General features: G+C 66.7%; 44 protein-coding genes. 18 read left to right on the forward strand and 26 right to left on the reverse strand.

The features are described from left to right. Window positions 1-43: 43 nt before the first annotated feature. Entirely contained in the window at window positions 44-247 is a 204-nt protein-coding gene (locus ACV229_RS38505; RefSeq protein ID WP_006400508.1) for a cold-shock protein, read from the reverse strand. Window positions 248-667: 420 nt separating this feature from the next. On the opposite strand from ACV229_RS38505, the gene ACV229_RS38510 reads away from it, so the two are divergent. Continuing rightward, window positions 668-2,266 carry an APC family permease gene (locus ACV229_RS38510; protein WP_448088287.1) on the forward strand — a complete coding sequence of 533 codons (1,599 nt, stop codon included), beginning with the start codon at window positions 668-670 and terminating at the stop codon, window positions 2,264-2,266. A gap of 151 nt (window positions 2,267-2,417) precedes the next feature. On the opposite strand, the gene ACV229_RS38515 is transcribed toward ACV229_RS38510, so the two are convergent. The 7 genes from ACV229_RS38515 to ACV229_RS38545 all read right to left on the reverse strand — a co-directional run bounded on the left by ACV229_RS38515 (window position 2,418) and on the right by ACV229_RS38545 (window position 8,529). Then, window positions 2,418-3,209 carry a DODA-type extradiol aromatic ring-opening family dioxygenase gene (locus ACV229_RS38515; RefSeq protein ID WP_448088288.1) on the reverse strand — a complete coding sequence of 264 codons (792 nt, stop codon included), beginning with the start codon at window positions 3,207-3,209 and terminating at the stop codon, window positions 2,418-2,420. 222 nt (window positions 3,210-3,431) lie between these two features. Continuing rightward, window positions 3,432-4,028: a UbiX family flavin prenyltransferase gene (locus ACV229_RS38520; protein WP_448088289.1), complete on the reverse strand. Its 597-nt coding sequence runs from the start codon at window positions 4,026-4,028 to the stop codon at window positions 3,432-3,434. 23 nt (window positions 4,029-4,051) lie between these two features. Next, a complete protein-coding gene (gene grxD / locus ACV229_RS38525; protein WP_017333676.1) occupies window positions 4,052-4,363 on the reverse strand; it encodes a Grx4 family monothiol glutaredoxin in 312 nt (103 codons plus the stop codon). 67 nt (window positions 4,364-4,430) lie between these two features. Continuing rightward, window positions 4,431-5,273, reverse strand: coding sequence for a peptide chain release factor N(5)-glutamine methyltransferase (gene prmC / locus ACV229_RS38530; RefSeq protein ID WP_448088290.1), 843 nt, complete (start codon window positions 5,271-5,273; stop codon window positions 4,431-4,433). Between the two features lie 7 nt (window positions 5,274-5,280). Continuing rightward, window positions 5,281-6,363, reverse strand: a complete 1,083-nt coding sequence (prfA, locus tag ACV229_RS38535; RefSeq protein WP_448079459.1) for a peptide chain release factor 1 — start codon at window positions 6,361-6,363, stop codon at window positions 5,281-5,283. A gap of 79 nt (window positions 6,364-6,442) precedes the next feature. Next, a complete protein-coding gene (gene hemA / locus ACV229_RS38540; protein WP_448088291.1) occupies window positions 6,443-7,741 on the reverse strand; it encodes a glutamyl-tRNA reductase in 1,299 nt (432 codons plus the stop codon). 26 nt (window positions 7,742-7,767) lie between these two features. Beyond that, the gene (locus ACV229_RS38545; RefSeq protein ID WP_448088292.1) at window positions 7,768-8,529 is read right to left on the reverse strand and encodes a response regulator transcription factor; all 762 of its coding nucleotides are present in this window, start codon (window positions 8,527-8,529) and stop codon (window positions 7,768-7,770) included. Window positions 8,530-8,704: 175 nt separating this feature from the next. On the opposite strand from ACV229_RS38545, the gene ACV229_RS38550 reads away from it, so the two are divergent. The 4 genes from ACV229_RS38550 to ACV229_RS38565 are packed head-to-tail and all read left to right on the forward strand — an operon-like array spanning window position 8,705 to window position 12,019. Further along, the gene (locus ACV229_RS38550; protein ID WP_448088293.1) at window positions 8,705-8,959 is read left to right on the forward strand and encodes a hypothetical protein; all 255 of its coding nucleotides are present in this window, start codon (window positions 8,705-8,707) and stop codon (window positions 8,957-8,959) included. Between the two features lie 18 nt (window positions 8,960-8,977). Then, window positions 8,978-10,792 carry an aminopeptidase P family protein gene (locus tag ACV229_RS38555; protein WP_448088294.1) on the forward strand — a complete coding sequence of 605 codons (1,815 nt, stop codon included), beginning with the start codon at window positions 8,978-8,980 and terminating at the stop codon, window positions 10,790-10,792. Between the two features lie 55 nt (window positions 10,793-10,847). Continuing rightward, window positions 10,848-11,399, forward strand: coding sequence for an isochorismatase family protein (locus tag ACV229_RS38560; RefSeq protein ID WP_448088295.1), 552 nt, complete (start codon window positions 10,848-10,850; stop codon window positions 11,397-11,399). Further along, the gene (locus ACV229_RS38565; protein ID WP_448088296.1) at window positions 11,396-12,019 is read left to right on the forward strand and encodes an HAD family hydrolase; all 624 of its coding nucleotides are present in this window, start codon (window positions 11,396-11,398) and stop codon (window positions 12,017-12,019) included. Before ACV229_RS38560 ends, ACV229_RS38565 begins: the two co-directional genes overlap by 4 nt. 216 nt (window positions 12,020-12,235) lie before the next feature. On the opposite strand, the gene ettA is transcribed toward ACV229_RS38565, so the two are convergent. Continuing rightward, the gene (gene ettA, locus ACV229_RS38570; RefSeq protein ID WP_448088297.1) at window positions 12,236-13,903 is read right to left on the reverse strand and encodes an energy-dependent translational throttle protein EttA; all 1,668 of its coding nucleotides are present in this window, start codon (window positions 13,901-13,903) and stop codon (window positions 12,236-12,238) included. A gap of 204 nt (window positions 13,904-14,107) precedes the next feature. Then, window positions 14,108-15,025 (reverse strand): transcriptional regulator GcvA, encoded by a 918-nt coding sequence (gcvA, locus tag ACV229_RS38575; protein ID WP_448088298.1) that lies wholly within the window; start codon window positions 15,023-15,025, stop codon window positions 14,108-14,110. Window positions 15,026-15,221: 196 nt separating this feature from the next. Between gcvA and ACV229_RS38580 the strand changes: the two genes are divergently transcribed. The 6 genes from ACV229_RS38580 to ACV229_RS38605 all read left to right on the forward strand — a co-directional run bounded on the left by ACV229_RS38580 (window position 15,222) and on the right by ACV229_RS38605 (window position 20,633). Continuing rightward, window positions 15,222-16,538 (forward strand): MFS transporter, encoded by a 1,317-nt coding sequence (locus ACV229_RS38580; protein ID WP_448088299.1) that lies wholly within the window; start codon window positions 15,222-15,224, stop codon window positions 16,536-16,538. Between the two features lie 83 nt (window positions 16,539-16,621). Then, on the forward strand, window positions 16,622-16,966 hold the full coding sequence (locus ACV229_RS38585; protein WP_448088300.1) for an MmcQ/YjbR family DNA-binding protein: 345 nt from the start codon (window positions 16,622-16,624) through the stop codon (window positions 16,964-16,966). 393 nt (window positions 16,967-17,359) lie between these two features. After that, a complete protein-coding gene (gene gabP / locus ACV229_RS38590; protein ID WP_448088301.1) occupies window positions 17,360-18,751 on the forward strand; it encodes a GABA permease in 1,392 nt (463 codons plus the stop codon). Window positions 18,752-19,299: 548 nt separating this feature from the next. After that, on the forward strand, window positions 19,300-19,947 hold the full coding sequence (locus ACV229_RS38595; protein WP_448088302.1) for an acyl-homoserine-lactone synthase: 648 nt from the start codon (window positions 19,300-19,302) through the stop codon (window positions 19,945-19,947). Between the two features lie 35 nt (window positions 19,948-19,982). Further along, window positions 19,983-20,150, forward strand: coding sequence for an SDR family oxidoreductase (locus ACV229_RS38600; protein WP_448088303.1), 168 nt, complete (start codon window positions 19,983-19,985; stop codon window positions 20,148-20,150). Window positions 20,151-20,240: 90 nt separating this feature from the next. After that, window positions 20,241-20,633 carry a DUF4902 domain-containing protein gene (locus ACV229_RS38605; RefSeq protein WP_448088304.1) on the forward strand — a complete coding sequence of 131 codons (393 nt, stop codon included), beginning with the start codon at window positions 20,241-20,243 and terminating at the stop codon, window positions 20,631-20,633. A 34-nt stretch (window positions 20,634-20,667) separates the two neighbouring features. Here ACV229_RS38605 and ACV229_RS38610 read toward each other — a convergent pair whose 3' ends face one another. After that, window positions 20,668-21,378, reverse strand: a complete 711-nt coding sequence (locus ACV229_RS38610; RefSeq protein WP_448088305.1) for an autoinducer binding domain-containing protein — start codon at window positions 21,376-21,378, stop codon at window positions 20,668-20,670. Between the two features lie 466 nt (window positions 21,379-21,844). After that, entirely contained in the window at window positions 21,845-22,939 is a 1,095-nt protein-coding gene (gene ychF, locus ACV229_RS38615; protein WP_448088306.1) for a redox-regulated ATPase YchF, read from the reverse strand. Between the two features lie 300 nt (window positions 22,940-23,239). On the opposite strand from ychF, the gene ACV229_RS38620 reads away from it, so the two are divergent. The 4 genes from ACV229_RS38620 (at window position 23,240) to ACV229_RS38635 (ending at window position 27,899) form a co-directional block, all read left to right on the forward strand. Further along, window positions 23,240-24,418: a UbiH/UbiF family hydroxylase gene (locus tag ACV229_RS38620; RefSeq protein WP_448088307.1), complete on the forward strand. Its 1,179-nt coding sequence runs from the start codon at window positions 23,240-23,242 to the stop codon at window positions 24,416-24,418. A gap of 90 nt (window positions 24,419-24,508) precedes the next feature. Further along, complete coding sequence (locus ACV229_RS38625; protein WP_448088308.1) at window positions 24,509-25,237, forward strand: DsbC family protein; 729 nt, start codon at window positions 24,509-24,511, stop codon at window positions 25,235-25,237. Between the two features lie 106 nt (window positions 25,238-25,343). Continuing rightward, a complete protein-coding gene (locus ACV229_RS38630; RefSeq protein ID WP_448088309.1) occupies window positions 25,344-27,146 on the forward strand; it encodes a M61 family metallopeptidase in 1,803 nt (600 codons plus the stop codon). Between the two features lie 156 nt (window positions 27,147-27,302). Then, a complete protein-coding gene (locus ACV229_RS38635) occupies window positions 27,303-27,899 on the forward strand; it encodes an FMN-dependent NADH-azoreductase (RefSeq protein ID WP_448088310.1) in 597 nt (198 codons plus the stop codon). Between the two features lie 119 nt (window positions 27,900-28,018). Here the strand turns inward: ACV229_RS38635 and ACV229_RS38640 are convergent, their stop codons facing one another. The 8 genes from ACV229_RS38640 to rpe form a co-directional block, all read right to left on the reverse strand. Beyond that, window positions 28,019-28,918 carry a uracil-DNA glycosylase gene (locus tag ACV229_RS38640; RefSeq protein ID WP_448088311.1) on the reverse strand — a complete coding sequence of 300 codons (900 nt, stop codon included), beginning with the start codon at window positions 28,916-28,918 and terminating at the stop codon, window positions 28,019-28,021. A gap of 6 nt (window positions 28,919-28,924) precedes the next feature. Next, a complete protein-coding gene (locus ACV229_RS38645; RefSeq protein WP_448088312.1) occupies window positions 28,925-29,551 on the reverse strand; it encodes a CYTH domain-containing protein in 627 nt (208 codons plus the stop codon). Beyond that, window positions 29,551-30,336 (reverse strand): indole-3-glycerol phosphate synthase TrpC, encoded by a 786-nt coding sequence (gene trpC / locus ACV229_RS38650; RefSeq protein WP_448088313.1) that lies wholly within the window; start codon window positions 30,334-30,336, stop codon window positions 29,551-29,553. The genes ACV229_RS38645 and trpC overlap by 1 nt, the downstream gene beginning before the upstream one ends. 37 nt (window positions 30,337-30,373) lie before the next feature. Continuing rightward, window positions 30,374-31,405: an anthranilate phosphoribosyltransferase gene (gene trpD, locus ACV229_RS38655; RefSeq protein WP_448088314.1), complete on the reverse strand. Its 1,032-nt coding sequence runs from the start codon at window positions 31,403-31,405 to the stop codon at window positions 30,374-30,376. Between the two features lie 13 nt (window positions 31,406-31,418). Further along, window positions 31,419-32,006, reverse strand: coding sequence for an aminodeoxychorismate/anthranilate synthase component II (locus tag ACV229_RS38660; protein WP_448088315.1), 588 nt, complete (start codon window positions 32,004-32,006; stop codon window positions 31,419-31,421). 13 nt (window positions 32,007-32,019) lie between these two features. Next, window positions 32,020-33,513 (reverse strand): anthranilate synthase component I, encoded by a 1,494-nt coding sequence (gene trpE, locus ACV229_RS38665; protein ID WP_448088316.1) that lies wholly within the window; start codon window positions 33,511-33,513, stop codon window positions 32,020-32,022. Window positions 33,514-33,872: 359 nt separating this feature from the next. Then, window positions 33,873-34,634 (reverse strand): phosphoglycolate phosphatase, encoded by a 762-nt coding sequence (locus ACV229_RS38670; protein WP_448088317.1) that lies wholly within the window; start codon window positions 34,632-34,634, stop codon window positions 33,873-33,875. A 4-nt stretch (window positions 34,635-34,638) separates the two neighbouring features. After that, the gene (gene rpe, locus ACV229_RS38675; RefSeq protein ID WP_448079436.1) at window positions 34,639-35,325 is read right to left on the reverse strand and encodes a ribulose-phosphate 3-epimerase; all 687 of its coding nucleotides are present in this window, start codon (window positions 35,323-35,325) and stop codon (window positions 34,639-34,641) included. Window positions 35,326-35,501: 176 nt separating this feature from the next. Here rpe and apaG point away from each other — a divergent pair, with 176 nt between their 5' ends. Beyond that, window positions 35,502-35,876 carry a Co2+/Mg2+ efflux protein ApaG gene (gene apaG, locus ACV229_RS38680; protein ID WP_448088318.1) on the forward strand — a complete coding sequence of 125 codons (375 nt, stop codon included), beginning with the start codon at window positions 35,502-35,504 and terminating at the stop codon, window positions 35,874-35,876. Between the two features lie 19 nt (window positions 35,877-35,895). On the opposite strand, the gene ACV229_RS38685 is transcribed toward apaG, so the two are convergent. After that, entirely contained in the window at window positions 35,896-36,039 is a 144-nt protein-coding gene (locus ACV229_RS38685) for a hypothetical protein (protein WP_448088319.1), read from the reverse strand. Window positions 36,040-36,067: 28 nt separating this feature from the next. Between ACV229_RS38685 and mltA the strand changes: the two genes are divergently transcribed. After that, entirely contained in the window at window positions 36,068-37,192 is a 1,125-nt protein-coding gene (gene mltA / locus ACV229_RS38690) for a murein transglycosylase A (RefSeq protein ID WP_448088320.1), read from the forward strand. A gap of 256 nt (window positions 37,193-37,448) precedes the next feature. On the opposite strand, the gene paaK is transcribed toward mltA, so the two are convergent. The 5 genes from paaK to paaN form a co-directional block, all read right to left on the reverse strand. Further along, on the reverse strand, window positions 37,449-38,747 hold the full coding sequence (gene paaK, locus ACV229_RS38695; RefSeq protein WP_448088321.1) for a phenylacetate--CoA ligase PaaK: 1,299 nt from the start codon (window positions 38,745-38,747) through the stop codon (window positions 37,449-37,451). A gap of 37 nt (window positions 38,748-38,784) precedes the next feature. Continuing rightward, window positions 38,785-39,237, reverse strand: a complete 453-nt coding sequence (paaI, locus tag ACV229_RS38700) for a hydroxyphenylacetyl-CoA thioesterase PaaI (protein ID WP_448088322.1) — start codon at window positions 39,235-39,237, stop codon at window positions 38,785-38,787. Between the two features lies 1 nt (window position 39,238). Beyond that, window positions 39,239-40,030 carry a 2-(1,2-epoxy-1,2-dihydrophenyl)acetyl-CoA isomerase PaaG gene (paaG, locus tag ACV229_RS38705; RefSeq protein ID WP_448088323.1) on the reverse strand — a complete coding sequence of 264 codons (792 nt, stop codon included), beginning with the start codon at window positions 40,028-40,030 and terminating at the stop codon, window positions 39,239-39,241. Window positions 40,031-40,084: 54 nt separating this feature from the next. Beyond that, the gene (gene pcaF, locus ACV229_RS38710) at window positions 40,085-41,287 is read right to left on the reverse strand and encodes a 3-oxoadipyl-CoA thiolase (RefSeq protein WP_448088324.1); all 1,203 of its coding nucleotides are present in this window, start codon (window positions 41,285-41,287) and stop codon (window positions 40,085-40,087) included. Window positions 41,288-41,374: 87 nt separating this feature from the next. Then, window positions 41,375-43,081 (reverse strand): phenylacetic acid degradation protein PaaN, encoded by a 1,707-nt coding sequence (gene paaN / locus ACV229_RS38715; protein ID WP_448088325.1) that lies wholly within the window; start codon window positions 43,079-43,081, stop codon window positions 41,375-41,377. 129 nt (window positions 43,082-43,210) lie between these two features. Between paaN and ACV229_RS38720 the strand changes: the two genes are divergently transcribed. Next, window positions 43,211-43,987, forward strand: coding sequence for an enoyl-CoA hydratase (locus ACV229_RS38720; RefSeq protein ID WP_448088326.1), 777 nt, complete (start codon window positions 43,211-43,213; stop codon window positions 43,985-43,987). The last annotated feature ends 269 nt before the right edge of the window (window positions 43,988-44,256 follow it).

The raw sequence follows: 44,256 nt of genomic DNA on the forward strand, positions 1-44,256 counted from the left end.
CGCCGAAGCGGGGCTTTTTTTCAGACGAAATCTCGCGCTGAACTTACAGCGGGCGAATGTTCGCAGCTTGCAGACCCTTCGGGCCCGTCTTCACTTCGAATTCGACCTTCTGGTTTTCTTGCAGCGTCTTGAAGCCTTCGACGCGGATTTCCGAGAAGTGCGCGAACAGATCGTCGCCGCCGCCTTCCGGGGTGATGAAGCCGAAGCCCTTTGCGTCATTGAACCACTTGACGGTACCGGTTGCCATGTTACTTGTTCCTAAAAAGATAAAACGGGGCCGAAGCCCATGGGTGCGGAAAATCAAGGAAGGGGTAATAGGACCAACCGGAGTACCGTTGATGGGCGAACTACGAAAGAACCAATTCACTCGCCACTTGAAATCCTGCGTGGATCTTTATACGGCGAATTCACCGCGCGGTCAACCGTAATTCCATGCTCTCAGGGTTATTCCGAGTTTAGAGCTTACAAACATTGCAATCGCCATGATTTTTTTGTAGGGGGCGATCGATTTTTGGCGCCAATCCGGAGGTGCAACCGTTAAACTACGCGCCCCGTGGACGGGTTGCCCTGATCGGGTGATGCGTCCCCCCAAGAATGCGTGCGCGGTGCAATCCGAGCCGATCCCGGATAGCGGACCGACCATGCTTTTTGAGACACAGGAGAGGATGTGAAGAGTTCTATTCAACGGAACATCGGCCCGTTTGCACTGATGCTGACGGGGCTGGGTTCGATTATCGGCTCCGGCTGGCTGTTCGGCGCCTGGAAGGCCGCGAAGATCGCCGGTCCGGCGGCGATCTGCGCGTGGATCATCGGCGCGGTCGTGATTCTCGCGATTGCGCTGACGTATGCGGAACTGGGCGCGATGTTCCCCGAGTCGGGCGGCATGGTTCGCTATGCACGCTACTCGCACGGGTCGCTGGTGGGCTTCATCAGCGCGTGGGCGAACTGGATCGCGATCGTATCGGTGATCCCGATCGAGGCGGAAGCGTCGATCCAGTACATGAGTACGTGGCCTTATCCCTGGGCGCACGCGCTGTTCGTCAACGGCGAGCTGACGACCCCCGGCCTGCTGCTGTCGGCCGTGCTCGTGGTGATCTACTTCCTGCTGAACTACTGGGGCGTGAAGGCGTTCGCGCGTGCGAACACGGCGATCACGATCTTCAAGTTCCTGATCCCCGGCCTGACGATCGCCGGCCTGATGTTCTCGAGCTTCCACTCGGAGAACCTCGGCACGGCGACGAACGCGAGCTTCGCGCCGTACGGCTGGTCCGCGGTGCTGACCGCGGTCGCGACGAGCGGCATCGTGTTTGCGTTCAACGGCTTCCAGAGCCCGGTCAACCTCGCGGGTGAAGCGCGCAATCCGTCGCGCAGCGTGCCGTTCGCGGTGATCACGTCGATCCTGATCGCGCTGGTGATCTACGTGCTGCTGCAAGTCGCGTACATCGGCGCGGTGAACCCGGCCGACATCGCGGCGGGCTGGTCGCACTTCAACTTCAAGTCGCCGTTCGCCGAACTGGCGATCGCGCTGAACCTGAACTGGCTCGCGATCCTGCTGTACGTCGACGCGTTCGTGAGCCCGAGCGGCACCGGCACGACCTACATGGCGACGACGACGCGGATGATCTACGCGATGGAGCGCAACAACACGATGCCGAAGATGTTCGGCAACGTGCACCCGCTCTACGGCGTGCCGCGCCAGGCGATGTGGTTCAACCTGCTGGTTTCGTTCATCTTCCTGTTCTTCTTCCGCGGCTGGAGCTCGCTCGCGGCGGTGATTTCGGTCGCGACGGTGATCTCGTACCTGACCGGCCCGATCAGCCTGATGGCGCTGCGCCGTTCGGCGACCGACATCGAGCGTCCGCTGTCGATCCCGGGCATGAAGCTGATTGCACCGTTCGCGTTCGTCTGCGCATCGCTGATCCTGTACTGGGCGAAGTGGCCGCTGACCGGCGAAATCATCCTGCTGATGATCGTCGCGCTGCCGGTGTACTTCTACTTCCAGGCCAAGGCCGGCTGGGGCGGCTGGGGTGCCGACCTGAAGGCCGCATGGTGGCTCGTCGCCTACCTGCCGACGATGGCCGTGCTGTCGCTGATCGGCAGCAAGGAGTTCGGCGGCCACGGCGTCCTGCCGTACGGCTGGGACATGCTGATCGTCGCGGCGATCGCGCTGGTGTTCTACTTCTGGGGCGCGAATTCGGGCTACCGGACCCAGTATCTCGAAGAGCGCGAAACGCACGACGAGATCCTCGAGGGTGTCGGTGCCTGACGCATCGTGACCTGCCGCCGGGATCGGCGGCGGCAGGTCAACGAAAAAAGCCCGTTCGAGCGTTCTGCTCGGACGGGCTTTTTGTTTTTGGGGCCGGCTTGGCGTCGGCGCTGGAGCCGGCGCCGCAGAAAGGCCCGTGGCCGTCAGCTGCTCAAGCGGCCGCGCCGGCGAACACGTAGTTCGTCATCGCGAGCACGCGCTGGTAGGTGCCGAGCGACTGGATGCCGAGCTGGTAGTCGTCGTCCGCTGCGCCGAGCGCAGCGAACACCGGCAGCAGGTGTTCGTCGGTCGGATGCATCAGCACCGCATGCGGCGCCTGGCGGCGATAGTCGAGCAGCGCGTCGATGTCGCGCGCGGCGAGCTTCGCCTCGAACCAGTCGGTGAATTCAGTGACGCGCGGATCGGCATCCTCGGGCGCCGCGCCGAAATCGGCGGCGCGCAGGTTGTGCGTGATCTGGCCGGAGCCGATCACCATCACGCCTTCGTCGCGCAGCGGCCGCAATGCGCGGCCGAGCGCGAAGTGATGGGCGGCATCCGCACGCGGCTGGATCGATAGCTGCGCGACCGGCACGTCAGCTTCCGGGAACATCAGCAGCATCGGCACCCATGCACCGTGGTCGAGGCCGTGCTCGGTCGTCTGGGTCGCGATGCCGGCCGCGTTCAGCAGGCCGGCCGCGCGCTCGGCGACGTCCGGCGCGCCCGGCGCCGGATAGCGGATCTCGTACAGCGCGCGCGGGAATCCGTAGAAATCGTGGATCGTTTCCGGATGCTGCGCGACGCTCGCGACCGGCTGCTGGGTGCCCCAGTGCGCGGACAGCATCAGCACCGCGCGCGGGCGCGGCAATTCGCCACCGAGGTGCGTGAACGCGGCGGACGGCAGCGTCGGATCGATCGGCAGCGTCGGCGCGCCGTGGGACAGGTAGAGCGAAGGCAAGCGGTTCATGGTGGTGGCCTGCGAATGATGTTGGCTGTGACTATAGCTCCCCATCATTTGTTGATAAATTCATTGGCACGAATTTGATTGAATCTTGTTTGTTGATAATTGGCGGAGACTGCGGCCTGGGTGCGCGTGTCTGCGAGAATGGGCGATATTCGCCGGCGATGGCTGGCGAAATGATGCGGATGAGCGGAGAAGCGAGGGGAGGGGCGCTTGGTGCGCGCCCCGTTACTGCGCGTGCCGGATGCCTTCCCAGGGTGTCGTCAGCGGCGCGCTCAGCGCGAACAGGTCGAGCACGCGCGCGACCGTCTGGTCGACGAGTTCCTCGATCGTCTTCGGCATCGCGTAGAAGGCCGGCAGCGGCGGAAACACGATGCCGCCCATCTCGGTCACGGCGGTCATGTTGCGCAGGTGCGCGAGGTTGAACGGCGTTTCGCGCACCATCAGCACGAGGCGGCGGCGTTCCTTCAGCGTGACGTCGGCGGCGCGGGTGATCAGGTTGTCCGACAGGCCGTGCGCGACGCTCCCGAGCGTCTTCATCGAGCACGGCGCGATCACCATCCCGTCGGTCGCGAACGAGCCCGACGCGATCGTCGCGCCGACGTCGCGCACGGAGTGCACGACATCCGCGCGTCGTTCGACGTCGGCCTTCGACAGCTGCAGTTCGTGCTGGATGTTGAGCCAGCCGGCGCTCGAAATCAGCAGGTGCGTTTCGACGCCGCCGGCGGCGCGCAGCATGTCGAGCAGCCGCACGCCGTAGATCGCGCCGGTAGCGCCGGTGATCGCAACGATCAGGCGGCGCGGCGGCGCGCTGCGGGATTCCATCGGGGAAGGGGCGATACGGCGCGTTAAGCGGCGGCGAACAGTTGCTGCAGTTCGCCCGACTGGTACATCTCCATCATGATGTCCGAGCCGCCGATGAATTCGCCCTTCACGTACAGCTGCGGAATGGTCGGCCAGTTCGAGAATTCCTTGATGCCCTGGCGAATTTCCTCGTCCTCGAGCACGTTGACCGTCTTGAACTGGTCGACGCCGCAGGCCTTCAGCACCTGCACGGCGCGGCCCGAGAAGCCGCACATCGGGAATTGCGCGTTGCCCTTCATGAAGAGCACGACCTGGTTTTCGTCGACGATTTGCTTGATACGTTGTTGGGTGTCCATGACTGACCTTGCGTTTGCGGGGCGTTAGAACGAAATGATAGCGGATTTCCACCGGCCGGGCCGGGCGTCAGCCGGCCCGGCGGCCGCCGGTGGTGCGCTCGATTGCGGCGAGATCGGCGAGCGACCTGATCGCGACGAAGCCGCGCGCGGCGAGCAGCGCGCGCACCGCGTCGGCCTGGTCGTAGCCGTGCTCGATCCACAACGAGCCATGCGGTTTCAGGAACGCGCCGGCGCCCGCGACGATCGTGCGGATCGCGCTCAGGCCGTCGGCGTCGTCGGTCAGCGCGCCGCGCGGCTCGAAGCGCAGATCGCCTTGCAGCAGGTGCGGGTCGTGCTCCGCGATGTACGGCGGGTTGCTGACGATCGCGTTGAACGCAAGCGACGGATCGAGCGCCGCATACCAGTCGCTCTGCAGCCAGTGCAGCAGGCCGCCGGGGCGGTGCGCGTCGAGCAGCTTGTCCGCGTTGCGCCGGGCGACGCTCAGCGCAGCCGGCGAACGGTCGAGCGCCCACACGCGCGCGTCGGGCCGCTCGGCCGCGATCGACACCGCGATCGCGCCGCTGCCGGTGCCGAGGTCGAGCACCGCGGGATGCGCGACCCCGTCGATCGCGTCGAGCGCCGCCTCGACGAGCAGTTCGGTTTCCGGACGCGGAATCAGCACGTCCGGTGTCACGTCGAACGGCCGCCCGAAGAACTCGCGCACCCCGACCAGCTGCGCGACCGGCTCGCCCGCGACGCGGCGCGCCTCGAGCGCGCGATAGCGTTCGACCGCGGCCGCGTCGAGCGGCTCGTCGCCGCGCGTGATGAGTTGCGTGCGCGTCCAGCCGAGCGCATGCGTGAGCAGTACGCGCGCGTCGACGGGGTCGAGCGGCGACGCGCGCAGCAGGTCGACGGCGGTCGTGGCGCTCATCGCGGGCTCAGTCGGCGTCGCCGAGCGACGCGAGCAGTTCGGCCTGATGCTCGCTGACGAGCGCGCCGATCAGTTCGTCGAGATCGCCGTCCATGATCGCCTCGAGCCGGTACAGCGTCAGGTTGATCCGGTGATCGGTCATCCGGCCCTGCGGGAAGTTGTACGTGCGGATCCGCTCCGAACGGTCGCCCGAGCCGATCAGGCTCTTGCGCGTCGCGGCTTCCTTCGCGTGCTGCTCGTGATACTGCTTGTCCTTGATCCGCGCGGCGAGCACCTTCAGCGCGCGGTCCTTGTTCTTGTGCTGCGAACGGTCGTCCTGGCACTCGACGACGATCCCGGTCGGGATGTGCGTGACGCGCACCGCCGAATCGGTCTTGTTGATGTGCTGGCCGCCCGCGCCCGACGCGCGGAAGGTGTCGATGCGCAAGTCGGCCGGATTGATCTCGACCTCGCCGATCTCGTCGGCTTCCGGCATCACCGCGACCGTGCACGCGGACGTGTGGATGCGCCCCTGCGTCTCGGTGGCCGGCACGCGCTGCACGCGATGGCCGCCCGATTCGAACTTCAGGCGCGAATACGCACCCTGGCCCGCGATCCGCACGATCACTTCCTTGTAGCCGCCGAGATCCGACGCGCTTTCCGACATCATCTCGACCTGCCAGCGCTGGCGTTCCGCGAAGCGCAGGTACATGCGCAGCAGGTCGCCGGCGAACAGCGCCGATTCGTCGCCGCCCGTGCCCGCGCGGATTTCGAGGAAGATGTTGCGCTCGTCGTTCGGGTCCTTCGGCAGCAGCATCTTCTGCAGCTCGGTCTCGAGACGGACCATGCTGTCCCGGGCGCTCTTGATCTCGTCCTCGGCGAAGTCGCGCATCGACGCGTCGCCGAGCAGCTCCTGCGCGGCCACCTCGTCGCTGCGCGACTGGCGCCACAGCGCGTACTGCTCGACGACCGGGCCGAGCTCGGCGTGCTCGCGGGTCAGCTTGCGGTACTGGTCGAGATCGGCAGTGACGTTCTCGCGGCTCAGCAGGTCGTTCAGTTCGGCCAGCCGTACGGACAGCTGGTCGAGCTTGCGTTGCATGCTCGTCTTCATGGTGTGGAGCGGCGCTCCCGGCAAGGTATTCGGAAAGGATAGTCCGGCGCGCGGGCCGGCGGAGGGGACCCGATCGGCGCTAGTGGCCCGACTGGTCGTTCGAGCGCGGCGCGTGCTGGTAGAAGCTGCGCATCAGGTCGATCAGCGAATCGCGATCGGCGCCGTTCGAGCGGTTGAGCGCGCTCGTCGGGCCGTGGATCAGCTTGTTGGTCAGCGCCTGCGACAGCGCTTCGAGCACGGCGGCCGGATCGTCGCCGCGCGCGAGCATCTTCTGCGCCTTGTCGACTTCGGCGCGGCGCAGCGCATCGGCCTGCGTATGCATGTGCCGGATCACCGGCACGACGCTGCGTGTGTCGAGCCACTGCATGAAGTTCTGCACGCGCGTCTCGATGATCGCCTCGGCCTGGGCGACCGCGGCCTGGCGCGATGCGTTGCCTTCGCGCACGATCGCGCCGAGATCGTCGACGGTGTACAGGAACACGTCCTTCAGCTCGCCGACTTCGGGCTCGATGTCGCGCGGCACCGCGAGGTCGACCATGAAGATCGGCCGGTGACGGCGCGCCTTCACAGCGCGCTCGACCGCGCCGAGTCCGATGATCGGCAGCGTCGACGCGGTGCACGACACGATGATGTCGAATTCCTGCATGCGGGCCGGCAAGTCCGACAGCGGCATCGCGCGGCCGTTGAAGCGTTCGGCGAGCTTCTGGCCGCGCTCCGCGGTGCGGTTCGCGACAACCAGCTCGCGCGGGCTCTGCGCGGCGAAGTGCGTCGCGCACAGCTCGATCATTTCGCCGGCGCCGATGAACAGCACGCGCTGGTCGGACACGTTCTCGAAGATGCGCTGCGCGAGGCGGACCGCGGCGGCGGCCATCGACACCGACTGCGCGCCGATCTCGGTCGTGCCGCGCACTTCCTTCGCGACCGCGAAGGTGCGCTGGAACAGCTGGTTCAGGTAGGTGCCGAGCGCGCCGGCTTCCGACGCGGTGCGCACCGCGTCCTTCAGCTGGCCGAGGATCTGGGTTTCGCCGAGCACCATCGAGTCGAGGCCTGACGCGACGCGGAACGCGTGGCGGACCGCTTCCGACTGCGGCAGCGCATACAGGTGCGGCGCGAGTTCGTCGACGGGAATCCGGTGATACTCCGACAGCCAGCGCACGGCGCCCTCGCGCGCCGCACGGTCGTCGGTCGCGCAATAGAGCTCGGTGCGGTTGCAGGTGGAGAGGATCGCCGCTTCCGGCGCATTGGGCGCCTGGGGCCCGAGGAAGATGCTCTTGAACGTGACGAGAGCCGGCTTGATCTGTTCGAGCGGAAACGCCACGCGTTCGCGCAAGGCGACTGGCGCAGTGTGGTGGTTGATTCCGATCGTGAGGAGTTGCATATCAAGGGCTATCGTTTAGCCCCGTATTATAGCGTCTCGGCGATTTCGTCACTCGATGCGTAGCGGCCGTCGGCGGCAGAGGGCCGGCAATTTGGGGGCTCGATCGGCACCTGGTCGAGCTGGTAGCCATAGCCGTACAGCGGCAGCAGCCGGTAGCCGTGCTCGGGCAGCAGCTTCAGCTTGCTGCGCAGCCGGGACGCGTGGGTGTCGAGGGTGCGCGACTTCATGTCGCGCCGGCGCGCCCAGACCGTTTCGAGGATATGGGCACGCGACACGGGCCGGGACAGGTTCGCGAACAGCAGCAGTGCGAAGCGGAACTCCTTCGGCGTGAGCGCGACGACCTCGTCGCCGAAGCGCGCGAGGCAATGGGTGGCGTCGAACGCGTATTCTCCATACGTATCGCGCGAGCGGTTCGGCGGACGCCGGACGCCCGCGCGGCGCAGCAGCGCGTTGACGCGGGCGAGCAGCTCCGGGCCGCTGACCGGCTTGACGATGCAGTCGTCGGCGCCCGCATGCAGGCACGACACGATCTCGCTTTCGCGCGGCATCCGCATCACGGCGATCGCCGGCAGGCCGGGCAGGATCGCCCGGGCACGCGGAATCACTTCCTCGGCGGGCTGGTCGCCGGCCCAGTCGCCGGTGATCAGCATGTCGCAGGTATCGGTGGCGAGCCACTCGAAGAACCGTGCGCTGGACTGGAACGGGTGGCAGAGGTGGCCGCCCGCGAAGAGGAGGCGATTCAAGAGCGCTGCATGTCGCGCATCCGGATCGATCAGAGCGATTCGCATGGGATTTCTTCATTACGGCAGCCGGTGCGCGCTTGCCATAACGTCCGGTCGGCCCCTACACTCGAACGTTACGCGGCAAGTACCCTGCTGATCTCGGTTTCGATGGATGGGTCGATGCTAGCCGCGGGAATCGTTCACGCCTATGGGACGAATCTGAAATTAATAGAGGCGTCGAATGAACTGGTTTGGAATCATCGTCCTGGGAACGGCCGTCGGGCTGTTCGGCCGCTGGCTGCACCCGTTGCGCCGCGACGGCCGGCCGGCCTGGTGGGGCGCGGTACTCGCCGGCATTGCCGGCGCGGCTGCCGCGAAGATGGCCGGCAATCTCTCGGGACTGTTTTACGACGGCGAGACGCTCGAATGGCCGGTCTGCACCGGTGTCGCGTTCCTTGCCGTAGCCGCGACGGTCGCGCTGGCGGCGCGTCGCTGATTGCTCTCAGGTGAAATCATGAATGCCCGTTTTCCCGAAGCCTCGTCGGTGCCGGCCCGTCTCGCGCTGCTGCGTGGCGCGATGGTCCGCGAGAACTTGGTCGCCTATCTCGTACCGTCGGCCGATCCCCACTTGTCCGAATACCTGCCCGAGCGCTGGCAGGCGCGCCGCTGGCTGTCCGGCTTCACGGGCTCGGTCGGCACGCTCGTCGTCACCGCCGATTTCGCGGGACTGTGGGTCGACAGCCGCTACTGGGTGCAGGCCGACGCCGAACTGGCCGGCAGCGGCGTCACGCTGATGAAGATGACGGGCGGGCAGCAGAGCGCGCCGCACGTCGACTGGCTCGCGCAGAACGTGCCGGCAGGCGCCACGGTCGGCGTCGACGGCGCGGTGCTCGGCGTCGCGGCCGCGCGTGCGCTTTCGACCGCGCTGACCGCGCGCGGCATCGCGCTGCGTACCGATCTCGACCTGCTCGACGCGATCTGGCCCGAGCGGCCGGGGCTGCCCGACGACACCGTGTTCGAGCACGTGGCGCCGCAGGCCGACGCGACGCGCGCGAGCAAGCTCGCCGAGGTGCGCCGCGCGATGCACGCGCAGGGCGCGCAATGGCATTTCGTGTCGACGCTCGACGATCTCGCGTGGCTCTTCAACCTGCGCGGCGCGGACGTCAACTTCAACCCGGTATTCGTTGCGCACGCAATGATCGGCGCCGATCGCGCGACGCTGTTCGTCGCCGACGGCAAGGTGCCGCCCGCGCTCGCCGCGTCGCTCGCGCTGGACGGCGTCGACGTGCGGCCGTACGACGCCGCGCGTGCGGCGCTCGGCGCGCTGCCCGACGGCGCGACGCTGCTGGTCGATCCGCGCCGCGTCACGTACGGCACGCTCGAGGCCGTGCCGTCCGGCGTGAAGCTGATCGAGGCGGTCAATCCGTCGACGTTCGCGAAATCGCGCAAGACGTCCGCCGAGATCGAGCACGTGCGCGTGACGATGGAGCACGACGGCGCGGCGCTCGCCGAATTCTTCGCGTGGTTCGAGCAGGCGGTGAACCGCGAGACGATCACCGAGCTGACGATCGACGACAAGCTCACGGCCGCGCGTGCGCGCCGTCCGGGCTACGTGTCGCCGAGCTTCGCGACGATCGCCGGCTTCAACGCGAACGGCGCGATGCCCCATTACCGCGCGACGCCGGAGTCGCATGCGACGATCGCCGGCGACGGCCTGCTGCTGATCGATTCGGGCGGGCAGTACGTGAGCGGCACGACCGACATCACGCGCGTCGTGCCGGTCGGCATGGTCAGCGACCTGCAGCGGCGCGACTTCACGATCGTGCTTAAGTCGATGATGGCGCTGTCGCGCGCGCGTTTCCCGCGCGGCATCCGCTCGCCGATGCTCGACGCGATCGCGCGCGCGCCGATGTGGGCGGCCGGGCTCGACTACGGCCACGGCACCGGCCACGGCGTCGGCTACTTCCTGAACGTGCACGAAGGTCCGCAGGTGATTTCGCACTACGCGCCGGCCGAGCCGTACACCGCGATGGAGGAGGGGATGATCACGTCGATCGAGCCGGGCGTGTACCGGCCCGGCAAGTGGGGCGTCCGGATCGAGAACCTGGTCGTCAACCGGGCCGCCGGGCAGACGGAGTTCGGCGATTTCCTCGCGTTCGAAACGCTCACGCTGTGCCCGATCGACACGCGCTGCGTACTGGTCGAGATGCTGCACGAAGAAGAGCGCGCGTGGCTGAACGCGTATCACGCGACGGTGCGCGAACGCGTCGGCCGGCACGTGAGCGGCGACGCGAAGGCGTGGCTCGACGCGCGCACGCAGCCGATCTGACGCTGGCGCACGCCGCATCGATTCGAATCACCAAGAACGAGAGACGAGGGCAGCGATGGCGAAAGTGGCAGTAATCGTGGTCGACATGCAGCGCGGGCTCGTGCAGCGGACGAATCCCGCGCACCGGCTCGACGACGTGGTGGCCGGCATCAACCGGCTGACGGCAGCGGCGCGCGCGGCGGGCGCGCCCGTCTGCTTCGTGCAGCACGACGGCGACGCGGACGACGACATCGTCCCCGGCACGCCGGGCTGGGACCTGCATGCGGACCTCGTCGTCGCGGACGGCGACTGGCGCGTGCGCAAGCGCTTCGGCGATTCGTTCCACGAGACGCCGCTTGCCGAGCGGCTCGATCGCGACGGCATCGGCGCGGTGCTGATCTGCGGCTATGCGACCGAATTCTGCGTCGACTCGGCCGCGCGCCGCGCGGCGCTGCTCGGCTACCGCACGACGGTCGTGTCCGACCTGCACACGACGAACGCGCGCGCGCACCTGTCGGCCGCGCAGATCGTCGCGCATCACCACTTCGTCTGGGAAAACAACACGCTGTCGGGCAACGCGGTGACGCCGCGCCCGCTCGCCGACGTGCTAGCGACGGAGTTCGCATGACGATCAAGGCCGTCATATTCGATTTCGGCGGAGTGCTGATCGACTGGAGTCCGGAGTACCTGTACAAGCAGCTGATTCAGGACGACACCGAGCGCCGCTGGTTTCTCACGCACGTATGCGGGATGGACTGGGTGATCCGCCAGGACGGCGGACAGACGATCGAGGAAGGCACCGACGAACTCGTTGCGAAGTTTCCGCAACACGAGCCGCTGATCCGCGCGTTCTACACGCGCTGGCACGAGATGATCGGCGGCGTGCTCGCGGAAGGTGAGGCGCTCGTCGACCGGCTCGATGCGCAGCGCATGCCCCTCTTCGGGCTGACGAACTGGTCCGCGCAGACGTTCCCGTATGCGTGGGACAGGTTCCCCGTGCTGCGGCGCTTTCGGGACATCGTCGTGTCGGGCCGCGTGAAGCTCGTGAAGCCCGATCCGGCGATCTACCGCGAGATGCACGCGCGGATCGAGCCGCACCTGCCGGGCATCGCGCCGCACGAACTCGTGTTCATCGACGACAACGCGAAGAACGCCGCCGCCGCGACCGCGCTCGGCTGGCACGGCATCCACCACACGAGCGGCGCGGCCACCGAGGCGCGGCTGCGCGAGCTGGGCGCGCTCGCCTGAGCGGGCGACAGTCGGGTCGGACAGACTGCGCAGCGGCAGCCGTGGCCCGCGTGCCACGCGCAGCCGTGCAAGCGCACAAAAAAACAAAACCCCACGCTCCGAAAAACGTGGGGTTCTTCATCAGTCTGGCGCGGGCCGGCGGCCCGCTTTTCCGTCTCGTGAGCGCAGGGGCGCCGGCACCGCGTTGCCGCGACGCGGGCAACCCACCCGCGCCGTTCAGCGGCTGATCGGCTTGTAGCGCAGGCGGTGCGGCTTCGCGGCTTCCTCGCCGAGGCGCGCCCGCTTGTCGGCCTCGTACTCCTGGTAGTTGCCGTCGAAGAACACGGCCTGCGAATCGCCTTCGAACGACAGGATGTGCGTCGCGATCCGGTCGAGGAACCAGCGGTCGTGCGAGATCACCATCACCGAGCCCGCGAATTCGAGCAGCGCGTCTTCCAGTGCACGCAGCGTTTCGACGTCGAGGTCGTTCGACGGTTCGTCGAGCAGCAGCACGTTGCCGCCCGCGATCAGCGTCTTCGCGAGGTGCAGGCGGCCGCGTTCGCCGCCGGACAGGTTGCCGACGACCTTCTGCTGGTCGCCGCCCTTGAAGTTGAAGCGGCCGATATACGCGCGCGACGGCGTTTCGTACTTGCCGACCGTCAGGATGTCGGCGCCGCCGGAGATTTCCTCGAACACCGTCTTCGAGCCGTCGAGCGCGTCGCGGCTCTGGTCGACGTACGCGAGCTTCACCGTCGGGCCCCGCACGATCTCGCCCGAATCCGGCTGCTCCTTGCCCGTCAGCATCCGGAACAGCGTCGACTTGCCGGCGCCGTTCGGGCCGATGATGCCGACGATCGCGCCGGCCGGGATCTTGAAGTTCAGGTTGTCGATCAGCAGGCGATCGCCGTACGCCTTGCTGACGTTCTTGAACTCGATCACTTCATTGCCGAGGCGGTCGCCGACCGGAATGAAGATTTCCTGCGTCTCGTTGCGCTTCTGGTATTCCTGGCTGTTCAGCTCCTCGAAGCGCGCGATACGCGCCTTCGACTTCGCCTGGCGGCCCTTCGGATTCTGGCGCACCCACTCCAGTTCCTTCTTGATCGCCTTCTGGCGCGCCGATTCCGACGCTTCTTCCTGCTTCAGGCGCTCTTCCTTCTGGTCGAGCCAGCTGCTGTAGTTGCCCTTCCACGGAATGCCGTGGCCACGGTCGAGTTCGAGAATCCATTCGGCCGCGTTGTCGAGGAAGTAGCGATCGTGCGTGACCGCGACGACGGTGCCCGGGAAGCGCACGAGGAACTGCTCGAGCCAGTCGACCGATTCGGCGTCGAGGTGGTTGGTCGGCTCGTCGAGCAGCAGCATGTCGGGCTTTTCGAGCAGCAGCTTGCACAGCGCGACGCGGCGCTTCTCGCCGCCCGACAGGTGCTCGATCTTCGCGTCCCACGGCGGCAGGCGCAGTGCGTCGGCCGCGACTTCGAGCTGCTGCTCGGGGCTGCCGCCGTCGCTCGACGCGAGGATCGCCTCGTACTTCGCCTGCTCGGCTGCGAGCGCGTCGAAGTCGGCGTCCGGCTCCGCGTAGGCCGCGTAGATTTCCTCGAGTTTCTTGTTCGCCTGGAACAGGTCGCCGAGGCCTTCCTCGACCGCTTCGCGCACGGTCTTGGTCGGATCGAGCTGCGGTTCCTGCGGCAGGTAGCCGATGTTCAGGTTCGGCATCGGCGTCGCTTCGCCTTCGATGTCCTTGTCGACACCCGCCATGATGCGGATCAGCGTCGACTTGCCCGAGCCGTTCAGGCCGAGCACGCCGATCTTCGCGCCGGGGAAGAACGACAGGGAGATGTCCTTCAGGATCTGGCGCTTGGGCGGCACGATCTTGCCGACCCGGTTCATCGTGAAAACGTATTGGGCCATGTGCGTGTGAAAGTCAAAGGTTGAGGCCGCCGCGCAGCGGGCTCGCATCGCGGCGTCGGGTGATTCGGTCCGGAGAGTGCCGCAGGTCGTGCGGCGGGATCGCCGCGTGTCGGCGGCGCGAGCGGCTATTGTACTTCGGCGCCGGCTGCCGCTGGCGCGGCGGGTGGGCGCGCCGGTGTCGCGCCGGCATGGAGACGCGGGCTGCTATGCCGCGCCCGACATCTGCGCCGCGCCGTCGGCCAGCGCCGCGTCGAGGATCCAGCGGCGGAATGCGGCGACTTTCGGGCGCTCGGCATGGTGCGGCGGATAGACGAGGTAGTACGCGAAATCGTCGAGCCACGTGACGTCCGCGAGCTGCACCAGCCGCCCGCTCGCGAGCTCGGCGCGCACCATCGCGGCGGGCAGGAGCCCCGCGCCCTGGCCGGCGACGATCGCCTGCAGCAGCAGGCCCGCGTCATCGAACGCAGGGCCGCGCGGCGGACCGAAATCGTCGATCCGCTGCGCGTCGAACCAGATGTGCCAGCCCTTGCGCTCGGCGTCGTGCAGGTGCGGCCATGCGACGAGATCGGCGGGCGTCGCCGGCATGCCGAGCCGTTCGACGAGCGCGGGCGCTGCCAGCGCGACGATCTCGACGGTCAGCAGGCGTTCGCTGCACAGCCCGACATAGCGGCCGAGGCCGTGGCGGATCGCGACATCGACGCCGTCGCGCGCGAAGTCGGCGTGCGCATGGCCCGTGACGACCTGCAGGTCGACATCCGGGCACGCATGCCGGAATTGCGCGAGGCGCGGCACGAGCCACGCGGACGCGAAGAACGGCGTGACGCTGACGGTCAGCACGCCGCTGTCGGCCGTGCCCGACACGCGCTGCGATGCGTCGGCGATCTGGCGGAACGCGTTGCGCACGGGCGGAAGATAGTCACGGCCGGCGGCGGTGAGCAGGATCCCGCGGTTGACGCGGTCGAACAGCTGCACGCCGAGGTGCGCCTCGAGCGTGCGGATCATCTGGCTCACCGCGCCGGGCGTGACCGACAGCTCTTCGGCCGCGGATTTCACCGACAGGTGGCGGGCGGCCGCCTCGAACGCGCGCAATGCGTTGAGCGGCGGCAGGCGGGACCGGTTCATTGAGTTTTTCTAAAGCGAAAGGTCGACGAAATATCGTTTGTGACGGCGAATACGCTCGAGTAACGTTGTCGCACGGGTTGCATCGTGGCGACCGGGCCTCGGCCGCCGATCAGACCAACATAGTTCAACTATATCCATGAGGCAATCCGGATGCCGCCTGCGGGGGCGGCGGAACTGACCTGAGAGGAGCATCGTCATGAACCGTCCGGGCGCGCCGCGCCTCTTCTATGGCTGGTACGTGGTCGCTGCCGCATTCGCCGTGACGTTCGTCGGCTTCGGCAGCGCGTACACGTTCAGCGCCTTCGTCGAACCGCTGCAACGGGACTTCGCCGCGTCCCGCGGGCAGATCTCGCTCGTGTTCTCGCTGGCCGGCTTCCTGTATTTCGGCTTCGGTGTCATCAGCGGGCCGCTCGCCGACCGTTTCGGCTCGCGGCGGCTCGCCGTCGCCGGCATGCTGCTGACGGCCGCCGGGCTCGCGGCCGCCGGCGCCGCGCGCACGCTGCCGCAGGTCTATGCCGCATACGGGCTGGGTGTCGGTTTCGGCGTCGGCTGCGCGTACGTGCCCGCGATCGGCGCGGTGCAGCGCTGGTTCGTGCGGCGGCGCGGCTTCGCGTCGGGGCTCGCGGTCGCGGGCATCGGCGTCGGCACGCTCGTGATGCCGCCGCTCGCGTCCGCGTTGATCGCGCACATCGGCTGGCGCGGCGCGTATCTGACGCTTGGCGGGCTCGCGGTCGTGGTCGGCGCGGGGATGTCGCTGCTGATCGAAAACGATCCGCGCGGACGGGGGCTGCTGCCTGATGGCGACGCGGGGAGCGGCCGCCCGTGGGCCGGCCATCCGGGGGCCGGCCAACCTGGGAGCGGCGCTTCAAAAGCAGGTGGCCCGGCAACCGGCGTGCATGCCGCGCGAGCACCCGCCGGGGCGACCGTCCGCGAGGCCGTGGCGTCGCGGCCGTTCGCGAGCCTCTATGCGGCATGTCTCGTGTGCTCGTTCGGCGTGTTCGTGCCGTTCGTGCATCTCGTGCCGTACGCGCTCGATCACGGCGTGAAGCCCGCTGCGGCCGTGCTGCTGCTCGGCGCAATCGGCGTCGGCAGCACCGCGGGCCGGTTCTTCCTCGGCGGGCTCGCCGATCGCTTCGGCCGCCGCACATCGCTGCTCGCGATGTTCGCCGGGATGGCGGTCGCGCTCGTCGCGTGGGCCGGTGCCGGCGATTTCGCGACGCTCGCCGCGTTCGCGCTCGTGTTCGGCGTGTTCTACGGCGGCTGGGTCGCGGTGCTGCCCGCGGTCGTGATGGACTACTTCGGCGGCCGCAATGTGAGCGGGATCATCGGCGTGCTTTATACGAGCGTCGCGTTCGGCACGCTGATCGGGCCGGCCGCCGCGGGCTTCATCTACGATGCCGGCGGCGGCTACCTGGTGCCGATCCTCGCCAGCGCCGCCGCGAACGCGATCGCATTCGCGATCGTGGCGGCGACCGGGCGCGCGCCGGCCGCCGCGCATGCGGCAGGCGGATAGGCCGATAGGCGTGCGCTCCGATTTCCGGCAGGATGGCCGAACCGTCAACCCGTAAGCCGCGGACGGACGTTCGAGGAGGCCCCGTGACATTCGACGAAGTTCGGCAGATCGTGCTCGCGTGGCGGGGCGTCGAGGACGGCACGTCGTACGGCACGCCCGCGCTGAAGGTGAGGGGCAAGCTGCTCGCGCGGCTGCGCGAGGACGGCGACACGCTCGTCGTGAAGGGTGTCGGCCCCGACGAGCGCGCGTGGCTGATCGAATCCGAGCCCGACGTGTATTACGTGACCGATCACTACGTCGGCTGGCCGATCGTGCTGATGCGCCTGTCGGCCGCGGATCCTGACGCCGTGAAAAACCTGCTTCTGCGAGAATGGCGGGCGATCGTGCCCGCCAGGTGGCGCGACGAGATGGAGCGCGGCAACGCGTGACGGGCGCGCCGGGCGGTGCGTCTGTTGCATCGATTCGTATCGATGCAACAAGTGGTTCCATCGAAATTCATCAATTGGTTCTTAGTGAAGAACCGTTTGATGCTTACACTCCTTCGCTTCGAAGGTGGTTCCCCAATACGCCGACGGAAAGGGCGCCGCGATGCGCGAGCGCGATGTGCGACATATCGCACCGCACGCATCGCAGCGCACGCATTGCACCGCAGTTTCGCAGACCTGCGTGGCGTGCCTTTCAGAGCGGCCGCGGACCCGGCATCCGAGCGACGTGCGACGTGCGACGCACGTCCTGCCGAGTCGGCTCCGAGAACGACAATCCCAGCGCCGCCTTCACGCGATACCCGGGCATCCCGGAACCGTTTTTTTGGAGAGAGACACATGAATGGTAGTAAGACAGGCCTCGGCACCGGCCTGAAGCAGCGCCACGTGACGATGATGTCGATTGCGGGCGTGATCGGCGCCGGGCTGTTCGTCGGCTCCGGCCACGCGATCGCGGAAGCCGGCCCCGCGTCGATACTCGCGTATGCGATCGCGGGCGTGCTGGTCGTGCTGGTGATGCGCATGCTCGGCGAGATGGCCGTCGCGCATCCGGACAGCGGTTCGTTCTCCACCTATGCCGATCGCGCGATCGGCCACTGGGCCGGTTTCTCGATCGGCTGGCTGTACTGGTGGTTCTGGGTGCTCGTGATCCCGATCGAGGCGACCGCGGCGGCGACCATTCTGAATGCGTGGTTCCCGGGTGTCGCGACGTGGATTTTCGCGCTCGGCATCACGTCGGTGCTGACCGTGACCAACCTTTTCTCGGTCAAGAATTACGGCGAATTCGAATTCTGGTTCGCGCTGATCAAGGTTGTCGCGATCGTGGTGTTCCTGTGCATCGGCGGCGCGGCGATCGTCGGGATCATCCCGGCGCCGGCCGTATCGGGCGTGTCGAACCTGTTCGTGCACGAAGGCTTCATGCCGAAGGGCGCCGGCGCGGTGCTCGCGGCGATGCTGACGACGATGTTCTCGTTCCTCGGCACCGAGATCGTGACGATCGCGGCGGCCGAATCGGACAACCCGCAACGCCAGATCGTGCGTGCGACCAACTCGGTGATCTGGCGCATCACGCTGTTTTACCTCGGCTCGATCCTCGTCGTCGCCGCGATCGTCCCGTGGAACGACCCGCTGCTGCCGGCGCATGGCTCGTATCAGCGCGCGATGGAACTGATCGGCGTCCCGCACGCGAAGGCGATCATCGACGTGATCGTGCTCGTGTCGGTCGCGAGCTGCCTGAACTCGGCGCTGTACACCGCGTCGCGGATGCTGTTCTCGCTGTCGAAGCGCAAGGATGCGCCGGCGTTCCTGCATCGTACCGATGCGACCGGCACGCCGCGCGCGGCGGTGCTCGCGTCGACCGCGTTCGGTTTCCTGACCGTGATCGCGAATTACCTGATGCCGGAGCAGGTGTTCGGCTTCCTGCTCGCGACGTCGGGTGCGATCGCCTTGCTCGTGTATCTCGTGATCGCGATCTCGCAGCTGCGGATGCGTCGCACGCTCGAAGTGACCGGCGCGGACCTGACGCTGCGGATGTGGATGTTCCCGTGGCTCACGTGGGCGGCGATCCTGTTCATCTGCGGCACGCTGACCGTGATGCTGGTGAGCGAGGATCACCGGATGGAAGTGGGCGCGACTGCGGTGCTCGCGCTGATCGTGCTGCTGGCGTCGTGGCTGAACAAGCGCAGCCGCGATGCGCAGGCGAGCGCGGGACGGCGGGTGTCGGCGACGTGATGACGTGATGACGTGATGACGCGATGGCGGATGCGTGAGCGTCCGTCGTCGGCTCACCGGACGAATGCCCGGACAGACAATGGCCCGATCGGCGTATGCCGGTCGGGCCATTGGCGTTTTCGGGCGGTGAATTCGTCTGCCGGCGTTCTGATTGGCGCACGAAGAATCGAACTCGGACGATTTCATTGACGGGCGCGTCGTCGTGCATGGTTCGCTTCGACTGCGGGGCAAGTCGACGTGGAGATCGATTCGGATTCCTTTGTTAAAAATGAATCGGCGCAGGGAACGCGATCTCTTCATTCTCGATTCCAATCGGATTGCCTGAGCGCGGCACCCTCCCAAATCCGGTAGTTAAATTCACGCGAAATCGAGAAAGTTCGGCAAATGCCGCTTCGCGCGCGGCTGATTTTCTCCTTTGTTATCAGTGACTAACGTCGCATTCGGACAAGACCGAATTGAAAGGGCGTGCGTCCGTTACCTCCCAATATTCGTAGTAGTTGGATCGACCGCCAAGTAATTAAATGGGCGTCAACGAAAGGGAGGCAGCGATGCAAATCATCACGGGCACCACGACGACGCTTGGCGAACGAATGACCGCAAGGATGTTTGAGTACCGCTACAAGGTGTTTGTTGAAGTACTCGGCTGGGATCTGGAATGCGAGCGCGGCGTGGAGAAAGACCAGTTCGATCGCGAGGACACGGTCTATGTGCTGGCGCTCGACGACAACGGCGAACTGGTCGGCATCGCCCGCTTGCTGGACACCTCCCGGCCGTATCTGCTCGGCGGCGTCTTTCCTCAATTGCTCAACGGGATGCCGACGCCGTGCGATCCGGGCATCTGGGAGCTGTCCCGGTTTGCGGTGATGGACTTCAGCGCCGATCGCCGAGCGGCGCTGACCCAGATGTCGAGCGCCGAGGCCATCGATATGATTCGCGCGTCGATTCGCTGCGCGGCCATGCTGGGCGCGCGGGCGCTCGTCACCGTGTCGCCGCTGGGCGTCGAGCGTCTGCTGCGCCGTTCGGGGACGCGCGCCCACCGTCTGGGGCCGCCGATGGTGGTGAACGGCTACGCACTGTTCGCATGCTGGATCGACTGCGAGGAAGCGCGTGCAAGCGAGACCGAGCTGGCGAGCCGCATCGAGGTCAATCTGCCCCGGGGCGCAACGCCGGCGGGCATGCGCGTCGCTCTGGCGTGACTCGAGCACGCATCGCGATCGGAGATGAATCGAGCGTGTTCTCGAAAGCGCCGCCCGAGCGGCAGGTCGCGATGACCGCCGCCTCTCCGTTCAGGCGTCTGTGGAAGCCTCGGGATGTGGCCGATGTCGTGGCCGTCCTGGCCGGCGAGCAGGAGCGTTGGGTGACCGGTCAATCCTTGACGGTGGATGGCGGCGCGACCTGACATCGTCAGGGCTGGCGTAGAGGCGAGCCGGCGGGGAGGTCATGATCGAACGCCCCGCGTCAGCAAGTTCGATTGGAAGGATCAAGGATCGTGGAGCATGATTTCCGGCTTACCGATGATGGTCGTATCGGATTGACGATAGAGAGACTCTTGTCCGTGCCGCTGACCCACCTGATGTCGGGGTTGGACGAGGATGCCGATGACTGCGCCGATGGAGCGTCCAGCGTGTGGACCGGCTACACCGAATGGATCGGCGAGGTGGCGGACACCACCATCGTCCTGGGGTGGGATATCGAGATGGGCATGCAGATCGGGCAAGGGCAGTGGAGCCGGAGCGGCGCTCCGCGCTCGAACATCTGCCTGCTGGCTGCGGTCGGCGACGCGTATCCGTGGGAGAAGAATCTTGTCGTGCTGGGAACCGTCATCGATGCGCTGGTCTGGCAGCAAGCCGTGGCGCACAGCATCGAGCAGCGCTACCGTTGACTGCGGCCGGTCGATGCAACAGCGATTGGGTCGCTCAGTACAGGTAGCCGAGCAATGCCGCCTTCACGACGGCGGCCGTCTTGTTGGCGGCACCGAGCTTCGCCACGGCGTTCTTGATATGGAAATTGACCGTATTGTCCGAGATCGTGAGGATGGCCGAAATGTCGGCCGAGGTCTTGCCGTCCGCGGTCCAGCGCAGCACCTCGATTTCGCGCTCGGTCAGGTTGGCCGTGATGCTTGCGGTTTGTTCGAGCACGGCCGTCGACATGATCAGGTGGGTGATGTGGGCTAGCCACCGCCGCTTCGTGTCGTTCTCTGCCAGTTCCGCCGGTGTGAGCGGTTCCCGGGAACGCGCCAAGGTCAGCATGCTTCCCGTTCCCGTCTTGTCCATGACGGCCTGCGCCCAACCGACGCGAAGATTGTGCGCCTGGGCTTCCTCCCACATGACCGGCGCCGACTGGAACAGCTCGTCGCTCCAGATCACGGGGCGCCCGCTTTTGCGGCAAGCCTCGATGGTCGGATCGATGGCGATATAGCCTCTTTCCTTGTAATGGTCCTGCCACGCCTTCGGATAATTGTTCATCGTGATTATCTTGGGCTGAGTCAGCGGAAGCGGCTGTTTCACGCCATAGGCGTAATACTCGAAACCGAGTTCCCGGGATGCCTTCTCCACTTTTCGCAAAATCTCGTCGGTAGGCTGCGAGCCCCCGAGCAATTCGAGAAGGTCTTCTTGCCAGTTAAGCATGATGCGAATCGTAGAAAGGTGTATTGATGTTCGAGGCTATCGCATTCGGACATCATGTGATGCCAGCCCCGTCAGCATTGCTCCGGCATGGTTGGTCGATACGGCCCCCGGCGTCGTGACTACATGATGGTCTTGCCGTTCTTTCCCGCCGTTTTGTTTCACGATTCGAATCGATCGTCGCGATTGTTTCGGAATCGCGATTCGCTGCTCGCTCCAGCCGAGACCGGATCTTCCGCATTTTCAACGGGTTGCACCGGATCGATGCGGAAAATTCAAGGATTTTGTTGCCGATTATATGAAGAATGGATTTACCTGTATAGCTCGCGACCGGCGCGCCGGTTCTGCCTGATTGCGCGGCGGCGGTCGAATCCGCATTGGCGGGCGTGCGAGCGATCGCGCCCCGCCGCAAAAGAAAAGGCCCGCAAAAAATGCGGGCCTGTCGGGGGTGTTTCGTTCGCTTCGGTGCTCAGACGTTGAACAGGAAGTTCATCACGTCGCCGTCATGCACGACATATTCCTTCCCTTCCGCACGCATCTTCCCGGCTTCCTTCGCGCCTTGCTCGCCCTTGAACGCGATGAAATCGTCGAACGCGATCGTCTGCGCGCGGATGAAGCCGCGCTCGAAGTCGGTGTGGATCACGCCGGCCGCCTGCGGCGCCGTGTCGCCGATGTGGATCGTCCACGCGCGCACTTCCTTCACGCCCGCGGTGAAGTAGGTCTGCAGGCCGAGCAGCTTGAAGCCCGCGCGGATCACGCGGTCGAGGCCCGGCTCGTCCATGCCCATGTCGGCGAGGAACGCTTCCTTGTCCTCGTCGTCGAGATCGGCGATTTCCGCCTCGATCGCCGCGCACACCGCGACCACCGGTGCGTTCTCGCTTTCCGCGTACTTGCGCACCGCGTCGAGGTGCGGGTTGTTCTCGAAGCCGTCGTCCTTCACGTTCGCGACGTACATCGCCGGCTTCGCGGTGATCAGGCAGAACGGCTTGAGCAGCGCCTGCTCGTCGTCCGACAGCGCGAGGCCGCGCACGGCCTTGCCCTGGTCGAGCTGCGCGCGCACCTTGTCGAGCACCGCGACGAGCTTCGCCGCTTCCTTGTCGTTGCCCGACTTCGCGGCCTTCGAATAGCGCGTGAGCGCCTTCTCGACGGTGCCGAGGTCGGCGAGCGCGAGTTCGGTATTGATCACCTCGATGTCGTCGATCGGGCTGACCTTGCCGGCGACGTGGATGACGTTCTCGTCCTCGAAGCAGCGCACGACGTGCGTGATCGCGTCGGTTTCGCGGATGTTCGCGAGGAACTGGTTGCCGAGGCCTTCGCCCTTGCTCGCGCCCGCGACGAGGCCCGCGATGTCGACGAACTCGACGACGGCCGGCACGACGCGCTCGGGCTTGACGATTTCCGACAGCGCCTTCAGGCGCGTGTCCGGCACTTCGACGATGCCGACGTTCGGCTCGATCGTGCAGAACGGGTAGTTCTCGGCGGCGATGCCGGCCTTGGTCAGCGCATTGAACAGGGTGGACTTGCCGACGTTGGGCAAGCCGACGATGCCGCATTTGAGGCTCATGGAATCCTTCGAACGGGAGAAGCGGCGCGGCCGGACAGGGCGCGGCGGCGCGGGACAAAGAGGGCGGCCGGCGCTTGGGCAGCGCGACGGGCCGACGTTCAAAGACGCTATTGTACCGTGCCGCCGGGCCGGTTTCCGGGGGCGGGCCTCGCCCGGCCCATGCTGCCGGCCGGGCGGGCAGCGGTCTCGCGTCGCGGAGCAGGCTTCGCGCGCCGGCCGGGCCGTTGCTCCGGCGACCGGCGCGATTCCCCTGATTTCCCGCAAAGTCCGGCCACGTAAGGGTTTGGCCCCGCGGCTATAATGCCCGCCATGACTGCCCACCATACCTTCGACGTCGCCGTGGTCGGCGGCGGGCTCGTCGGCAAGACGGCCGCGCTCGCGCTCACCCAGTCCGGCTACAAGACCGCGTTGCTCGCCCAGCCCGCGACGCCGCGTCCCGCCGATCTCGCGTTCGACACGCGCGTCTACGCGCTGTCGTCCAGCTCGCAGGCGCTGCTCGAACGCCTGCGCGTCTGGCAGGCGCTCGATCACGGCCGGCTTGCGCCTGTCTACGACATGCGCGTGTACGGCGACGCGCACGCCGAACTCCATTTCTCCGCGTACCAGGCGTCGGTGCCGCAGCTCGCGTGGATTGCCGAATCGTCGCTGATCGAGACGTCGCTCGATGCCGCGCTGCGGTTCCAGCCGAACCTGACGTGGTTCGACGCGCGCGCGCAAGGCTTCGACGTACGCGACGACGCGGCGGTGCTCACGCTGTCGTCCGGGCAGGTGCTCGAAGCCGACCTGATTGTCGGTGCGGACGGCGCGCATTCATGGGTGCGTTCGCAAATGGGGGCCAAGGTCGAGCGGCGCGACTACCGGCAGACCGGCGTCGTCGCGAACTTCAAGGCGTCGCTGCCGCACCGCGAAACGGCGTACCAGTGGTTCCACGACGGCGAAATCGTCGCGCTGCTGCCGTTGCCGGACGGTCACGTGTCGCTCGTCTGGTCGGCGCACACCGCGCACGCGGACGATCTGCTGACGCTCGATCCCGCGCAGCTCGCGGCGGAGGTCGAGCGCGTATCGCACGGGCAGGTCGGCACGCTCGACTGCGTGACGCCGGCGGCCGGCTTTCCGCTCGCGCTGCAGACCGTCGACAAGCTGATCGCGCCCCGCGTCGCGCTCGTCGGCGACGCGGCGCACCTGATCCATCCGCTCGCGGGCCAGGGGATGAACCTCGGGCTGCGCGACGTCGCGGCGCTCGCCGATGCGATCGCGAACAAGGAGAGCTTCCGCAACCTCGGCGATCCCGTGCTGCTGCGCCGCTACGAGCGGTCGCGCCGCGAGGACATCCGCGCGCTGATGATCGCGACCGACGGCCTGCAGCGGCTGTTCGCGGTGCCCGGTTCGTTGGCGAAGGCCGTGCGCAACGCGGGCATGGCGTTCGTCGGCGCGCAGCCGCTCGTCAAGCGCTGGCTCGTGTCGGCCGCGCTCGGCTGATCGAACCTTCGTACAGATCCCCGGTCGGACACGATTCCGTTACGGCGTACACTATGCCGTGCACTCCGATTGAGCTGAAGGAAGATTTCGATGAAAAAAACGATCCGCATCGCCTCGCTGGCGCTGGCCGTCGCCGCGGCGACGCTGGGCTGCACCGCGCAGGCCGACCAGACCACCGACAAACTGAAGGCGACGCTGCAATCCCGTCTCGGCGGCGACGCGCCGATCAAGAGCGTGTCGAAGTCGCCGGTCGCGGGCCTGTATGAAGTGAACCTCGGCTCGCAGATCATCTACAGCGACGCGTCGGGCGACTACGTGCTGCTCGGCGATCTCGTCGACGCGAAGACGCGCAAGAACCTGACCGAGGCGCGCCTCGCCGAAATCAACAAGATCGATTTCGCGAGCCTGCCGCTCGCCAATGCGATCAAGGTCGTCAAGGGCAACGGCGCGCGCAAGATCGCCGTGTTCTCCGATCCGAACTGTCCGTACTGCAAGCGGCTCGAAACGACGCTGCAGTCGGTCGACAACGTCACCGTCTACACGTTCCTGTATCCGGTGCTGTCGCCGGATTCGACCGCGAAGTCGAAGGCGATCTGGTGCGCGACGGACCGCGCGAAGACGTGGGAGAGCTGGATGCTCGACCATCGCGTCCCGACGAACGCCGCGAGCTGCGACACGAGCGCGCTCGACAAGAACCTCGCGCTCGGCCGCGGGATGAACGTCACCGGCACGCCGACGATCTTCCTGCCGGACGGCCGCCGCCTGCCGGGTGCCGTGTCCGCCGAGCAGCTGAACGAGGCGCTCGCTTCGAACAAGTAACCGACTGACGCGCCGGGCCGTGAGGCCCGGCCGGCGAGGGGCGCACGGGGCTTCGACCCGGCGCCTCTCGTCGTTTCTGACGCCGTAATCCCGACCGACCTCCACGATGAAAACGCCGATCCGCTATTCGATTGCCCCGAAAGATCTCGCCGCACACCTGTTCGAAGTGTCCGTGACGGTCGCCGATCCCGATCCCGAAGGCCAGCGGTTCGCGCTGCCCGTGTGGATTCCGGGTAGCTACCTCGTGCGCGAGTTCGCGCGCAACATCGTGACGCTGCACGCGTTCAACGACGCGGGCCGCAAGGTGCGGATCGCGAAGACCGACAAGCACACATGGCAGGCCGCGCCGGTGAAGGGCGCGCTGACGCTGCGCTACGACGTCTACGCATGGGACCTGTCGGTGCGCTCCGCGTATGTCGACGGTACCGGCGGCTTCTTCAACGGCACCGCGGTGTTCCTCAGCGTCGCCGGCCGCGAGGACGCGCCGTGCGACGTCGAGATCGCGAAGCCGGCGGGCGCCGCGTTCCGTTCGTGGCGCGTCGCGACCGCGTTGCCCGAGGCGCGCGGCACGAAACGCTACGCATTCGGCGCCTATCGCGCGTCGAACTACGACGAACTGGCCGACCATCCGGTGACGATCGGCGAATTCGCGCTCGCAACATTCGACGCGCACGGCGTGCCCCACGACATCGTGATCGCCGGTCGCGTGACGCAGCTCGACATGGAGCGGCTCCGCTCGGACCTGAAGCGCGTATGCGAAGCGCAGATCGCGCTGTTCGAGCCGAAGTCGAAGAAGGCGCCGATGGATCGCTACGTGTTCATGACGCTCGCGGTCAGCGACGGCTACGGCGGCCTCGAGCATCGCGCGTCGACCGCGCTGATCTGCAACCGCACCGATCTGCCGGTGAAGGGGCGTCCGGATACGTCGGAAGGCTATCGCACGTTTCTCGGCCTCTGCAGCCACGAGTATTTCCACACGTGGAACGTAAAGCGCATCAAGCCGGCGGCGTTCGTGCCGTACGACCTGGCGCAGGAGAACTACACGTCGCTGCTGTGGCTGTTCGAAGGCTTCACGTCGTATTACGACGACCTGATGCTCGTGCGCAGCGGGCTGATGTCGCAGGACGAATATTTCGCGGCGCTCGGCCGTACGATCGGCGGCGTGCTGCGCGGCACCGGGCGCCTGAAGCAGAGCGTCGCCGAAAGCTCGTTCGATGCGTGGATCAAGTACTACCGGCAGGACGAGAACGCGACCAACGCAATCGTCAGCTACTACCAGAAAGGCTCGCTCGTGGCGCTCGCGTTCGACCTCGCGATCCGCGCGCAGACCCGCAACCGCAAGTCGCTCGACGACGTGATGCGGCTGCTATGGCAGCGCTACGGCCGCGATTTCTACCGCGGCCAGCAGGCGGGCGTCGGCGAGGACGAAGTCGACGCGCTGATCGAGGAGGCGACCGGCGTCGCGCTCGGCCGCCTGTTCGCCGATGCGGTGCACGGCACGCGCGACCTGCCGCTCGCCGAACTGCTCGCGCCGTTCGGCGTGACGCTCGCGCCGGACCTCGGCGCGAACGGCGCGCTCGCGAAGCCGACGATCGGTGCGCGCCTGCGCGGCGGCGCGGACTGCACGCTGGCGGCGGTCTACGAGGGCGGCGCCGCGCACCATGCGGGGCTGTCGGCCGGCGACACGCTGATCGCGCTCGACGGGCTGCGCGTGACCGGCGCGAACCTCGATACGCTGCTCGCGCGCTACCGTCCGGGCGACAAGGTCGAGATCCATGCATTCCGCCGCGACGAGCTGCGTACCGCGAAACTGAAGCTCGACGGCCCCGAGGTCGCACGCTACAAGCTGATCGCCGCCGCGAAGCCGGCGGCGCAGCGCACGGTGCGCGAAGCCTGGCTGAAGGGCTGAGCGGCCGAACGGACAGGCTCCGGCAATCAGGGCGCGATCAAGCATTGTTCTGTTGCTGCAACAATCCGTCGCCCTGAGCCTGCTTTTTCGCGATATTGAGGCCACGCACAATGGCATCACTCGCGCTGCTGAAGCGCAACCCAACCGGAGCCTGACATGACGACCATTCTGCAAATCAATTCCGCGGCGCGCTCGCAAGGTGCGCAGTCCACGCTGCTGGCCAACGAACTCACGGCAAAGCTGCAACAATCGAACCCCGGCGCGAAGGTCGTGGTTCGCAACCTGCTGACGGATGCACTGCCGCATCTCGACGAATCGGTGCTCGGCGCGTTCTTCACGCCGGCTGACCAGCGCACCGCGGAACAGAATGCGATCGTCGCGAAGAGCGACGCGCTGATCGCCGAACTGCAGGCTGCCGACATCGTCGTGCTCGGCGCACCGATGTACAACTTCGGCGTGTCGTCGCAACTGAAGACGTACTTCGACTGGATCGCCCGCGCCGGCGTCACGTTCCGCTACACCGAGAACGGTCCGGAAGGCCTGATCAAGGGCAAGAAGGTGCACGTGGTGACGGCGCGCGGCGGCAAGTACCTCGGTACGCCGAACGACAGCCATACGCCGTACCTGCGTACGTTCCTCGGCTTCCTTGGCATGACCGACGTGAACTTCATTCACGCGGAAGGGCTGAACCTGGGGCCGGATGCGCAAAACGCGGCGCTCGCCAGCGCACGCGAGGCAATCGCCGCCGCATAAGGCCGGTTGCGTCGGACCCGGTGCGTCCGTCCGCCCAGCCGAAAAAAAACGCCGCGTACCTGGAAAGGTACGCGGCGTTTTTGCATTTGCGACCGAAGCGACGTGGCGCCGGGCGCCGCCTACGCGAGCGTCTCGGCCTCGTCCGGCAGGCGCCAGTCGATCGCGTCGCGGCCCTGCGTGACGAGGTAGTCGTTCGCGAGCGTGAAATGGCGGCAGCCGAGGAAGCCGCGATGTGCAGACAGCGGCGACGGATGCGGCGCCTCGAGCACGCAATGCGCGTTCGCATCGAACAGCGCGCGCTTGGCCTGCGCGTGCGCGCCCCACAGCATGAACACGAGCCCGCGATGGCGGTTCGCCAGTTCGCGGATCAGCGTATCCGTGCATTGCTCCCAGCCGCGCTTCGCGTGGCTCGCGGCCGCGCCGCGCTCGACCGTCAGCACGGTGTTGAGCAGCAGCACGCCCTGGCGAGCCCACGTGTCGAGACAGCCGTGACGCGGCGTGTCGTGACCGAAGTTCGAGGCGATCTCCTTGAAGATGTTGCGCAGCGACGGCGGCGGGCGGACCGCCGGCGGCACCGAGAACGCGAGGCCGTGCGCCTGCGGCGTGCCGCGGTCGTCGCCGTGGTACGGGTCCTGGCCGAGGATCACGACTTTCACGTCGTCCGGGCTCGTGAGCCGCAGCGCGCGGAACACGTCGGCCGGATAGACGGTCTTGCCGGCCGCGCGCTCGTCGTCGACGAAGCGGCACAGCGGCGCGTAAGCGTCGCTGTCGGTGAACGGCTTGAGGACGTCGCGCCACACATCCGGCAGCGCGTCGAACTGCGCGGCGAGATGCAGGATGCCGTCCGGCGCACGCGGCGTGCTTGCGGGAGCGGCAGGGGTTGCGCGTGCCGGGGAAGCGCCGGCGGCGACAGGCGCCGCCGATCCGGTGGATGGAGTCGATTCGGCCGGCGTCTCGGGCACGGGATCGTCGAACAGTGACGCCTGTTGCGGCGCGCGGGAAGTCTTGCGGGTTGCCATGCGTGATTACTGCGCGCGCAGCCGGTAGCCGCGCTGCGCTTTGCTGATGTTGTCGGGGGTGAGGCCGGGCAGCGCCTGCTGCAGCTCGGCGGCGAGCGTCGCGAGCGCCGCTTCCGGGCCGTCGAGCAATTCGAGTTCGATTTCGCTGATCGGTTCACGGCGCGTTGCGTTGTCGGCCTCGACGGTGATCTCGCCGAGATCCACCGCGGCTTCGATGGTCGCACCACCGTGCGCGATGCGCCACAGCGTGCGCGAGAAATCGGTGCGGAACAGCGCGTGCAGCGCGGGCGCTGCGTCACGCAGCGCGGCAGCGGCATCGGGCACGTCGCACGCGGCGACAAGCGCGTCGATCTCGAGCGCGTCGCCGGCCACGGGCAGCTCCCATTCGTGACGCCGATGCAGCCCGCCTTCCGCGGTGCCGACCGTCTTGAACGTCTGCAGCCAGCCGTGCGGCGCGCGGCGCACCCGCACCGCGCTCTTCGAGCGGGCGAGCGCGAGATCGGGCGTGTCGTAATAGACGTTCGCGAGCGCGATCTCGCGGCCCGGTTCGCCCGTCAGCGTCGCAAAGAACTGCCGCGCCGCGTCGGCCTGGCCGGCCGGCAGCGCGAGCTTGATTTCCTTCTCGATCGCCATCAGAAGAACATCCGTGCGAGTTCGGCGCCCGGTTGCTCGGCGCGCATGAACGCTTCGCCGACGAGGAACGTGTTCACGTTGGCCGCGCGCATCGTGTCGACGTCGATGCGCGACAGGATGCCCGATTCGGTCACGACGATGCGGTCCTGCGGAATCATGTCGAGCATGTCGAGCGTCGTCTGGATCGACGTCTCGAACGTGCGCAGGTTGCGGTTGTTGATGCCGAGGAGTGGCGTCTTCAGCGTGAGCGCCTGCTCCATCTCGTTGCGGTCGTGCACTTCGACCAGCACCGCGAGCCCGAGCGAATGCGCATATGCTTCGAGATCCTGCATCAGCGGCGTGTCGAGCGCGGCGGCGATCAGCAGGATCGCGTCGGCGCCCATCGCGCGCGCTTCGAGGATCTGGTACGCGTCGACGATGAAGTCCTTGCGCAGCACCGGCAGCGTACAGGCTGCGCGCGCTTCCTCGAGATAGCGGACGCTGCCCTGGAAGAACTGTTCGTCGGTCAGCACCGACAGGCACGCGGCGCCGTGCGACGCGTACGAGCGGGCGATGTCGGCCGGCACGAAGTGCTCGCGCAGCACGCCCTTCGACGGGCTGGCCTTCTTGACCTCTGCAATGACGGCGGCCTGGCCGGCCGCGTGCTTCGCGCGCAGCGCGCCGACGAAGTCGCGCAGGTCGCGCGCGGACGCGTCCAGCTTCAACGCCTCGAGCGGCGTGCTGCGCATGGCCGCCGCGACTTCTTCGCGCTTGACGGCAATGATTCGTTCGAGAATGTCGCTCATGTGAGTCTCGTGCTTGATTCGGGTTCGAAAGGGCGCGTCAGCGCTTGAATTGCTGCGTGAAGCGCACCAGCTCGTCGACCTTCGCGCGCGCCTTGCCGCTCGCGATCGCCTCGCGGGCGAGCTGGATACCGTCGGCGATCGACGCGGCGATGTTCGCTGCATACAGCGCGGTGCCTGCGTTCAGCGTGACGATCTCGCGCGCGACGCCCGGCTGGTTGTCGAGCGCGCCGAGCAGCATCACGCGCGATTCGTCGGCATTTTCCACCTTCAGCGTACGGTTCGACACCATCTGCAGGCCGAAATCCTCCGGATGGATCTCGTACTCGTGCACCTCGCCGTCGCGCAGTTCGCCGACGAGCGTCGCGGCGCCGAGCGACACCTCGTCCATTCCGTCCTTGCCGTACACGACGAGCACGTGCTGTGCGCCGAGGCGCTGCATCACGCGCACCTGGATGCCGACGAGGTCCGGGTGAAACACGCCCATCAGCTGGTTCGGCGCGCCCGCGGGGTTGGTCAGCGGGCCGAGGATGTTGAAGATCGTCCGCACGCCGAGTTCGCGGCGCACCGCCGCGATGTTCTTCATCGCCGGGTGATGGTTCGGCGCGAACATGAAGCCCATGCCCGTTTCGGCGATCGACGCCGCGACCTGGTCCGGCTGCAGGTCGATGTTGACGCCGAGCGCCTCGAGCACGTCGGCGCTGCCGGACTTGCTCGACACGCCGCGGTTGCCGTGCTTCGCGACCTTCGCGCCGGCCGCCGCGGTGACGAACATCGACGCGGTCGAGATGTTGAACGTGTGCGAGCCGTCGCCGCCGGTGCCGACGATGTCGACGAAGTTCGAGTTGTCCTGCACCTCGACGTGGTTCGCGAATTCGCGCATCACGGTCGCGGCGGCGGCGATCTCGCCAATCGTCTCCTTCTTCACGCGCAGGCCGGTGATGATCGCGGCCGCCATCACCGGCGACATGTCGCCGCGCATGATGAGCCGCATCAGGTGCAGCATCTCGTCGTGGAAGATCTCGCGGTGCTCGATCGTGCGTTGCAGCGCTTCCTGTGGGGTGATCGTCATCGTGAGGCTCCCGTCAGGCGGCGTGCGCGGCCGCGCGGGCCTGCTTGAGGAAGTTCTCGAGCAGCGCGTGGCCGTGCTCGGACAGGATCGATTCCGGATGGAACTGCACGCCTTCGATCGGCAGCGACTTGTGGCGCACGCCCATGATCTCGCCGTCGTCGGTCCACGCGGAAATCTCGAGGCAGTCGGGCAGCGATTCGCGCTCGATCGCGAGCGAGTGGTAGCGCGTGACGTCGAAATGCTTCGGCAGGTCGGCAAACACGCCGCGGCAGTCGGTTTCGATCTTGCTCACCTTGCCGTGCATGATGGTCTTCGCGCGCACGACGCGGCCGCCGAACGCTTCGCCGATCGCCTGATGGCCGAGGCAGACGCCGAGGATCGGCTTCTTGCCCGCGAATTCGCGCAGCACGTCGAGCGTGATCCCCGCGTGCTGCGGGTTGCTCGGGCCGGGCGACAGGCAGATCGAATCGGGATTCAGGCGCGCGATCTCGTCGAGCGTGATTTCGTCGTTGCGATAGGTGTGCACGTCCTCGCCCAGCTCGCCGAAGTACTGGACCAGGTTGTAAGTGAACGAATCGTAGTTGTCGATCATGAGCAGCATGGTCAGTCTCCGGTCAGAAGTCGCTGTCGAGGCCGTCTTGGACCTGTTCGGCCGCACGCAGCACCGCGCGCGCCTTGTTCTCGGTCTCTTGCCATTCGGATTCGGGTACCGAATCCGCGACGACGCCGGCCGCCGCTTGCACATACAGGTTGCCGTTGTGGATCAGGCCCGTGCGGATCGCGATCGCGAGATCCATCTCGCCGGAGAACGACAGGTAGCCGACGGCGCCGCCGTACAGCCCGCGCTTGATCGGCTCGAGCTCGTCGATCAGCTCCATCGCGCGCACCTTCGGCGCGCCGGACAGCGTGCCGGCCGGGAACGTCGCGCGCAGCACGTCGTAGTTCGTCATGCCGGGCTTCAGCTTGCCTTCGACCGAGCTGACGATGTGCTGCACGTGCGAGTACTTCTCGATCACCATCTTGTCGGTCACCTGGACCGAGCCGATTTCCGCGATGCGGCCGACGTCGTTGCGCGCGAGGTCGATCAGCATCACGTGCTCGGCGATTTCCTTCGGATCGTTCAGCAGCTCGGTTGCGAGCTCCGCATCACGTTCCGGCGTGTTGCCGCGCGGCCGCGTGCCGGCGAGCGGGCGGATCGTGACGATCTGGTCGTCGCCGCGCTTTTCCTGGCGCACGAGGATTTCCGGCGATGCGCCGACCACGTGGAAATCGCCGAAGTTGTAGTAATACATGTACGGCGACGGATTCAGCGAGCGCAGCGCGCGGTACAGCGACAGCGGGTTGTCGCGGTACGGCTTCGTCAGCCGCTGGCCGACCTGGATCTGCATCAGCTCGCCGGCCGCGATGTACTCCTTCGCCTGGCGCACGGCGGCCAGATAGTCTTCCTTCTTGAACTCGCGGAACGTCTCGGTGCGCACGCTCGCCGACGTGACGGGCGGCTGCACGGTCGCGCGCAACCGCTGCTTCAGTTCGCGCAGGCGCTGCTTCGCCTTCGTGTACGCCTCCGGCTGGCCCGGATCGGCATAGATGATCAGGTACAGCTTGCCGGCGAGGTTGTCGATCACCGCGACTTCCTCGGTCAGCAGCAGCTGGATGTCGGGCAGGCCGAGATCGTCGCGCGGCGCGGTGTCCGCGAGCTTCTTCTCGATGTAGCGCACCGCGTCGTAGCCGAAATAACCGGCGAGGCCGCCGCAGAAGCGCGGCAGGCCGGGGCGCTGCGCGACCTTGAAGCGCGCCTGGAACGCGGCGATGAATTCGAACGGGTCGCCGTCGTGCGTTTCGACGACCTGCCCGTCGCGCACGACTTCGGAGAGGCCGTTGCGGGTGCGCAAGAGTGTGCGCGCGGGCAGGCCGATGAACGAATAGCGGCCGAAGCGTTCGCCGCCGACCACCGATTCGAGCAGGAACGAATTGGCGCCGTTGCGCTCCGGCTGCGCCAGTTTCAGGTAGAGGGACAGCGGTGTTTCGAGGTCGGCCAGGGCTTCCGCGATCAGCGGGATGCGGTTGTAGCCTTCGTTCGCGAGCGATTGGAATTCGAGTTCGGTCATGTTCCGGTCCTGTTCGGGACGAGCGGCGGAATGCGCCGGGGATCACGGGGTGCTGCGCGAGCTGCCGTCGGCTGAAGGGCGGTCGATCGTGGTGTGCCTGCCGGCGGGCGCGGCCCGGACGCGAACGTCGTTCATGTGCCTGCGGCCGGCCCTGAACGGACAGGTCCGGATGCGGTCATGCGGCAGGTGAAGCGGCGATCGGCGCGCGGATGCGCAGCGAGATAAAAAACGGCGCTGAAGACGTGCTTCAGCGTACCTCATCGAGGTTAGCGCGACCAGCGACGCCAGGGCCAGGCTCCCCGGTCGATGCTGCTCAGACTCCGTTTTTTATTCAGAAACATGCGGATGGAAGAATTAGATCAGACGGTTGGCTGGCCGGCGTTGTGCGCGGCGATCGCGCGGGCCGCGACCAGCAACGAGCCGACTATACCATCCGAATTTATCGTTTGTATAGCCTTGCCATGGTTGTAGCCGTACGGCACCGTCAGCGTCGCCATGCCCGCCGCGCGGCCCGCGAGGGCGTCGTTTTCCGAATCGCCGATCGCGACCGCCGCATCCGGCGCGATCCCCAGCGCGTTGCACGCGGTCAGCATCGGCAGCGGATCGGGTTTCTTGCGCGGCACGCTGTCGCCGCCGAGCACGATGCCGAAACGGTCGATCAGCCCGTATTGCTCGAGCAGTTCGACCGCGAAGCGGTGCGGCTTGTTGGTCACGCAAGCGAGCTTGATGCCCGCGTCGCGCAGCGCGTCGAGTCCGGCCGCGACATCCGGGTAGAGACGTGCGTGGCGGCCGTTGATCTTCGCGTATTCGACCTGGTAGATCGCGAGCGCGTCATTGAAGCGCGCGTGCGCATCGTCCGCCGTGAAGCGCGGCTTCAGCACGCTCTGGATCAGGTGCTCGGAGCCCTTGCCGACATAGCCGATCACTTCGTCGCGCGACGTTGCCGGCGCGTCGAGCTGCGCCAGCATGCCGTTCAGGCCGGCGGTGAAATCGTCGGCGGTATCGACCATCGTGCCGTCGAGATCGATCAGCGCCGCGTCGATGCGCGGCGCGGCGAAGCGGATCGGTGCGACCGGCGTAGGTGCGGCAGGCTCGTGCGCGGCCAGTTGCGAGTCAGCCATGGCGTCAGCTCTGCTTGACCGTCGCGAGCTGGCTGCGCATCTCGTCGATCACCTTGCGATAGTCGGGCTTGCCGAAGATCGCCGAACCCGCGACGAACGTATCGGCGCCGGCTGCGGCGATCTCCGCGATGTTGTCGGTCTTCACGCCGCCGTCCACTTCAAGCAGGATCTCGCGGCCCGTGCGTTCGGTGTAGGCATCGATGCGCGCGCGCGTCTCGCGCAGCTTGTTCAACGTTTCCGGAATGAAGGACTGGCCGCCGAAACCCGGGTTGACCGACATCAGCAGCACGAAGTCGAGGCGATCCATCACGTAGTCGAGATAGTTCAGCGGCGTCGCCGGGTTGAACACGAGGCCGGCCTTGCAGCCGTGATCGCGGATCAGCGACAGCGTGCGGTCGATGTGATCGGAGCCTTCCGGGTGGAAGCTGATCAGGTTCGCGCCCGCCTTCGCGAAATCGGGCACGATCCGGTCGACCGGGCGCACCATCAGGTGCACGTCGATCGGCACCTGCACGTGCGGGCGGATCGCCTCGCAGACGAGCGGGCCGATCGTCAGGTTCGGGACGTAGTGGTTGTCCATCACGTCGAAGTGGATCCAGTCGGCGCCGGCGGCGACCACGTTGCGGACTTCTTCGCCGAGCCGTGCGAAATCGGCCGACAGGATGCTGGGAGCGATGCGGAATTGGGTCATGACTGAGGAGCGGGGACGCTGCGGCGCAAAACCGCCATTCTACCGCCGGGGGGCGGCCGTGCGCGCGGTTGCGGGCCGGTGCTGCATCAAGCAGAATGCCGAACCAAAGCGGCGCGTCCGCGGCCCGGCGTCGCACGAAGCAGGCGCGGGCCGGTCACCACCCCAGCGGAATCACCATGAGTCAGTATCAGTTCACCGTTTCGGTGAAAACCAGTTATTTACCGGAACAATCCGACCCCGAGCGCCGTCAATACGCATTCGCGTACACGCTGACGATCCGGAATACCGGACAGGTCGCGGCGCAGCTGATCGCACGCCACTGGATCATCACGGACAGCGAAAGTCACGTGCAGGAAGTGAAGGGGCTTGGCGTCGTCGGCCATCAGCCGCTGCTGCAGCCGGGCGAGCAGTTCGAATACACGAGCTGGGCGGTGATCGCGACGCCTGTCGGCACGATGCGCGGTGAGTATTTCTGCGTGGCCGAGGACGGCGAGCGCTTCGAAGCGCCGATCGACGAGTTCGCGCTGCACATGCCGCGCACGCTCCATTGAGCGTGCGGACGCGGTGGAATCAGTGCGGCTGACGGTCGTTGTTGCGGGCGTGCTTTTTTCTGCCCGAGGCTGTCCACGCGACGATGAAGATCAGCAGGGCGAGCGCCAGGAAAGCTTCCAGCGCGAAGATGAGCATCGGATATTGGTCGAGAAGATCTGACATGGCGGTTTCCATCAAGAACGGACATTGTATGTGGTTTGCGCCCCGGTTGGCCGGGTGGGCGGCGGCAGCCGCGACGGCGGCGTTGCTCGCAGCATGCGGCGGCACGCCGACGCGGACCTCCTCCGTGAATCCGCCGACCGGCGCTGCGATCGTGCCGGGGCAGGTCGCCGCCACGCGGCTGACGCCGGTCGCATGGCAGCAGGTGCCGGGCTGGCAGGACGATGCGCTGATCGGCGCGACGGCCGCGCTGCGGCAGAACTGCACGCGGCTTGCGCGCCAGCCGGCATGGCGGCGCGCCTGCGCAGCGGCGGACCAGCTCGACGAGCTCGACGTCAGCAGTGCCCGCGCGTTCTTCGAAGCGTATTTCACGCCGTTCCAGTTCGCGAACAGCGACGGCACGCTCGACGGGCTCGTCACCGGCTACTACGAGCCGCTCCTGCATGGTTCGCGCGTGCGGCGCGGGCCGTATCAATATGCGCTGTATCGCTGGCCGGCCAGCTATCGGACCGGCTCCGCGCTGCCGGCGCGTGCGCAGCTCGAGCGCGCGGGCGTCCTGAACGGCAACGAGCTCGTGTGGGTCGACGATCCGATCGAGGCGTTCTTCCTGCAGGTGCAGGGCTCTGGACGGGTGCTGCTCGACGACGGCTCGGTGATGCGCGTCGGCTACGGCGGCACCAACAACCAGCCGTACCGCTCGATCGGCAAGTGGCTGCTCGATCGTGGCGAGCTGACGCCCGCCCAGGCGACGATGCAGGGCATCAAGGCATGGGCGAAGGCGAATCCGACCCGCGTCGATGCGTTGCTCGACACAAACCCCCGGTTCGTGTTCTTCCGCGAGATGCCGTCGAAGGAAGACGTGCCGCACGGCGGCTCGGACGGTCCGGTCGGCGCGCTCGGCGTGCCGCTCACGCCGGAGCGTTCGATCGCGGTCGATCCGTCGTCGATTCCGCTCGGCACGCCGGTCTTCCTGCAGACGACGCGTCCGCTGACCAATACGCCGATGAACCGTCTCGTGTTCGCGCAGGATACGGGCACGGCGATCAAGGGCGGTGTGCGGGCGGATTATTTCTGGGGGCTCGGGGATGACGCCGGCGATCAGGCCGGACGGATGAAGCAGATCGGCCGGATGTGGTTGCTGTTTCCGAATTCGTGATGCGGGGCGTGCGCTTGTGTGCTGATGACGCAACGCCCGGCGCCCGGCGCGTGGCCGTGTGAGGTGCGCCATTTCACGCCCCGTTTCGCGGTGACGTCGGCCATCGGCGATCCGATCGCCGCGTCCCTGCCGCCTTGAATCGAGCGGCGAGACGGCAGAGACAGCGTGACCGATGCAGCCCGATCAGCTTTCGCTCACCGGGCTGCTTTCTTTTGCGGCGCGCATCGTCGGCGGGTGGCGGCCGGGCAGGTGGCCGTCAGCCCTTGCGCTTGTCGACGACCCGTCGCGCCTTGCCGACCGAACGTTCGATGCCGTTGACCGGCAGTACGTTGATCACCGCGGTCACACCGATCAGCGCCTTGATGTCGTGCGCGAGTGCGCGCTTTGCGGCGTCGATCGTCGCGGTGTCAGGCGCGGTCTCGGGGCAGGGTTCGACGTTCAGCGTCAACACGTCGAGCGGGCCTTCCTTCGTCAGCACGATCTGGTAGTGCGGCGCGAGCGCGCGCTGCTTGAGCAGCTGTTCCTCGATCTGTGTCGGGAACACGTTCACGCCGCGCACGATCATCATGTCGTCCGAGCGGCCGGTGATCTTTTCCATCCGGCGCATCGTGCGGGCCGTGCCGGGCAGCAGACGCGTCAGGTCGCGCGTGCGGTAGCGGATGATCGGCAGCGCTTCCTTCGTCAGCGATGTGAACACGAGTTCACCAAGTTCGCCGTCAGGCAGCACCTCGCCGGTTTCCGGATCGATGATCTCCGGGTAGAAATGGTCTTCCCAGATCGTCGGGCCATCCTTCGTCTCGACGCATTCGGACGCGACGCCCGGGCCCATCACTTCCGACAGCCCGTAGATGTCGACCGCGTCGATGCCCATGCGGCGCTCGATCGCGACGCGCATGTCGTTGGTCCATGGCTCCGCGCCGAAGATGCCGATGCGCAGCGAGCTTTGCGCGGGATCGAGACCCTGCCGCTCGAATTCATCCGCGATCGACAGCATGTAGCTTGGCGTCACCATGATGATGTCCGGACGGAAATCCTGGATCAGCTGGACCTGCTTCTCGGTCTGTCCGCCGCCGAACGGGATCACGGTCAGCCCCGCGCGTTCCGCGCCGTAATGCGCGCCGAGCCCGCCGGTGAACAGCCCGTAGCCGTAGCTGACGTGGACCTTGTCGCCTCGACGCGCGCCGGCGGCGCGGATCGAGCGGGCGACGAGATTCGCCCACGTGTCGATATCGCGCGCGGTATAGCCGACGACCGTCGGCTTGCCGGTCGTGCCCGATGACGCATGAATGCGGGAAATCTGGTCCTGAGGCACGGCGAACATGCCGAACGGATAACTGTCGCGCAGGTCGCTTTTGGTCGTGAACGGGAAGCGGGACAGGTCGGCGAGCGACTTCAGGTCGTCCGGATGCACACCCGCTTCGTCGAACTTGCGGCGATAGACCGGGGAATGCTGGTATGCATGCCGGAGCGACCATTTGAGACGTTCGAGCTGCAGCGCAGTCAGCTCGTCACGGGTCGCTGTCTCGATCGGCTCGAGCGGAAGCGGGGTAGTCATGTATGTCTCCAGTATTTGTTATGTGCGAGCCGTGGCGTCAGCGGTCTTCCGGGATGACCGTGCCCTTGATCTGGGCGGATTTGCCGCGGAACATCGCGACCGTTTCGCCGGCCCGATTCGTGACGCGAATGTCGTAGATGCCGTACCGGCCGTTGCGCGTCTGTTCGATCGCCTCGGCGGTCAGGACGTCGCCGCCGTGCACCGGGCGCAGGTATTCGATCGAACAGCCGGCCGCGACGGTGCTGAGGTTGTACGAATTGCACGCGAACGCGAATGTCGAGTCGGCGAGCGTGAAGATGAGCCCGCCGTGACAGATCTGATGGCCGTTCAGGAAATCCGGGCGCACCGGCATGCGCAGGCGCGCGTAGCCGGGGCGCACTTCCTCGAGTTCCATGCCGAGCGCGCGGCTGCATGCGTCCGTGTCGTACATGGCCTGTGCCGTGGCCTGTGCGAGTGCTTCGGGGCTGCGGGATTCGATGGGCTGGCTCATGTCAGCGTCCCTCGAAGCGCGGCGCGCGTTTCTCGATGAACGCCCGGACGCCTTCCGTGTAGTCGTGCGACTGGCCGAGCTTGCGCTGCAGATCGCGTTCGAGGTCGAGTTGCTGGTCGAGCGTTTGCGTGATGCTTTCGCGAATCGCCAGCTTGATTGCGGCGATGGCCAGGGTCGGCTGCTGCGCGAGCTGCGCTGCGAGTTGCCGGGCGTTCGCCGCGAGTGCGTCGTCGTCGACCGTGCGCCAGATCAGGCCCCATTGCTCGGCCTGCTCCGCGCTCAGCTTGTCGCCGGTCAGCGCGAGGCCGAGCGCGCGTGCCATCCCGACGCGCTGCGGCAGGAACCAGGTGCCGCCGGAATCCGGTACGAGCCCGATCTTCACGAAGGCCTGGATGAAGCTGCTTGAGCGCGAAGCCAGCACGAGGTCGCAGGCGAGCGCGAGATTGGCGCCGGCCCCTGCGGCCGTGCCGTTGACGGCAGCGATCACCGGCATCGGGAGCCGCTGCAGACGCCGGATCAGCGGATTGAAGTGCTCGTCGATCAGCGTGCCGAGATCGGTCGACGCGCCGGGCGTGAAGTCGAGATCGGCCAGGTCCTGCCCTGCGCAAAAGCCGCGCCCCGCGCCGGTCAGGATCAGCGCGCGCACGCCGCTGCCTTCGATTTCATCCAGCGCCGATTGCAGCTCGCGGTGCATCGACCGGGTGAAGCTGTTCAGCTTGTCCGGCCGATTGAGGGTGATCGTGGCCACATGAGCGACTTGATCGATATCCAGCTGAATTGCCTGATATGACATGCAGTGTCTCCTTCATGACTCGGTTATAGGCGGGGCGTGCGTCGTCAGCGTCGGTTACACCCGCTCGATCGCGAGGGCGATGCCTTGGCCCACGCCGATGCACATCGTACAGAGCGCGAAACGTCCACCGGTGCGTTCCAGTTGATGAAGCGCCGTGGTGACGAGCCGTGCGCCGGACGCGCCAAGCGGATGGCCGAGCGCAATGGCGCCGCCGTTCGGGTTCACGCGGGGATCGTCGTCCGCGACGCCGAGCATCCGCAGCACTGCGAGCCCCTGCGATGCAAATGCCTCGTTCAGCTCGATCACGTCGAATTGATCGATCGTCATGCCGAGCTGGCGCAGCAGTTTCTGGGCGGCGGGTGCCGGGCCGATGCCCATCACGCGAGGTTCGACGCCTGCGGTCGCCATGCCGACCACACGCGCGCGGCGGCGCAGGCCGTACTGGTCGGCCGCTTCGGCATTGGCAAGCAGAAGGGCGCATGCGCCGTCGTTGACGCCCGACGCGTTGCCGGCTGTCACCGTGCCGTCCGGGCGCACGACGCCCTTCAGCTTCGCGAGCGCTTCGAGCGACGTCTCGCGCGGATGCTCGTCGCGCGACACGACGAGCGGATCGCCCTTCTTTTGCGGAATCGTCACGGGCACGATTTCCTGTGCGAGCGTGCCGTCCTGCTGCGCGCGCGCGGCCTTCTGCTGGCTGCGCAGCGCGAACAGGTCCTGGTCGGCGCGGCTGATGTTGTAGTCGGTCGCGACGTTCTCGGCCGTTTCCGGCATCGAGTCGACGCCGTGTTGCTGCTTCATCAGCGGATTGATGAAGCGCCAGCCGATCGTCGTGTCGAAGATGTCGGCTTGCCGCGCAAACGCCGTTGCCGACTTGCCCATCACGAACGGTGCGCGCGTCATGCTCTCGACGCCGCCGGCAATCATCAACCGCGCTTCGCCGGACTTGATCGCGCGAGCGGCGGAGCCGACCGCGTCCATCCCGGAGCCGCACAGGCGGTTGAGCGTCGTGCCCGGCACGGTGGTCGGCAGGCCGGCCAGCAGCGCGGACATGCGTGCGACGTTGCGGTTGTCTTCGCCGGCCTGGTTCGCGCAGCCGTAGATCACGTCGTCGACCGCGGACCAATCGACATCGCGGTTGCGCTCGACGAGCGCCTTGAGCGGCACCGCGCCGAGATCGTCGGCTCGAACGTCTTTCAAGGCGCCGCCGTAGCGGCCGATGGGAGTGCGAATTGCGTCGCAGATGTAGGCGTCAGTCATGGGCGTATCGGTGAAAAACGAACCCGCCGGGTGGCGGATTCGTTCATGGTAGAGGACGGTGGGCCGTTTGCACGTCGGCCGTACGGGTTATGCCGTTTGGCCGACTTCCGCGGGTGCGGCCTTCGGGGCAACATGGACTCGGCTTTGCACGACGCGGAACCGGTTGGCGACGAACGCCGAGTCGGCCAGTGCCGCATTGGCCGCCGGATTGGCGCCCGTGCCGTGGAAGTCCGAGAACGCGGCGGACTGGTTGACGAACACGCCGCCCGTCAGGTTGATGGACAGTGCGACACCGCCACGCACCGCGGCGTCGTGCGCCGCATCGATCACTGCATCGTCCGTGCTGTAGACGGAAAGCGTGAGCGCGCCGTGTCCGGCGGCGATCTCGCCGGCGAGATCGAGCGACTGGGCCGTCGAGTCGGTCGCGATGACGAACGAGATCGGGCCGAACCACTCCTGCGTGAATTTTTCACGGTCGGTGACATCGAGCTGGAGCACGAGCGGCGTGCGCACGCGAGCGTCGGCGAAGACGGGGTGTTGCAGCGTCTGGCTGTCGGCGAGCACGCGGCCGAGCTTGCGGGCCTCGTCGATTCGCGCGGTCACGCCGTCATTCTGGATCGCGCCGATGAGTTCGACCGAGCGCGCCGGATCGCCGGTCAGCTTCTGCACGGCAACGGCGATCGCCTGCGCGACATCGTCGAAGCTCACGTGGCCGTCAGCCGTCCGGATCCCGTCGCGCGGCACGTAGATGTTCTGTGGCGCAGTGCACATCTGACCGGAGTACAGCGACAGCGAGAACGCGATGTTCTTCGCGACGGCCTTCAGATCGTCTGCGGAATCGATCACGATCTGGTTGACGCCCGCCTTTTCCGTATAGACCTGCGCCTGATGGGCATTCCGCTCGAGCCACGTGCCGTTCTGCGTGCTGCCGGTGAAGTCGATCAGCTTGATTTCCGGGCGAAGCGCGAGGTCCTGCACGAGTGCGCCGTCATTCGGCTCGGTCGCGAGGAGCGTCACGACGTTCGGGTCGAAGCCGGCTTCGCGCAACACGTCGCGTGCAATGCGGACGGTGATCGCGAGCGGCAGGATCGCGCCGGGGTGCGGCTTGACGATGACCGTGTTGCCCGTGGCCAGATCGGCGAAGAGGCCCGGGTAGCCGTTCCACGTGGGGAACGTGCAGCAGCCGAGCACGAGGCCGGTGCCGCGCGGGACGACCATGTAGCGCTTGCGCATCGCGAGCGGCGGGTTCTTGCCCTGCGGCTTTTCCCAGTGCGCATCGCCGGGAATGCGACGAAGCTCGTCCCACGCGTACGCAACCGCTTCGAGCGCGCGGTCCTGAGCGTGCGGGCCGCCGGCCTGGAACGCCATCATGAACGCCTGACCGGTCGTGTGCATGACGCTATAGGCGATCTCGAAGCTGGCGCGATTCAGGCGCGCGAGGATTTCCATGCTGACGCCGATCCACGCGGTCGGCCCGGCCTCGCGCCACGTCCGCTGGGCTGCGGCGGCTGCCGCGATCAGCGCGTCGGGCGTCGACTTCGGGTACCGCACACCGAGTCCGAAGCCGTAAGGCGACCGCTCGGCGCCGACCGTGTCGCCGGATGCCGGCTGATCGAGCACGAAGGTCTTGTCGAGGTTCGCCTTGAACGCGGCCTCACCATCGGCATTCGCACTTTCCCCGTACACTTTGGGGCTCGGCATTTCGACGAACGGGCTCCAGTAGCCGCGGCTCTCGATGGCGGCGAGTGCGTGCTTCAGCGTGTCTTCGTGCTTCGTGAACAGTGGGTGGGTCATGGCGGCGGCCTGATAGACGTTGAGAGGGATCGAATCGATTAATTAACCGACCGGTTGGTCGGAGAATGGTAGCATCAAATTATTCGCATGTGCGAGGCGTTTCTCATTTCATTGAGCGAGGAGAAATAGATGGCTTACGAGAACATCCTGGTGGAGACCCAAGGTCGTGTCGGCCTCATTACGCTGAACCGGCCGAAGGCGCTGAACGCGCTGAACGATGCACTGATGGACGAGCTGGGCGCAGCGCTGACGGCATTCGATGCAGACGAAGGCATCGGCGCGATCGTCGTGACGGGGAGCGAGAAAGCATTCGCGGCCGGGGCGGACATCGGCATGATGGCGACCTATTCGTATATGGATGTCTACAAGGGCGAATACATCACGCGAAACTGGGAGACCGTCCGCCAGATTCGCAAGCCGATCATCGCGGCGGTGGCGGGGTTCGCACTGGGTGGCGGCTGCGAGCTGGCAATGATGTGCGACATCATCTTCGCGGCGGATACGGCGAAGTTCGGTCAGCCCGAGATCAAGCTCGGCATCATGCCGGGCGCGGGCGGCACACAGCGTCTGCCGCGCGCGGTATCGAAGGCCAAGGCGATGGACATGTGCCTGACTGCGCGATTCATGGATGCAGCGGAGGCCGAGCGTGCGGGGCTGGTGTCGCGCGTGTTGCCGGCGGACAAGCTGCTCGAAGAGGCGATCGCAGCTGCGGCGACAATCGCCGAGTTTTCGCTGCCGGCGGTCATGATGGTCAAGGAGTCGGTGAACCGCGCATACGAGTCGACGCTGGCCGAGGGTGTGCATTTCGAGCGTCGGCTGTTCCATTCGCTGTTCTCGACCGAAGATCAGAAGGAAGGGATGGCGGCATTCGTCGAGAAACGGAAGCCGGTGTTCAAGCATCGCTGATACGGCAAGCGATGCAGGGCGTCGGCGCACTCCTCTCTATGGAGGGAGTCGTCGAGGGCCTGCCGCGTGCGGGCTGACATCAGGTTCGTCTGCTTGCTAAAAGCCCCGTGCGCGGCAGCGCACGGGGCTTTTAAATTTATTTCACCAACCCTCTTGCGCTTGTCGCGGGAGATGCCTAGAATCACGCCTCTTTCGCGCTAACGGTAACGCGGCGCGGAAGGGGGAAGCGGAGCTGGTTGGATGTCCTGTCGGGCGCCCGGTCAGCGAAG

It is taken from the genome of Burkholderia sp. MR1-5-21, assembly GCF_053427715.1.

What these genes read in the sequence shown, in the direction of transcription:
- ACV229_RS38505 (WP_006400508.1), bottom strand. Translation starts at nt 247, where the DNA reads ATGGCAACCGGTACCGTCAAGTGGTTCAATGACGCAAAGGGCTTCGGC.
- ACV229_RS38515 (WP_448088288.1), bottom strand. Translation starts at nt 3,209, where the DNA reads ATGAACCGCTTGCCTTCGCTCTACCTGTCCCACGGCGCGCCGACGCTG.
- ACV229_RS38520 (WP_448088289.1), bottom strand. Translation starts at nt 4,028, where the DNA reads ATGGAATCCCGCAGCGCGCCGCCGCGCCGCCTGATCGTTGCGATCACC.
- grxD (WP_017333676.1), bottom strand. Translation starts at nt 4,363, where the DNA reads ATGGACACCCAACAACGTATCAAGCAAATCGTCGACGAAAACCAGGTC.
- prmC (WP_448088290.1), bottom strand. Translation starts at nt 5,273, where the DNA reads ATGAGCGCCACGACCGCCGTCGACCTGCTGCGCGCGTCGCCGCTCGAC.
- prfA (WP_448079459.1), bottom strand. Translation starts at nt 6,363, where the DNA reads ATGAAGACGAGCATGCAACGCAAGCTCGACCAGCTGTCCGTACGGCTG.
- hemA (WP_448088291.1), bottom strand. Translation starts at nt 7,741, where the DNA reads ATGCAACTCCTCACGATCGGAATCAACCACCACACTGCGCCAGTCGCC.
- ACV229_RS38545 (WP_448088292.1), bottom strand. Translation starts at nt 8,529, where the DNA reads ATGCGAATCGCTCTGATCGATCCGGATGCGCGACATGCAGCGCTCTTG.
- ACV229_RS38550 (WP_448088293.1), top strand. Translation starts at nt 8,705, where the DNA reads ATGAACTGGTTTGGAATCATCGTCCTGGGAACGGCCGTCGGGCTGTTC.
- ACV229_RS38555 (WP_448088294.1), top strand. Translation starts at nt 8,978, where the DNA reads ATGAATGCCCGTTTTCCCGAAGCCTCGTCGGTGCCGGCCCGTCTCGCG.
- ACV229_RS38560 (WP_448088295.1), top strand. Translation starts at nt 10,848, where the DNA reads ATGGCGAAAGTGGCAGTAATCGTGGTCGACATGCAGCGCGGGCTCGTG.
- ACV229_RS38565 (WP_448088296.1), top strand. Translation starts at nt 11,396, where the DNA reads ATGACGATCAAGGCCGTCATATTCGATTTCGGCGGAGTGCTGATCGAC.
- ettA (WP_448088297.1), bottom strand. Translation starts at nt 13,903, where the DNA reads ATGGCCCAATACGTTTTCACGATGAACCGGGTCGGCAAGATCGTGCCG.
- gcvA (WP_448088298.1), bottom strand. Translation starts at nt 15,025, where the DNA reads ATGAACCGGTCCCGCCTGCCGCCGCTCAACGCATTGCGCGCGTTCGAG.
- ACV229_RS38580 (WP_448088299.1), top strand. Translation starts at nt 15,222, where the DNA reads ATGAACCGTCCGGGCGCGCCGCGCCTCTTCTATGGCTGGTACGTGGTC.
- gabP (WP_448088301.1), top strand. Translation starts at nt 17,360, where the DNA reads ATGAATGGTAGTAAGACAGGCCTCGGCACCGGCCTGAAGCAGCGCCAC.
- ACV229_RS38595 (WP_448088302.1), top strand. Translation starts at nt 19,300, where the DNA reads ATGCAAATCATCACGGGCACCACGACGACGCTTGGCGAACGAATGACC.
- ACV229_RS38610 (WP_448088305.1), bottom strand. Translation starts at nt 21,378, where the DNA reads ATGCTTAACTGGCAAGAAGACCTTCTCGAATTGCTCGGGGGCTCGCAG.
- ychF (WP_448088306.1), bottom strand. Translation starts at nt 22,939, where the DNA reads ATGAGCCTCAAATGCGGCATCGTCGGCTTGCCCAACGTCGGCAAGTCC.
- ACV229_RS38620 (WP_448088307.1), top strand. Translation starts at nt 23,240, where the DNA reads ATGCCCGCCATGACTGCCCACCATACCTTCGACGTCGCCGTGGTCGGC.
- ACV229_RS38625 (WP_448088308.1), top strand. Translation starts at nt 24,509, where the DNA reads ATGAAAAAAACGATCCGCATCGCCTCGCTGGCGCTGGCCGTCGCCGCG.
- ACV229_RS38630 (WP_448088309.1), top strand. Translation starts at nt 25,344, where the DNA reads ATGAAAACGCCGATCCGCTATTCGATTGCCCCGAAAGATCTCGCCGCA.
- ACV229_RS38635 (WP_448088310.1), top strand. Translation starts at nt 27,303, where the DNA reads ATGACGACCATTCTGCAAATCAATTCCGCGGCGCGCTCGCAAGGTGCG.
- ACV229_RS38640 (WP_448088311.1), bottom strand. Translation starts at nt 28,918, where the DNA reads ATGGCAACCCGCAAGACTTCCCGCGCGCCGCAACAGGCGTCACTGTTC.
- ACV229_RS38645 (WP_448088312.1), bottom strand. Translation starts at nt 29,551, where the DNA reads ATGGCGATCGAGAAGGAAATCAAGCTCGCGCTGCCGGCCGGCCAGGCC.
- trpC (WP_448088313.1), bottom strand. Translation starts at nt 30,336, where the DNA reads ATGAGCGACATTCTCGAACGAATCATTGCCGTCAAGCGCGAAGAAGTC.
- trpD (WP_448088314.1), bottom strand. Translation starts at nt 31,405, where the DNA reads ATGACGATCACCCCACAGGAAGCGCTGCAACGCACGATCGAGCACCGC.
- ACV229_RS38660 (WP_448088315.1), bottom strand. Translation starts at nt 32,006, where the DNA reads ATGCTGCTCATGATCGACAACTACGATTCGTTCACTTACAACCTGGTC.
- trpE (WP_448088316.1), bottom strand. Translation starts at nt 33,513, where the DNA reads ATGACCGAACTCGAATTCCAATCGCTCGCGAACGAAGGCTACAACCGC.
- ACV229_RS38670 (WP_448088317.1), bottom strand. Translation starts at nt 34,634, where the DNA reads ATGGCTGACTCGCAACTGGCCGCGCACGAGCCTGCCGCACCTACGCCG.
- rpe (WP_448079436.1), bottom strand. Translation starts at nt 35,325, where the DNA reads ATGACCCAATTCCGCATCGCTCCCAGCATCCTGTCGGCCGATTTCGCA.
- apaG (WP_448088318.1), top strand. Translation starts at nt 35,502, where the DNA reads ATGAGTCAGTATCAGTTCACCGTTTCGGTGAAAACCAGTTATTTACCG.
- ACV229_RS38685 (WP_448088319.1), bottom strand. Translation starts at nt 36,039, where the DNA reads ATGTCAGATCTTCTCGACCAATATCCGATGCTCATCTTCGCGCTGGAA.
- mltA (WP_448088320.1), top strand. Translation starts at nt 36,068, where the DNA reads ATGTGGTTTGCGCCCCGGTTGGCCGGGTGGGCGGCGGCAGCCGCGACG.
- paaK (WP_448088321.1), bottom strand. Translation starts at nt 38,747, where the DNA reads ATGACTACCCCGCTTCCGCTCGAGCCGATCGAGACAGCGACCCGTGAC.
- paaI (WP_448088322.1), bottom strand. Translation starts at nt 39,237, where the DNA reads ATGAGCCAGCCCATCGAATCCCGCAGCCCCGAAGCACTCGCACAGGCC.
- paaG (WP_448088323.1), bottom strand. Translation starts at nt 40,030, where the DNA reads ATGTCATATCAGGCAATTCAGCTGGATATCGATCAAGTCGCTCATGTG.
- pcaF (WP_448088324.1), bottom strand. Translation starts at nt 41,287, where the DNA reads ATGACTGACGCCTACATCTGCGACGCAATTCGCACTCCCATCGGCCGC.
- paaN (WP_448088325.1), bottom strand. Translation starts at nt 43,081, where the DNA reads ATGACCCACCCACTGTTCACGAAGCACGAAGACACGCTGAAGCACGCA.
- ACV229_RS38720 (WP_448088326.1), top strand. Translation starts at nt 43,211, where the DNA reads ATGGCTTACGAGAACATCCTGGTGGAGACCCAAGGTCGTGTCGGCCTC.